The organism is Massilia rubra, from assembly GCF_011682065.1.
GTDB classification, from domain to species: Bacteria; Pseudomonadota; Gammaproteobacteria; order Burkholderiales; family Burkholderiaceae_D; genus Telluria_A; species Telluria_A rubra.
Genome location: NZ_VUYU01000006.1, coordinates 284,149 through 339,197 on the forward strand (window position 1 = coordinate 284,149; position 55,049 = coordinate 339,197).

The following is a 55,049-nucleotide window of genomic DNA, read 5'->3' on the forward strand; positions in this document are numbered from 1 at the left end:
GCGCGGCGCTTGTCGCCGCCCAGGTATTCGGGCACCACGGCGACACCCAGCCCCACGGTCATGGTCGACTCGCCAGCCGGGGTTGCGGCCACCATTTTTTGGGCGTGAACGGCGGGTGCGAGAGCGCAGAGCAGGGCAATGGCGGCGGCGGATAAACGTGGCATGTGATGGTCCTTGAGAGTGAAATTAGGTGGCGTTTGCTCGGAATGTTGAAACGACGGGCCGGAGTGTCGCAACGTTTCCCGCGCAGCACCACCGAATCCTCCCGCGTACCGAAAACCGGTCTGAAACGTAGCGTCAAAGGATACTTTCGGCCACGGCAGGCGATACCGGCGGCGCACCGGTCCATGCATATGTATTAGTCGAAGCTTATGGATATGGGTGAATCTCTGATTTTTCTTTTGTGTCGCATCGCTCTATATTGACAGCTGGTCAACGCCCTTTCACATCGCGACACCTACAGGAGGAGACACTATGGAAACCATCGTCATCGTCGGCGGCGGCGCCGGGGGACTGGAGCTGGCGACCCGGCTCGGCAACAGCGCGGCGAAAACCGGGCGCGCGCGCGTCGTGCTGGTCGACCGCTGGCCGACCCATTTCTGGAAGCCCCTGCTGCACACGGTCGCCTCGGGCAAGCACGATCCGCAAGTGATGGCGATCGATTACGCCGCCCAGGCGGCCGAACATGGCTTCGAATTCGCGCGCGGCGAAGTGCTGGGCGTGGACCGCGAGGCGCGCCGGGTGGCGCTGGCGCCGTGGATCGCCGACGACGGCGCCGAAGTGCTGCCGGCGCGCTTGATCGGCTACGACAAACTGGTGCTGGCACTGGGATCGGTGACCAACTTCTTCGGCGTGCCCGGCGCCGAGCAGCACGTGCTGACCCTGGACGACGTGGCGCAGGCCGAAACGTTCCGCCAGCGCTTCGTCGACGGCTGCATCCAGGCCAGCGCGCGCCAGGCGGCCGGCGCGCCAAACCCCGGCATCGACATCGTGATCGTCGGCGGCGGCGCCACCGGGGTGGAACTGGCGGCCGAATTGAGCCACAGCGCACGCGCGCTGGCCAGGTACAACGTGCATGCGATGGACCCGGTGCGGCATGTACGCATCCGCATCCTGGAGCGCGGCTCGCTGCTGCTGCCGCACCTGCACCCGCGCCTGTCCAAGCGCGCCGCGCGCCACCTGCGCGCGCTGGGCATCAAGGTAATGCTCGATACCGCCGTGGCGCGGGTCGACGCCGGCGCGGTCATCGACACCGAAGGCTGCATCTATCCGTCGGCGATCACCTTGTGGGCCGCCGGCGTGGAAGCGCCAGCGCTGTGCGCCACGCTGGGCCTGGGCACCAATCGCCTGCGCCAGATCGCGGTGGGGCCGTCGCTGCAGGCGCTGGACGATGCCAACGTGTATGCGATCGGCGACTGCGCCAATGTGGTCTGCCCGATCGTCGGCAAGGTGCCGCCGCGCGCGCAGGCGGCGCACCAGCAAGCCTTGTACCTGGCGCAGGTGCTGGGCCAGGCGTCGCCCTCGAACGCGCCGTTTGCCTACCGCGACTACGGCTCGCTGGTGTCGCTCGGGCCGCTGGCGGCGGTGGGCGTGCTCACGCACTCGTCGGGACGCAAATATGCGGTCGGCGGCGCGCTGGCGCGGGTACTGTATAGCCTGATGTACCGCAAGCACCAGGTGGCGCTGCACGGCGTGGTGCGCATGTCGGCGCAGACGGTGGCCGACTGGATTCGCGAGAAGCTCTCGCCCTCGGTCAGGCTGCACTGAGAGGGAGCGGCGCCGCCGGTGCCTCACGCGTGCGTTTCCGGCCACAAGAGGCCCGATTTTTCCGGTATGTACCACCCGCACCCGCGTTGTCATGGTAGCATCTTTTTAGATGACAATTGGAGAGGCGATGATGGCAAACAGGCTGATTGGACCGGTGGCTGCACTGTTGGTGGCAACGCTGATGTCCGGCTGCGATACGATGACGCCCGACGAGTGCAAGTCGGCCAACTGGAGCGACATCGGCATGCGCGACGGCCTGGCCGGAAAGACCATGTCCACGCTGAACGAGCACGCCAAGTCCTGCTCCAAGGCCGGCACTGCGGTCGATTCGGCCAGCTACGTCGCGGGCCGGGAACGCGGCCTGCACACCTTTTGCCGGCTCGAGAACGCGGCGCCCCTTGGCCTGAACGGCAGCGCGTATGCCGGAGTATGCCCGGCGCCGCTCGACTTCGAATTTCGTCGCCGCCATGAAGCCGGCTACGCCGTGTACGCCCTGCGCAGCCAGGTCAGCGGCTTGGACAGCCGCAGCGAGCGTTTGCAGCGCCGCCTGCGCGACGCCGACAAGGACGAATCGAAGCAACTGGCGGCCAGCGACAAGGACGATGAGCGCAAGCGCATTCGCAAGGAGTTCGACGAGCGCCGGCGCGATATACGCAACGAATTGCGCGATATCGACCGCGGCATGCAACGCATGCGCGACGCCTTGCGCTCGGCCGAATACGCGCTCGACACCCTGCGCTGAAAAGATCACGCGGCGCGCCTTGCGGGGCGGCGCGCCGCATTTCGCGCCGTCCCACTGCATTTCGCGCCGTTTTCCCGCATTTCGTCGCAAGCTTCTCCGCTCCGGCCGGGTTGTCGATAAAGTCACTTCATCGCAACCACACACCCACCGGAGAACACCATGCGCCACCTGCTCACCACCACCTTCTGCGCTTGCGCCCTGCTGACCGCCTCCCTGGCCAGCGCCGCCACCCTCACCATCCGCATCGACGACGTACGCAGCGGCGACGGCACCCTGCAAGTCGCCCTGTACGACTCGGCCGGCACCTTCCTCAAAAAATCCGTCGGCGCGACCGGCGAAAAAGCCGTCAAGGGCAGCACCACCGTCATCGTCAAGGACCTGCCAGAGGGCGACTACGCCTACGCCATCTTCCACGATGCCAACGGCAATGGCAAAATGGACACCAACATGATGGGCATGCCGACCGAGGACTATGCATTCAGTAACAACGCCCTCGGTAAAATGGGCCCACCCAAGTTTGGCGACGCCCGATTCACCCTGTCAGCGGCTGGCCTGAACACCACCGTCAGCCTGAAAAACTAAGCCGGAGAACGCCATGCAACGCCGCACCTTCCTCACCTCCGCCGCCAGCCTGGCCGCGCTCGGCCTCGTTCCCGGCAGCGCCCTGGCCGATGCCGCCACCTACCAGCGCTTTCACGCGGCGTGGAAGCTCGACCCCACCCTGGCGGTGTATGCCGACACCGTGGGCCGGCAGTCCGGCGCGGCGCGGATCTTGGGCCGCATCCCGCAAGACCTGAACGGCGTGTTCTTTCGCAATGGACCGGGGCGTTTCGAGCTGGGCGGCGAGCGCCATCACCACTGGTTCGACGGCGACGGCTTCGCCCAGCGCTGGCAGATCGCCGACGGCAAGGTAAGCCACATCGGTAAATTCGTCGAGACCGAGCGCTTCGGCGACGAAAACGCCGCCGGCCAGTTTCTCTACCCCTCGTTCGGCACCTGGGTCGGGCGGCGCGGCGTGAAAACCAACGACACCATGAACGCCGCCAACACCAACCTGCTGCCGTTTAACGGCCGCGTGTACGCCCTGTGGGAAGGCGGCTCGGCCACCGAGGTCGATCCGGCCACCCTGGCCACGGTCGGCATCAAGACCTGGAACGAGGACATGAAGTCGATGCCGTTTTCGGCCCATCCCAAGATCGATCCGGATGGCGGCATGTGGAATTTCGGCGCCCTCCCCGGCGGCGAACGGCTGGCCCTGTACCGCATCGGCGCCGACGGCCAGGTGCTCAAGACCGCCATGGTCAAGGTGCCGCAACTGGCGATGGTGCACGACTTCGTGGTCAGCGCCCGGCACCTGATCTTCCTGGTTCCGCCGTACGACGTGGTGCCTGCCGAAGGCAAGAGCTTCGCCGAGCAGCATCACTGGGCCGGCAGCGGCGCCGCGGCGCGCCCGATGCGCGTGGTGGTGGTGTCCAAGGCGAGCATGGAAGTGCGCCAGGTGTTCGAACTGCCGCCGCATATGGTTTTCCATTTCGGGAATGCGTTTGACGACGGCGCCACCACCCGCTTCGACGTGGTGCTGCACGAGGGTGACGCGCTGCACGACGTCGGCCTCGTGATGCAAGGCGAACGCCAGAAGAACACGCCCACGCGCGGCTTCGCGGCTCAGGTCACGCTCGATTACGCGAGCGGCCGTGCGACAATGGCGCGCCTGTTCGGCGCCAGCGAGTTCCCGCGCGTGATGCCGCAGGTCGTATCGACGCGCCACCGCCAGCTTGCCCTGTTAAGCAGTTCGGCGCGCAACGCGGACATTGTGCTCGACACCGTCAACCTGGTCGGCACCGACACCGGCAAGGCGGACAGCTACCGTTTCGACGCCGGCTGGCAGGTGGAAGAACACGTGCTAGTCCCGCGCACCAACGCCCGCTCCGAAACCGACGGCTACCTGGTCGGCGTGGCGCAGGACACCAAGCGCGGGCAAACCGTGATGACCGTGTTCGACGCCGCGCGCGTCAAGGCCGGTCCGCTGGCCCTGGCGCGCCTGCCCTACCGCGCTCCGCACTGCTTCCATGGCAATTTTCTGGCATCTTGATGAACACGACCGAACTTCCCGCGCACACGTCCACGCATCCGCTCGACGCCATCCCGCTGTTCCGGCGCTGGCCTTGTTCGCCATGGCGCGACGTGCTCTATACCGGCATCTGGAACTGCATGATCGCCATCTTCCTGACGGCGGCGAACATGCTGTTCAGGGGAGAGCTCCATGGCTTCCTGGCGTTTTTCGGGCCGACGCTGGTGATCTCGAACATGGTCGGCTACCTGATACACGCGGTGCTGAGCGGCGGCGACTATGTCTTGCGCGGCTGGCCATCGCGGCTGGCCGGGCTGCCGCGCGTGCTGTACTTCGTGATCACGGTGGGCCTGTGCGTGGTTGCCGGCATCGTGATCGGCAACGGCCTGCTCAGGGGCGTCAATCCGCTGCGCTACCTGACCGGCGGCGCCGACCTGGCGCCGCTGCTGCCGTTCGCCCTGTTCGCGGCGCTGATCATGGTCGTCGTGCTGGTCAGCGGCGAGCGCCGCATCGCCACCGAAACGCTGGCCGCGCGCCAGCGCGAACAAATTGCCAGCGCCGCCCAACTGCTGGCCGAAGCGCGCCTGCGCGCGCTGCAGGCCCAGATCGAACCGCATTTTTTGTACAACACCCTGGCCAACGTGGTCGGCATGATCGAGACCCATCCCGCCCAGGCGCGCCACATGCTCGAACGCTTTATCGACTACCTGCGCGCCAGCCTGGCGGCCAGCCGCGCCGACCAGGCCACCCTGGGTGCGGAACTCGACCTGGTGGCCGCCTACCTCGACGTACTGGCGGTGCGCATGGGCGCGCGCCTGTCGTACCAGATCGAGGCGGACGGCTGCCGCGACATCGCCATGCCGCCCATGCTGCTGCAACCGGTGGTCGAAAACGCCGTTGCGCACGGGCTCGAGCCGAAGGTCGAGGGCGGGCGCATCCTCATCCGCGCCACCTGCCGCGATGGCCTGCTGTGCATCGAAGTGAGCGACACCGGCGCGGGACTGGGCAACTCCCCGCCCAAGCCGGGCGGCGGGGTGGGACTGTCGAACCTGCGCGCGCGCCTGCGCAGTGTCTATGGCGCTTCGGCTCAGGTACAATTGCTCGAAAATGAACCCTGCGGGATAACCGTACGCCTGCTGATGCCACTGAAAGAGACGCCGCCATCGACCATCCACGCGCCCTGATAGCGGACGACGAACCGCACCTGCTCGACTACCTGCAAACGCAGCTGGCCACGGCCTGGCCGCAGCTGCGCATCGTGGGCAAGGCCGGCAACGGCATTGAAGCGCTGCGCCTGATCGACGAACTGGCGCCCGACGTGGTCTTCCTCGACATCCAGATGCCCGGCCTGAACGGCCTCGATCTGGCGCAGCGCCTGGCGAGCGACGGCAAGGCGCCGCACATCGTTTTCGTGACCGCCCATCACGAGTACGCGGTGGACGCCTTCGAGCACGCGGCGCTCGACTACCTGCTCAAACCGACCACGGTCGAGCGCCTGGACAAGACCGTCGCCAAGCTCAAACTGGCGCTGCGCGCACCGGCGCCGGCGGTGGCGCCCGACGCCTTGCGCGCGCTGCTGCAGCAACTGGCCGCGCCCACGGCCCCCACCGCCGCAGCGGCGCCCGCGCCGCTGCAATGGATCCGCGCCGCGCATGGCGACGAGACGCGCCTGATCGCCATCGACGAAGTGATTTACTTCCAGAGCAACGACAAGTACACCAGCGTGTTTTTGCAGGAAGGCGAATGCCTGATCCGCACGCCACTGAGCAAACTGCGCGAGCAACTCGACGAAGCGCGCTTCTGGCAGATTCACCGCAGCGTGATCGTCGCCGCCAAATCGGTGGCCGGCACGCATACCGACTTCCGCGGGCGCCTCGTGGTCAAGCTCAAGGAACGGCGCGAGCAGCTCACCGTCAGCCGCAATTACGCCGAACAGTTCAAGCAGATGTAAGCCACGGCGGTGTCAGGTCTGACACCAGCGGTGGCTGAGTCCGTGTCCGAATGTCAGACCTGACACCAGCGGGGAACACTAGGGGGAGCCGCCGGATACCAGCCGAGGGCGTCTAGGAATGGCGCACGGCGAAGACTTCTTTTGCCGCGAACAGGCCGTTGAGCGCCGCCGGGAAGCCGGCGTACAAGGCCATCTGCATCATCACCTCGACCACCTCTTCGCGCGTGCAGCCGACATTGAGTGCGCCGTGGATGTGCACCCGCAGTTGCGGCGCCGCCGTGCCGAGCGCGCATAGGGCGGCAATGGTGGCGATCTCGCGCGAGCGCAGGTCCAGGCCGGGACGCGAGTAGATGTCGCCGAAACCGAATTCAATCAGCAGGCGGCCAAAATCGGGCGCGATGCCGGCCAGGCTGGCGATTACTTTTTCACCCTGTTCACCATCGATTTCCCGCAGCTTGTCGCAGCCGCGCGTGTAGCGGTCGTTGTCCATCGTGTTCTCCTTTGTTGGGGTTGATGGAGCAACTGTGGGGCCGCGCGTCGCGACGGTCCAATACCGTTTCGGTGATACCTTTTAGGTATCGGCCAGGTGGCATGGCCCCGAGCCAGCCTTCATCACGCGTGTTGTGTAGAATGCAATGCCAAGCACATTCACTTTCGCCACCCGGAGTCAGCACCGCATGAAGATACGCCTCGCTTTGCCTTTTCAACGCTTGTTTCCAGCGAACGTCTCCGGCATGCGCGCATGGCCGGCCCTGATCATCGCGCTATGCGCCGGATGCGCGCATACAAGCAAGCCGCCAGGCCAGCCGGTGGCCGCGCAATTGCAAGAACTGCGCACGCACCTGACAAAAGCCGTGCTCTATATAGGTCCGACCGGCTGGTCGTTCAACGTCGCACAAAAGGAAGAGGACTTGCCTACCATCTCGTGCGAATACATCCTGACCACGCCCGATACCTTGTCGACGCTGATGGATATTCTCGATCGCGCCAGGTTCGTGCAGGATAAACCGCCGACGATGCTCAACGCGCGCATCGGTGTCTATCTTCACCAGGATAACGGCGCGATATCGAAACTCATTCTCTCCAATGCGTTTCGGGGTGAGGGTGCGCGCGGCGTGTACGACAACGGGACCGACGTTGTTTCCAGTCTCGAGTTCCCGAAAGAGTTGCGCGCTTTTGCCATGACCCTGCAACAGACCAAGCCAAACTGGTATTGCGACGGCGAGAAAAAAGGCGCCGCAGCACGTGAACCGGCACCCGGCAATCAGCCGCAATGAAAAGAAGAAAACGATGAACGCCGCCTTCCTGCCGCCGTTGCGCGGCGCTGCTCGCCGGCGCCGGCGCCGGGCTGCTGGCGGCGCGCCGCGTCTGACGCTCAGTCAGTACCGACAACCGGAATGCCGAGGAACTTCTGCAGGTCGACCACGCGCGGTCCGACCTGTTCGATGGCGTCGGCCAGGCGCGCGCGCGGAACGCCGAACTGCTCGGTCCAGTAGGCGAGTTCGGCCTCCACATTGACGTTGATGCGGTCGTAGTCTTGCGGATTCGGTTCGAGCGGATTGTCTGACATGGTGTTTTTCTCCAGAATGGCGCGGTAGCGCACGTGTTCCCACAGCTTGCCGGCGCGCCGCGCCGCGCTCCGTTCGATGACGAACGCAGGGCGTCTTCCGTCACCTTGCACGCAGGCCGTCTCCCGCCGCCTTGCACGCAGGCCGGACACTCGGAGTAAGGGAGTAAGATAGCGCCCACCTCACGCCGCCCCGATCGATCATGCACCGCCTTCCCGCGCTTTTGCTCACCGTGTTTTTGCTTACCTGTTTCGCCCTGACGCTCAGGATGGACAGCGGCGCCGGCGGCGCGCGGCCGGTCCATCCGGCGCTGGCCGCCCTGCCCGCCGAGCTGGTATGGGCGTGGGAGCGGCCGGAAGACTTGCGCTGGCTGGCGCCGGACATCGGCGTGGCCTATGTGGCGTCCTCCGTGCTGCTGCAGGGCGACGAGACCCAGGTGTACCGGCGCGCCAGCGCCCTGCTGCTCGCACCCGGCGCGCCGCGCGTGCCGGTGCTGCATGTGGATATGTCGTGGCGCCGCCCGCCCGCGCTCAGCGAGGCCCAGAGCCGGCGCGTGGCCGACGAATTGCTGCGCCTGGCCGCCCAGGCCAACCGCAAGGTGGTGCAGCTCGACTTCGAGGTGCGCCGCTCGCAGCGCCCTTTCCTGGCGCGCACCATCGGCGCCATCCGCGCGCGCCTCGATCCGTCCATCGCGCTGTCGGTCACGGCGCTGGCGTCGTGGTGCCTGGACGATTACTGGCTGCACGACATCGCCGCCGACGAAGTGGTGCCGATGGCCTTTCGCATGGGCCAGGCGCAGCATGCCCTGCGCGCGCGCCTGCTGCAACAGCGCGGCTTTACGCGTGCGCGCTGCGGCGCGGCGATCGGCTTTTCCACCGACGAACCGATGATGGCGGTGCGCGAAGGCCGCCGCTACTATTTTTCTCCGCAAGCCTGGAGCGCCGCGCGCTGGCAGGCGCTGCGCGACACTCCCCGTTCAACCATTCCATCGAGACTTTGATCATGCGTCTTTCCCGCACCTGTTCCCTGCTTGCCTCCGCCATGCTGTGGATCTCCGCCGCGCCGGCCTCGGCCAGCGGCGACGACTTTTACCAGACCAGCCGCTTCGCCTCCGAATTCCAGCCCGCCAACGCCGCGCTGTTCGCCGCCGGCAATGTGGGCGTCCTGCCGGGCAGTTACTGGCGCGTGTACCACTACCTGGCTTACCAGGCCGCGCGGGGCCGCCCGCTGAGCAAGCAGCAGGTGGCGGCGCTGCACATCGATTCCTGGCACGTGGGCACGACCAGCGCGTGGAATGGCCTGGACTCCGATGGTGACGGCCCGTCGAGCTGGCTGGCCGCGCGCGCGCCGCTGGCGGCGCAACTGGCGCTGCCGGCCGAGATGCAGATCGACGTGACGGCCGTCGCCGCGCGCGGCGACCCGTATCTGAATTGCCATCCGGACGCCTTCAAGCAGGCCGGCCTGACCATGGCCGCGCGCGCCGGGCTCGCTGCCGGCGGCAAGCCGGACGCCTGGTTCAAGCTGTGGCTGCAAGGCCAGGATGCGGTGTTCGCCAACTGCGAGGAGCCGCGCCACGACTGGGACAAGCCGGTGCCGAAACGCGTGGTCAAGCTACCGCCGCCGCTGCCGGCCGACACCCCCGCCTGGCTGCGCCACGACCACGCCTACCAGAGCGCCGCCGCCAATTTTTACGCGCGTAATTTCGACCAGGCGCGCAGCCAGTTCCAGCAGATTGCGCGTGAGCCGGCCTCGCCGTGGCAAGCCCTGGCGCCCTACCTTGCGGCGCGCACCCTGATCCGCAAGGCCACGCTTCAATTCCCGCTGGGCGAGCAGCCAGCGGCGCGCGAGCGCCTGGACGCCCTGGCGCAAGCGAAGCTGGAGCTCGACGCGCTGGCGCAAACGTCGGCCCCGGCCAGGCAGATGGCGACCCTGGTCGACGCCCGCCTGGACCCGGCCGCGCGCCTGGCCGCGCTGGCGCGCGCGCTCGAGAAAGAGCCGTTCGGTCCCGACACCGCGCGCATGCTGAGCGACTACCTGGTGCTGATGGACAAGCTGCCGCGCAGTGTCACCATGGCCGCCAGGGAACCGATGACGGCGTGGATCGCCAGCATGCAGGCCGACGCGGTGCTCGATCAATGGTCGTCCGACCGGGGCGAACTGTTGCAGGCGCAACGCGTGGCTGCGCTCGAGACCCTGCGCAAGAGCTGGCTCAAGCAAGCCGACCCGATCTGGCTGGCGCCATTGCTGAGCCTGGCCCGTTCGAACGAGCTGAGCGCGGCCGAACGCAAGGCCGCGTCGGCCATGCCGGCCAACCATCCGCTGTACCAGACCGTGCAATACCATCTGGCGCGCCTGGCGCTGGCCGAACGCCAGGGCGAGCGCGCCGACCACGATATCGACCGTCTGCTCGCGGCCCAGGGCAAGCAGATGTCGGCGGCCACCAGCAACCGCTTCCTTTCGCTGAAGATGCTCTCGGCCGGCACGCTCGACGCGTTCCTGACAGCGGCGCCGCGCCGCATCGATCAGGTCGAGCGCGGCGAAGAAATCGACGCGGCCCCGGCCAAGACGGACGAACAGGCCACCGACGACGATTTCGACGTCGCCGTCTGGCGCCACCTGCCGATGGCCGAACTGAAGGTGCTGCGGGCGCACCGGCTGCTGCCGCCAGCCTGGAAAGCGAAGCTGGAAGAAGGCATGCTGGCGCGCGCCCTGAGCGCGGGCGACGAGGAAACTGCGCTGAGCCTGCTCGACGCGGTCGCCAAGCCGCGCAAGAGCACCGCGCATTTGTACCAGCGCTACCGCAAGGCGGCCAGCGGCGCCGAGCGCAAGGTCGCTGGCGCGCTGATCCTGGTCAACACGCCGGAATTGCATCCTGCCTTGTTCGACAAGGAAGAGAAAAAGCGCTACTGGGGTTGCAAGAAGGAGTGGGGCGACGGCCCGGTGGTGGTGCGCCAGGGCGCGCCGGCCCCGCGCTTTTTAAGCGCGCAGCAGACGCTGGAGGCGGCCAAGGAGCAGGCAGCACTGCTGCGCCTGCCCCTGCGCACCGAGTTCCTCGCGCCCACCCTGCTGCCATGGGCGCGCACCAAACCGGCCGGTGAAGAAGCGCCGAAAGCGCTGCACTTGCTGGTCGCGTCCACCCGCATGGAGTGCCCGTACGGCACCGAGGTGCCCGAAGCGGCGCAGTTGCGCGCACGCTACTCGCGCGAGGCGTATGAAGTGGTCCACAAATACTATCCGGCGAGTAAATGGACCAAGGCCACCAAATATTTCTATTGAGGCAAGCAGCCTGTCGGACTTGGGGAGTCGAAGCGAAAAAATAGCTGGGCGAGGCCAGATTTTGACGATTTCGCAGTGCCAATAGCGAGCTATTGGCCGAGAAAGCGGCGAAATATGGACCGTCCCAGGTATTTTTGCAGCCGACGATCCCAAGTCCGACAGGCTGCTAGTCCGGCCACAGCGCTTACGAGGTAAAGTCGCCACCGGCGGTGCTGAAATGGATATTGGCCTCGCTGGTGAAGCGCACCAGGATGGAAACGCCAATGCCCCAGAATACCGGTCCGCCGCCGCCGGCCCAGGTGTTCGATGCATCGATGCCGCCGCCATGGTTGCCGGTCAGGTTCAAGCCATCATAATTGCGGATCCGGTTAGGACCGTCCCAGATATGGGCCGCTTCCACCCGCGCGCCGGGGCTGGCGTTGTACAGGACGAACACGCGGTCCAGCGTCACCCGCTTGCCGTCGGTGATCACCGGGGTGGGAATGGCGAAGTGAAACCAGTTGGTCTGGTTGGCCGCGCCGCGGAAGGTGGTGCCCCAGCCGACGCGCAGTCCGGTCACATCGGTCCAGGGTATGCCATTGACCAGGCGCAAACGCGTGTTGCCGGGAATTTCGACCTGGGCGACGTAGCCAGGGACCCACATTGCTTGCAGTGCCATTTTAGTTCTCCTCATACACGTTCAAGGGGACAGGCAGGCACGCACGGTGGCGTCCTGGACCTGAACCCAGCGTACGGGAGCGGATGCGACCCTTGTTTGGCCAGTGTCAGCGCGCCGCCTGTGCCAGCACAGAGGCGGCGTCACATGCCGGGAGGCATAGTCAGTCGCGGGGGGACAGTTCCTCGCGCAACTGCATCAGCAGTTCGCCCAGGCGGTTCTTGCCTTTGCCGTTCGGGCCGATGCCCCAGTAACTGTCGTAGGGCGAGTCCTCGATGAGGCGTTTCTTGCCGGTGCCGAGCAGCAGCGCGCGCAGCTCGGGGTCCTGGAATTTCTGGCGCAAGCCGCGCAGCATGATGCTTTCTTTCACCTCATCCCAGTCGCGCCGGATCGGGGTGGCGCGGCTCTGGCCGAGGTCCTTGGCCTGCTTGGGCGAGCCGCACCCGAGGATGCGCTCGAACTGGGCGCTGCCTTCGAATTTCATGGCCTGGAAATAGTGCTCCATCGTGCGCCAGGCATGCCCGTCGAGCGAAAACGCACTACCGGCGAAGTTGGACAAGGCCGCGTAACGGCCGTCCTTGCCGAAAAAATAGATGTCTTTCGCCATTTCCCGGCCACAAAAATGTTATTGGATCGATATTATAGTCCGTGCAGATCCGAGCACTTCCTCAAAATTTCTTTTTGGCATTACGGGCGGTCCTCACCTAAGATACTGGCTTACCAGAATGAAGAAAGAAGTGCGCCGTGGACCAAGCGAAGACCGACCTGCAAGGCGTGAAAGGCTGGCTGATTGTGGTGGGATTGATCGTGGTGATCGGGCCGCTGTATATGCTGGCCGTGATGCCGAAAATGCTCAAGGACTTCTTCTACGGAGAACCATGGGCCGCCATTAACGCGCCGGGCAGCGTCGTGCATTGGGGATGGAAGCCCCTGGTGTTGCTCGAAGTATCCTTCGGCATTGCCGCCTTCATCGGATCGATCGTGCTGTTTTGCCAGTTCTTCGGCAAACAACGCGGCTTTCCCAGATTGTTCATTGCAACGCAAATTCTGTCGATCCTCTTCTATTTCGGCTATACGATCGCCCTGCACCTGATGCTGCCCGGCCGCCCCCTGCTCGACACGGACTCTATCGTTGCGCTCTTGCGAACGTTAGTGCCGCCGCTGATATGGATACCCTATATGCTCAAGTCCGAGCGGATCAAACAAACGTTCGTGGAATAATTTTTCAAAGGAGTGGTTCATGCCCTTATTCGACTTGCCCGGTCTTGCCGGCGCGCTGCCGGCAGCGTGGCAATCCCATGTGCTGGGCCAGGTCGGCCCGGCCAGGGTCAAGCTGCTCAGGATGGACGCGCTGGCCTATGGCGAGGAAACGCATGACTATAACGAGGCCCTGCTGGTGATGACGGGGCAGATGCTGCTGGATGTGGCAGGGGCGGCTGTAACGGTCGAGGCCGGCAGCATGTACCTGGTCGAGGCGGGAACGCCGCACGCTGTGCTGGCGGGCAGCCACGGCAGCCTGGTGATCGTCGATCTGTGAGCGCCCTCCGGCGGCCCGTTCAGATACCTCGTGCGCCCTGCCCTGATTAGTCGAGGTCGTCCCAGGCGTCCTTCAGCGGCCCCACGACGACGTCTTCCAGCAAGGTTTGCTGCGTCAGCCAGGCGCCCACCAGGGCGCGATGCTCATCGCCCAAGGGCGGCGATCCCGCGCCCGCCGACACCCAGCCACTGAACGCGTCGCTCAAGCCGCCACCGAAGACCAGGCCATTGCCCTCGATCGCGATGTCGATGAAATCATCCATCATCGCGAACAGCTTGTCCTTGTCCGGCGCGCCCCGGAAGCGGGCCTCGACGGCGAACGTGAACTCCTGAAACTGAGCGACATGCTGTCCCTTTTTTGTGCGCCGGTGCAGGCGCTCGTTGGCACGAATCATCTTCTCTGCTCTCCATTTGGACCATGGGTCGGGCCGCTGGCGCAAGGCGCCTGGCCCAAGCTCACACGGGCTGTTCGAGGACACGCCCGTTTACGGCGTGCACACACTATTGCGGCCCTTGCGCGTGAGCCCCAGCGAAAAATTGCGTTTGCGCGTGTAATGCTTGTCGCCGCCCTTGTAGAACAGCGCGATGGAACTGGTGATGACCTTCCGCACTGTGGCTTTCCGAATCTTGAACACCTGATCCTTGTGCAGCACGCGAACGCCCGCGACGCCCGACGAGTTGATCAGACTGTGCCGCCACTTTGCGTCGCCGTCCACGGCGCTCCTCGTGAAATGTCGTCTGAACAACAAACCGTTTGCAAGCTTACCATTTGATGTGAGATGAATGTCACACTGAACAAAAACCAACAAAGACGCTCACCTGCGTTCCAATACGCCCGTCTCACTCGCCAGTTCCTGCACGCGCTGCAGATTCTTTTCGGCCACGCAAGTGAGCTGGGTCGTACCGCGCGCATTGCCGGCGCCGCCACCAATGCTGGCCATGGCGAAGGCGCACTGATGCAGGCGGTAGGATGCGAACGCCGTGTTCGATGCCCGCAGCCTGGCCCTTGCCTGCTGGATGTAGCTGTCGTCTTCATCCCACCTGGCGATGACGCCGTCCGCCTTGGCCTCGGCCTTTTTCAGCGCCAGCGCGCTCTTGATGGCCAACTTCTCAATGCATTCATGCTTGCCGGCCATCGAATACTGCTCGCAGTCGTCGAACGGGTTGACTGGCGGCGCCGCTCTGGCCGCTAGCGCCGGCAGTGACAACAGGGGCGCGGCAAGCAACGCCAGGACGATCCGGGCCACGCCATGGCGAAGCGTAGCGGGATGTTGCACTTTGGATTTCTGGACATGCATACGACTGCCTTTTCAACAAATGAGTGCCGCCGCCAGTGGGCGCGGTCACGGCTGGAGCGCCGCTTCTTGCGATAGTTTCGCCGCGTCGAAACGCTTAATCCGGCGGAAAATGGTCCGTATAGCGCTTTAACTCCAGCGCCCGCTCGGTATTCGCGGCGCCCAAACAGGCAAGCCGGCTGATCTCGTGCGCGTTACCGATGGCGCCGCCGCGCAGCGAATCGGCAAACGCGCACTTGGCCTCGCGGTAGCGCACAAAGGCGACGCCGGCGGACCGCATCGTGGTCCTGGCAATGTTTTTGTAACGGTCATTCTCGAACCACTGGGCAATTTTTTGCAGCGCAGCGGCCTCGGCCTTCTTCAAGGATACCGTGCTCTTCGCATGCAATTTACTGAAACAATCGTACCTGCCAGCTTGCGAAAACTCACCGCATTTTTTGTCTTCGACGCGTTGTGGCGCCGCAGCGGACGCTTGAGCCTGCACCGCACTCAGCGACGAAGCCAACAGCGCCACCAGAATAATGTTCACTACTGTGCGCATGAGGTTTTTTTCCTATATACAGCTGCTGCCGGGAATGCGCATGGCGATGTCATTGCAGCGCACGCTGGATTGACATTCCAACGCGCAGTAAGGATATCACTTTCCATGATAATAATGCCAACACTTAAGAAACAACCAACAAGGTTGAGAGTTGCAACCGCAACAAGACAGGCCGCCATTACAGGGCAGCACGACCGACGGACTACTTGGGCGGCAAGCCGGCCGTCTCGCGCGCAAGATCGATCACGCGAGCGGCATTCATGTTCGCTACGCACGCCAGTCGGCTGATCTCGTGCGAATCCCCGGCGGCGGCGCCCCTCATCGAGGTGGCAAAGGCGCACTGCGCCTGCCTGAAACGCGCAAAGGCGATCCGGGAAGCAGCGAGCCTGGACTTCGCTAACCTGGTATATTTATCATCCTCATCCCATCCTGCGATCGCGGCAACGGCTTTCGCCTCCGCCTCCTTCAGCACCAGCGCGCTGTCGGTAGCCATTTTATCAACGCAATCGCGCCTGTCCGACTGCGAGAACTGATCGCAGTTTTCCGCCGCGCCGGTCACCGGTGTCGTCGTCTGCGCTTTTGCCTCCAGCGTAGCGATTACCCCTGCGAGCAGCGCCACGATGAGAAAATCGCTTACGTCGGACATGACGCTCCCTTTACATCGCGCACCCGTTCCAGCGTCAAACCAATTTTGCGGGCATATAACAGCGCCACCGGAATAATGTTCACTACTGTGCGCATGGTTTTTTTCCTTTATAAAGCTGCTGCCGGGAATGCGCATGGCGATGTCATTGCAGCGCACGCTGGATTGACATCCCAACGCGCAGTAAGGATAGCACTTGCCATGATAATAATGCCAACACTGAAGAAACAACCCACAAGGTTGAGTGTTGCAATCGCAACAATATAGGCCGTATATCAGCATGCATGTTGTGTTTTTGCCTAACCTCAACGTCATATTGACATGACTTGACTGCATCTCTAGTGCGCCGCTGCGCCGGGCGGGACTGCCGGGCGATGCGGGCGGTGTGGCTGTCAGGCGACGAAGGGCGCTTTGTCACGGGGCCGAGCTTTGCCGTGGATGGCGGATATACACTGACCAGCATGTGCGTGGCAGTGGAACGCTGTTGCGCAATGCCCCGGATCAGTCGAGGTCGTCCCAGGCGTCCTTCAGCGGCACGACGACGTCCAGCACCATCCTGGCTATCGCAGACATGCCGCTTTTTTCATGGACGCTCGTCCGGTTCCCTCTCACGCGCCAGTGGAGGCGGCGCCACAGCCAGCGTCAGCGCGGCGGCAACGATTTGGCATCGCTCGTCAATCTGTGCGCACGCTGCGCGTTCAGGTCGGCCACACAAGCGAGCCGGCTTATCTCATGCGAGTTGCCGGCAGCGCCACCGGCGAGCGACGTTGCGAAGCCGCATTGCGCCTCACGGTAACGCGCGAAGACCGTGTTCGCTTGCTTGAGTTTCGCCCTCGCCGCCGTGACATAACCCTCATCTTCGTCCCATTTGCCGATCGCCGCGACAGTGCCGGCTTCCGCAGTTTTCAGCAATGCCGCGCTGCTCGCCGCCAGCTTGGCCAAACAGTCGCGTATGTCCGCTTGGGAGAATTCGTCGCATACTTCCATGGCATTTTTTTGCGGCGCCGGAGGGGCCGGTTTTTTGCTCGCCTGGCACAGCGGCGCTGCGCCCAGCGCAAGGAGAAAAAAAGCGGTCAAGACGCGCATTGGGCATCCCTCCCCTTCAGATAGGTCAGGCAAACATTGACTTTTTCCGCGTAACGCGGATCACGGCGGCCGTTGTAGCGGTCCATCACCGCCGCGGCGTTAATCTGCCGCCAGCCAGCAATGACCTTCTGCATGCTGGCCATTTGAAATTTGACGACATCACCCTTGTGCAATACGTTGAGCCTTGGGTTAAGCTCGCGAATTACCTCGATGGTGCTTGAATTTGCCGAAGCAATCTTATCGAAATTGTCGCCAGAACCAACTTTGACTTCCTCGACGCGTGAACCAGGCTCGCGTACGCTGACGTAAGCGAATTTCGCCATTCGCATCAGCATGTAACCGATACCACCACGAATGTTATGAGACGGATTGGTGCGGATGGAATCGCTGCTCAGCAGTGCGCGGATGTTAGGCGGCATGATCTGCTTGCCACCCTCCTTATCCCCCAGCAAGGCCATCATCCCAGCATCGCCGGGCACGCCGATCTGCATCGGTTTTTTCTTCCATTCAGGGTTTGCACCGCCTGTTTCGGTCCATAACATCGCTTTTACGAACCGCCAGTCCAAGGGAGAAAAACCCGGCGTCGTGCCGAGGTGACGATTGTACTCGTTCACCGCCAGCTGAATATCGCAGTCGTGATCGTTCCAAACAGGATTTCCGGAGGAGGATTTAATTCCTTCTAACCATTTATCGTAACTCATAACTTGTCAAAATCCTCAATTGATTGCAATTCATACATGAATACAAGCATAACACTTGGCATGCTCACAATACTAACATTGAAAAAAAATTATCCATGCGAACGGGCCGCCATCGCAAAAACCGCTGTTCCCATCGAGTTTTGCTTTGGGGCTTTTCTCGCGCTGGCTTGTTGTATTTTTGACTAAATTCGCGTATTTATATGGTGTTGCTAGACTGCACACGTAGTTGCACATTGATTAATGCGGATAAGGCCGTCATACTTTCCGCCAACCGCGCGTGCGGCGCATCATTCATTGGAGCCATCATGTTTATCATCTGGGGCAAACGCGCCTACGGCGCCGTCCACAAGGTCGGCACGACATCGGTACAAACCGTGTTCGGCCATCTGTACTACCTGCCGCTCATTCCGATGAGCAGCCATTACGTCGATTTCAAGACCGGCAGTTATTACCAGCTCAATAACCTCGATGGCCGCTCGATCCTGTGCGGCTACCTGCGCATCTGGATGCCGCTGGCGTTCGTGATTGCCCTGATCGCGTTCGATATGCTTGATAACACCTCCAGCAAGGTGCTGTGCGGGCTGATCATGGCGCTGTCCGCCGTGGCCGGGATCGGCTCGTTCATTTTCGACAAAAAGGTCGTCCGCCAGGAAAGCGCCCAGGTGCGCGAGATCATGCACCGCCATTTCGGGGTGGCGCTCGACCCGTACCACTGCCAGGCAAGTTTGCAGGCCGAGATCGAAGACCGGGTGCGTGCGCACAGCGACGAGCCGCTCGACGTGTTCTGGTACAAGAGTACGCTCGATGACGCCGTCAGCCAGCCGCACCTGGTCGACATGGCCGTGCTGCGCGCACGCTGCGACCGGCACGACAAGCCCCTGCAAACGCGCGCGCTGCAGCGCCTGCCGGGCGCGCGCAAGGTCGCCTGACTCCTGCCTCTGCCGGCGCCGCGCCACGCTTAACCCCTTTTTCCTTGCTGAATCGTTTAATGGGTGCGGATGCGTTTCTGGTCCCTGCCCGGCAGCGGGCGCCCTGCCGCCCTGCCGCCGTTTTTAATCGTTCAACCCAAGGATTGCCATGATGGACCTGACACCCGCCAAGCGCGTCGCCGGCTGCATAACCCTGCTCGCGCTGATGACGGCATGCGGCAAAAAAGAAGAACCGGCAGAGCACGCGAGCCCCGCCGCCGTCGAGACGGTCGATATTGCAAGTTTGCAAGCGCCGGCAGCGCCACCCCCGGCCGAAAAGGCGAGCGCGCGCGCGGCGGCAGCGCCGGCGGCCGCGCCAAACCTGAGCGAGAGGCGCAGCGCGGCCAGCGAAGAGACGCCGGCGCAGCCCAAGCCCCTTACGATGGCCAGCGCCGCCCAGCAACTGGGCGGCGGCACCACCGCCTACAACGACGGCGAGCGCAAGTTCATCCGCACGGCCAGCGCAAACTTCCGCGTCAAGGATGTGTATCTTGCCGCGCTCGGCATCGAGGACAGCGTCGCCAGCCATGGCGGTTTCGTGGTCAAGAACGAGATCAGTACCGGCAGCACGCGCACCGAGCGCCAGGCGATCGGGGACGGCAAATTGATCGAGCTGAACGAATATACGGTGGAGGGACAACTGGTGGTGCGCGTGCCCAGCGCCAAGACCCAGGAATTCCTGCGCGCCATCGCCGGCCACGTGGTGTTTTTGGACGAGCGCAAGTACGCGGCGCACGATGCCCAATTCGACCTGCTGCGCCAGCAGCTCGACGCGATGCGCAGCCAGGAGACCCAGGCCGAACTGGGCGAGGCGGTCCGCGACGGCGGCAGGTTGATGCAGAGAACCGAGGTGATCGCCATGCGCGGCGACGCCAAGTCCACGCGCGATGCCGCCCTGCTGGCAAAGAAAGTGTTCGAGGACCAGGTGGCGTTCAGTACGATCGCGCTGACGCTGCGCCAGCCATCGCGCGTGCTGCAAAGCGAACGCGTGGACGTGGACAGCATGTACCGCCAGTTGCGCCCGGGCTTTGCCAGCCGGCTGCAAGACCAGTTGCGCGGCGGTTGGGATGGCACGCTGAACGTGTTCCTGGCGCTGGCAGGCCTGTGGCCATTGCTGCTGGTCGCCCTCCTGGGCGGCGTGCCGATCTGGCGCGCCCTGCGCAGCCGCAACAAAGCCGGCACGCCAGGCTGATCCGTCATTCTTGCGATGCGATGCCCGGCGGTCCTGGCCAGGCATCGCATCGCAGGACGGCGCTTGCGCCGGCCTGGCGAACCGATCCCGATTATTCCACCACAGCCTGCGCATCCGGCTCCGCTACGACATCGACCTGCGGCACGGCCGGGTCCGGGATCTCGCCCATGACGAATGGCGGCGGCGTTGCCGGCATGGCGTCGACCTCGCTGATGGGCATGCCGCCGGGCGCCGGTGCGCGCGGCGCGCAGGCGGCCAGGGACATGGCCAGCACGGCGGCCGTGGCCAGGCCCGGCAACGCGCGCCATGCGGGACCCGGACGGGCCGACGGCGCGCCGCAATCGCTGCTCATCACGGTGCCATCGGCGCGCCGGTAAAACCGCACGCACAAGCCGCCCGCGCCTTGCCCGGCCACCAGCATGGCAGCTTCGGCTTCGGGCATTGCCGACAGGTTGAAGACTTGCTTGCTGCAGCCGCCGCAGTGGCGCACCCGCTCGTCGCCCTGCATGGCGTCCCAGGACGCGGTACAGGGCGAGGCGACCGTGATGCGATGCAAGGCAATGACCCTGGCGTCGTTGTTCAAGTTGGGCATATTGAAATCCATCTCTTGTCAGTAAGTTAAGGCCCGCCCAAGCATGCCGGGCACGACTGCACAATGAAACGGCGCGCGCGCGACGGCGGGGTTAAACAAGTGAAGAAATTTGAATCCGATTAGCAAGTCGTCACGTATCTGGTGGTGCGCTCCCGCGACCCGGGTGATTTTTTCATAAGAAACGAGGCCACCATGCACAACGTCCCCTTCAGCAAGCTCCTGCTCGCTTCCGCCATCGCCATGACCCTGGCCGCCTGCGGCAGCGACGACGACTCCCCTGCCGCGCCGCCGCCGGTGGTGGTGCAACCCGTGGTCGAGGCGGGCGACACGGTCATGCTGACCGCGAGCGGGCGCATTGTCTCGCTCAACGCCGACCTTACCGTACGCACCAATGTGGCGCTGTCCGGCCTGCAAGCATCCGAGACCCTGCTCGGCATCGATTTCCGCCCGCTGGACGGCCAGTTGTACGGCGTGGGCAGCAGCGGGCGCATTTACACGATCAATCCAAGCACGGGCGCGGCCAGCTTGCGCTCGACCCTTGTAGCGGACGCGGCCGACACCAGCGCGCCCTTCACGACCCTGGCCGGCGCCGACTTCGCGGTCGACTTCAACCCGGTCGCCGACCGTCTGCGCGTGGTCAGCGACACCGGCCAGAACCTGCGCATCAACGTCGACTCGGGCGCGAGCACCACCGACGGCAACATCAACGGCGGCCCGGCAACGGCGAAAATCACGGCGGCCGCGTACACCAACGCGTTTGCCGGCGCCAGCGGCACCACCCTGTTCGTCATCGACGCCGCCGGCAGCACCCTGTACACCCAGAACCCGCCCAACAATGGCGTCCTGAGCGTACCGGTCGCGCTGGGCGTGACGGCCAGCGCCGTGGGCGGCTTCGACATCGACGCCCGCAACAACCGCGGCCTGGCGCTGCTGACGGTGGGCGGCAAGGCCGGCTTGTATGCGATCAACCTGGCCGCCACGGCCAACCCGGCCACGCTGGTGGCCGCGCTCGACCTGGCCGATACCGTCAAAGGCCTGGCCGTGCGCACGCCGGCGGCGCCAGTGGTGCTGGGCCTGACCGACGGCGCCCACCTGGTCTCGTTCAAGCCGCAAACCCCGGCCAAATTCGATACCGATGTCGCCATCACGGGCATGAACAGCGGAGAAAAACTGCTCGGCTTCGATATCCGGCCGAAGGATGGCATGCTGTACGGGATTACCTCAAGCGCCCGCATCGTCACCATCGATACCAACACCGGCGTGGCGACGGCCAGGGCGACCCTGGCCGTCGATGTGGCCGATCTCACGCTGCCGTTCAGCGCGATATCCGGCAGCGCGTTCACGGTCGACTTCAACCCGGTGGCCGACCGCCTGCGCGTGGTCGCTGACAGCGGCCAGAGCCTGCGCATCAATGTCGACACGGGCGCGACCACGACCGACGGCGCCATCAACCGCGCCGGGGCCGCGCCGGTGGTCACGGCCGGCGCCTACACCAACAGCTTTGCCGGCGCCACGGCGACCATGCTGTTCGTGCTCGACAGCGCCAGCGACAACCTGGCGCTGCAAAATCCGCCCAACGATGGCACGCTGACCAATATCGGCGCGCTCGGCGTCGATGCGATGGGGGCTGGCGGCATGGATATCGCCGGCGGCGCCAACGGCCTGGTGCTGGCGGCCTTGCGCAGCGCGGGCACGGGGCCGGCCACGCTGTACCGGGTTGACGTTGCGACGGGCGCGGCGGCGCCGTTCAACGGCACGGCCAATCCGGCGACCTCGGTGATCGGCCCCGGCGGCGTGGCCGTGCTCGATATTGCGGTGCTGCTGAAGTAAAGGCAGCCAGGGCGCGCCGCAGCCGTCATCGGGCGACGGCTGCGGCAGCGCTTATCCCACGCTCTGGTCGCGTTGCGGCAGGCGCCAGTCCTTGCGCACGAAGTGGCAGGTGTAGCCGCCCGGATTGCGCTCCAGGTAATCCTGGTGTTCCGGCTCGGCGTTCCAGAACGGTCCGGCCGGCGCCAGCTCGGTGACCACTTTGCCGGGCCACATGCCGGAGGCGTCGACGTCGGCGATGGTGTCGAGCGCGGTTGCCTTCTGCTCCTCGCTGGCATAGTAAATGGCGGACCGGTAGCTCATGCCGGAATCGTTGCCCTGGCGATTCGGCGTGGACGGGTCGTGGATCTGGAAGAAAAATTCCAGCAACTTGCGGTAGCTCATCACATCGGGATCGAAGGTGATTTCGATCGCCTCGGCATGCGTGCCATGGTTGCGGTAGGTGGCGTTCGGCACGTCGCCGCCCGAGTAACCGACCCGCGTGGACTGAACGCCAGGCATCTTGCGGATCAAGTCTTGCATGCCCCAAAAACACCCGCCGGCCAGGATTGCTTGTTCTGTTTTCATCTGTGCGTCCTCGTTATTCAAGTAATAGTTTGCATCCAGGCATATACTCAAGCATGCCTTTCCGATCATAGATGGGACGCCAGCGCCATATTGCAATAGTCGATGCCATGCGACTGGCACGCGGGACGGGTTCGCTTGGTAAAATCTTCACGGATTCGATCACAAGGCGAGTAATGACACAACAACGAGCATCGGACGACGCTGCATTCGGCGCCTTGCTTGCGACGCACCGCAACGAGCATTTTTTCCGTTTAACCGGCAATACCATCGGCACGCTGCTGGCAGCGGGCGGCTTGCTCGTGTTTTGGTTCAGCACGCAGGACGTGGCAAGGTATGAGTACGCCGGCAACGCATGGATGCTCGGGGCGGCGGGAATCGGCGCCGTGGTCCTGGGCTTTGCCATCGGCTGGGGCATCCGGCGCGTTTCGCTGGCACAGCAGACCTACCGGCTGTATCAGAGCGGCATTCGCACCAGCGGCCCCGACGGGCGGCACGCCGCCCTGTATCGCGATATCGAAGACATCCTGTACTTTGATGACGGCACCTGCGCCTTTCGGAACACGCCGCAGCAGCCCTGGATACTGATCGGCAAACGCATTCGGCAATGCAGTGGCTTGACTCACCGCCTGCGCTATCTGCATAGAGAACAACGGGCCGCCAAACTAGTCGACCGGCTGCGCGCCGGAGAAACGCTCACGTTCCGCTACCTGGACGACAAGGCCGCACGCAGCGTCAGCCATGGCGTAAAGTATTTCGAGGAATATCCGACGTTCGTGCTGACCATGGATGAACGGCGGGTGCATATCGGCCAGAAAATCATCGACATCAAGCACATCGATGTGCTCAGCTTCAACCGCTGGACAAACAGCATGACGATACGGAGCAAGAAGGATGGCTCGGATTTTCACAAGATGCATGCGAAGGCGATTCTGTCGGGCGAGGTGCTGCATTTCATGATCTTCGATATGCAGGCGCGGCGCCGCAAGGAGGCGCGCCGGCTGAAAAAGATGCGCAAGGGCCGTGCCAACGAAGTTTGATAGAATCGGTTGTCAGTTTCTTAACCTTGCCATGCTGCGCGATGCAGGCGCAGTCACCGTCGATCACGAAAGCGAGCAATGATTTCCACTGAAAAGAAGCCAGATGCGGGAAGCGGCGCCACCGGGGCGCTCGGTCCATTGATTGCCACCTATGGAAAAAGCCGCTCGTTTCTTGGCGTCGGCTTGTTCATGGCGGCGCTGTTCGCCGCGGCCGGCTTGTTCGTGCTGTGGATGACCACGCGCATCGGCATCGATTTCCAACTCAACGGCGATGTGTCGTTCCTGTACATGGTGGGATTCGGTTCACTGGCGCTGGGCGTCGTGACCGCGCTTGTGTTCTGGCGCCTGGCGGCATCGCAGCCGACCTTCCGCTTGTTCGAGAACGGCATCCACGCCAGCGGTCCCGATGGCGACAATGTCACCCTGTACCGCGACCTGGAAGACCTGTACAGCTTCTTTTACGGCGGTATCGGCTATCGCGCCGCGCCGGGTGCGCCGTGGACGTTCATCGGCAGCCGCATTCACCGCTTTGCCGAATTGAGCGACCGCTTGAACAGCCTGCAGATCCAGCATCGGGGCGAGGCCTTGCACCAGCGGCTGCGCGCCGGACAAGCGGTGATCTTCCGCTATTTCGAGGACAGCGTGGCGCAATCGAAAAGCATGGTCGCCACGCGGAATATGGATTTCCCGACGTTCGACATGATCCTGAGCGCGGACAGCTTGCAGATCGGACAGAAAAGTATCCAGATCGCCCGCATCAGCAATATCAACACCAATTTGTGGGCCGAGAAATCGAGCATCATCGATGTCGATGGCAAGGTGTTTCACAAGATTCATCCGAGTTCGGTTTTATCGTTCGCACTGCTGCATGCGCTGATCGCACGGCAGCAGCAATCGCTGCCGACCAACGCATAAACTCAGCGCAAGCGGCCGCCTGGCCGATCAGCGCGTGCAGATGCCTTTACTATCGATCAGTACCGTCGGCATCGAATGCCCGGCTTGCGGCTTGCCGATCAGCTGCTGTAATCGGGCGTCGCTTTCGCACTGGCGTGCGCCCTTGACGGGCGAACTCGCTGGCGCAACAACAACGGCAGGAGGTTCCGTCGCTGGCGGCACGCCCATCAGCTCCATCGTGAGCGGCTCGGGGGTGACCGTCGCGCCGGCGCTCACCGGCGTGACGGGCTGGACGTCGCGTGTGGAACAGCCGGCGGCCGACAAGGCCAGCACGGCGGCGCCGGCAAGGCCCGGCAGCCGGCGCCATGGCTGGCGCGCGCTGGCGCGTACACTGTCGGCGCTATCGCTGGAGACCACGCTGCCGTCCTGGCGCTTGTCCATGCGCACGCACAGATCGCCATTGACGTTCTCCGCGATCAGCGCGGCCCCTTCCACGGCGGGCATGGCCGACAGATTGAAGACGTTCTTGTCGCACCCCTTGCAGTGACGGACGCGATGATCGCCCGTCATCTCGTCCCAAGATGCGCTACAAGGTACCGGAATCTCGACAAGGTGCAGTGCAATGGGCTGATGCCGGGGGCGTGCTGGTTTCATGGTCGGATCCGTTTCGTTAAGTGCGTGGAAGCCCGGATGGGCGTTTTTCACATCGGTACAGAATGAAACGGCCGTGTCATGCAAACGGGGTTAAGTTTATTTTTCGCCAAGCAAAAACTTGTTGCTGATGGCCTTGAAGCTGACATCCGCGCTCAGGCACTTGAAAACGAACCCTTCACGCTCGGTGCCGGCCTTGAGCGCACTCTTGCCTTCGGCGCTGGCCAACAGCGATGCAACGCTCGCGCCTGCCAGATGTTGCGTTCCCAGCACGGGGCAATGCAAGATGCCGGCGCCGTCGAGGAGGGCCATGCGTTCGGCCGACGTCAGGTAGCCGCCACGGTCGATGTCGTAGACGTCGAACACATGCAGTTGCGGCGCGCCAACGCCGTAAGGATTGCCCTGGACGTTAGGCCCGATCAGCTCACCTTGCACAGCCAGGTTGCGCCCGCTTGCGCGCAGCAACTCTTCCAGCTTGTTCTCGCGTGCAAGCTTCCAATAGGAATTATTCTCGGTTTCAAGCAAATCGAGATTGCGGCTGCAAACCCCAAATTCGCCCTGGAAGAGATACGCGGTCAGGCTGGAGCCGTCGAGCTTTTCGGTCACTTCCCACTCCAGGCCGGCCTCCACCCATTCTTCGAGCTCGGCCACGAGATTCTGGATGCGCTCCTGATTGGTCTTGCGCACGAACGACGGGAACGGCCCTTTCACGATCCCCTGCAGATCGGCCGGAATCGGCGGCTCGTACTTTTGAATGCCGAGCATCTCGCTGAGGTCGTCGCCCTCGGCGGCGCCTTCCGGCACGGGCAGCAGCAGGCCCTGGCTGATCTGTCCGCGCAGTTTAACGGTGCGCAAGCGCGCGCCGGACACGCCATTGAACTCGCGCTTGTCCTTGCACAGGAAAGGCGCGAGCGCTTCCGGCACCCAGGAATCGACTTCGAGATACAGGGCGTTTCCGCCGATCTGGAATTCGCCCTTCTTCGATACGACCTTCCAGCCGTCGACCGTGACGCATTCGATCGCATCGGCGCCCGGAATCGGCGCGATATCGATGACCTTGCGAACAGTGGCTAATTTACGCATGTACGACTCCTGACTGTTTCATTTAATGATTCACTTGCGCAAGTATACAACGCTGCCGGATCAGCAGTTGTCATTCCCACATTCCGCATACGCGCGCAAGGTCTTGATGCGCGTTTCGGTCATCGACGACTGGCACGCACGCTCTTCCACGCCGTAGGAACGGGCCTCTCCCGTGGTCGTCGCTTCATATTCGCAACTGGCGCCCCGAAAGATAATCCACGCCTGCTGCGCCCTGGACAGCTTGTCGCGATCGCGCGCCTCGGGCAGGCGCTTTTGCGCACGCGCATATTGCGTGCGCATCTGGATTTCGCGCGCGGCCAGTTTCACCGACAAGCACTCTTCCGTTGCGCCGAGCCGCCCTTCGCAATTGTTTTCAGTGACGCTTTTCCTGATCTGGGAGGGGGTTCTTCCCATTTCTTTCGCGACCGCAGACACCAGCCATTGATTCATCGGCGCTTCCGCACGGGCCGGCGTGGCGCTCAGCAGCGCTAGCAAAAGCAACATGGTTTTCATCGCAGGTGTCGGCTCCGGGAATGTTATCAAAGGAGCATAGTAGTGATCCGACCAGCCCTGATCGGGCTTCCTGAGACAAGCGTAATGCCCCGTCCATGAAAACTCACAGGGCGGCGCAAACCTTACTTCGCCGGCTGGACCGGTTCGACGGGGGGAGCACCTTCCCAATGGACGCCATGGTTGCGCTGCGCGCCCTTGCCTGCCGGCTCAGCCCGATCATGCGCCACTGCCACCCTGCCGGTGAGCTCGCGATGTGGCCTGGCAGCGTCTTCTTGCCCGATCGCCTCGCTTGCGGACGGCGCCGGCTCGCGTGGCGGGCGGGTTGCCGGTGGCGTGCCCATGGTCACCCGCATCGCCGGCGGCTTGGCGGCAGGCGATGCGGCGGCGGCCGTAGCGGGGGCTGGGGTGGCGGCGAAGGCGGCGGACAGGGCCAGCGCGGCGGCGCCGGCCATGTGCGGCAGGCCCCGCCACGCCTGGCGCACCATGGCGCGCTGGCTGTCGCCGCAATCGCTGGTCATCACCGTGCCGTCCTGGCGCTGGTAAAACCGGACGCACAGATCGCCTTGATGGTTGTCCGCCAGCAGCCGGGTGGCGTCGGCCTCGGGCATGGCCGACAGATTGAAGACGTTCTTGTTGCAGTCGTTGCAGTGACGCACGCGTTCATCGCCTTGCATGTCGTCCCATGAGGCCGTGCAAGGCGAGGCGATGTCGATACGCTGCAGCGAGATGGTGTGCTTCATGCGGAAATCCGTTTCTTGAGATGGAGGGAACCCGACTGGACAATGTGTCATCGGCTGCATCGTGAAACGGATCGGGAGCGCAAACGGGGTTGCACGGACGAAAAAAAAGCTCCCGTTGGGGAGCTGTTTTTCCTGATACTGGCGGAGAGGGTGGGATTCGAACCCACGGATGGGTCGCCCCATCGCTTGATTTCGAGTCAAGTACATTCGACCACTCTGCCACCTCTCCTGCTTACTTCAAAAAAAATCCCCTGGCAGTAGGGGATTCCTTCTTTATTCCTGGCGGAGAGGGTGGGATTCGAACCCACGGATGGGTCGCCCCATCGCTTGATTTCGAGTCAAGTACATTCGACCACTCTGCCACCTCTCCTTTCTCACATTGCTGCGAGAAGGCAAAATTATAGCCCCCCTCCCAAAAAAAGGGAAGCGCTATTTTCAGGGCGTCAACGCGGCGAGGCCGCCCATGTACGGACGCAGCACTTCCGGCACGACCACGCTGCCATCGGCCTGCTGGTAATTTTCCAGCACCGCCACCAAAGTGCGCCCCACGGCCAGGCCGGAACCGTTGAGCGTGTGCAGCAGTTCCGGCTTGCCGGCCGCGTTGCGGAAGCGTGCCTGCATGCGGCGCGCCTGGAACGCTTCGCAGTTCGACAGCGACGAAATCTCGCGGTAGGTGTTCTGCGCCGGCAGCCACACTTCCAGGTCGTAGGTCTTAGTTGCGCCGAAACCCATGTCGCCGGTACACAGCGACATCACGCGGTACGGCAGGCCCAGCCCTTTCAGGATGGCTTCGGCGTGCCCGACCATCTCTTCGAGCACGTCGTACGAGGTGTCGGGATGGACCACCTGCACCAATTCCACTTTGTCGAACTGGTGCTGGCGGATCATGCCGCGCGTGTCGCGCCCGGCACTGCCCGCTTCCGAGCGGAAGCACGGCGTGTGCGCTGTCATCTTGATCGGCAAGGTGTCGATGGCAACGATTTCGTCGCGCACGGTGTTGGTCAGCGATACTTCCGAGGTGGGGATCAGGTAGAAGGTCTCGCCCTCGCCTTCCGCGCCGCCCTTTTTGACCGAGAACAGGTCGGCTTCGAATTTGGGCAACTGGCCGGTGCCGCGCAGCGAATCGGCGTTGACCAGGTAGGGGGTATAGCATTCGGTGTAGCCGTGCTCGCCGGTGTGGGTGTCGAGCATGTACTGGGCCAGCGCGCGGTGCAGGCGCGCGATGCCGCCCTTCATCACCGAGAAGCGCGAGCCGGTCAGTTTGACGGCCGTCACCAGGTCGAGCCCGAGCGCGCTGCCGACGTCGACGTGGTCGCGCACCTCGAAGTCGAATACCGGCGGGGTGCCGACCTTGCGCACTTCGACGTTGCCACTTTCATCGTCCCCGGTGGGCACGGAGGCGTGCGGCAGGTTCGGCACCGCTTCCATGAACACGGCCAGCCTCGCTTGCACGTCGATCAGCGCGCTTTCGTCAGCCTTGAGCTGATCGCCCAGGCCGGCGGCTTCGGCCATCACGGCCGAGGTGTCTTCGCCTTTGCCCTTGAGCATGCCGATCTGTTTCGCCAACGAGTTGCGCTTGCTTTGCAGCTCTTCGGTACGCGTTTGAATCGCCTTGCGTTCGGCTTCGAGAGCGGTGAAGCCGGCCACGTCGAGCTGGAACTTGCGCGTCGCCAGGCGGGCGGCGACGTTGTCGATATCTTTACGGAGAAGTTGAATGTCTATCATTGTCGGAAGTGCCGGTATGTGGAGGGCGGAAGGACCCGTCGCCGGAATCGCTTCTCCCTGAGAACCGCGCGTGCGGATGGTCCCGCGCGCGGTTCAAGCAAAATAAAAGCTTCGTGAGGAAGCCGGTTTCACAACGCTCAAATCAAGGCGATGCACTTGATGAGGCAGCCGGGCGGCAGGCCCGTGCCTGCACAACGCGCACTGGCCGGTTGTTCAATGAACAGTTTAACCGATTCCCTGAACAATGGCACCTTGCCGGGCCGGCATCGCGGCGGCTCTCCCCGCCTTAGCGGCCGGAGACCAAGGCGTTGAGCTTGCGTTGCGCCTGCGCCACCTTCTCGCTGCCGGCGTTCATGTCCTTCATGAGCACATTCATTTCATCCAGCACTTTTTGATCGTCGACCTCGGCCATGGCACCGTTGAGCCTGATCTGTGCTTTGTGGGCATCCATGAAAGCCGTCAGTTTTTCCGCGCTGTCGATCATGCTTTCGAGCGCCGTCAGCATGTCCTTGACGCCATTGCCCGGGTCCGAGACGATACGGCCATAGGCCTTGTCGAAGACCATGCGCAGGTCGTCGGGCTGCTTGAGCGCGACCCGCTTGGCGCCGGCGGCGGCCTGCTCGGTATCGATCGTGTTGCGCACTTGCACGCTGGTCTTGCGCAAGGTGACCATATTCTCGCGCCATGCCGGCAGGTCGGCGATGGTGCGCGGCATGCGCATGCCGGTGACGTTGCGCAAGGGCTGCTCGACCTTGCTATCGATCGTTCTGTTGTAATCGCTGATCACGGCAAAATGCTTGCTGTAGGCGCCAAACGATTTTTCTTCTTCCGGGGTCAGCCTGGGCACATGCACGCCGGGCTTGTCGACAATACGGGTTTGCAGGAAGGTGATGAACGCCGCGCGCTCCTTGGGCTCGGAACTGCACCCGGCGATGCCGAGGGCAAGCAGGCCGCCCAGCATCCACAACAGGGAACGTTGCGAAAATTTCATGACTGTTTGCATTAATGACTCCTATGATAAGACTTTTATCATAGTGCAAAAATGCAAATATGGCAGTAATAAGTTGACGCCGGCCGCGTGCTTACGCTTACTGCTTACTGCTTGCTGCTTACTGTTGCGCGGCTTTTTCGGCGGCGCTCAGGCGCTTGGCGCTGACCACCACGACCGTCATGGTGCTGTCGGCGACGGCGGCGGCATGGGCCGGCGCGGCCGTGGCGCGCACCGGCACATCGGCGGTGGCGTAAGCGGCAAACGTGACCATGACGGTCGCTGCGAGGAAAACGGCTTCGAGGTTTTTACGGACTTTCATGATCTTCTCCAGTGGGTGGGGCGAGTTGGTATGGTGTTACTTTACCCACTCGCCCGCCACCCTTCCAGCGCCTTGCGATGAAGCGCCGGAATGCCGGGACAGGATGCGCAAGCCCGCGACGAGCTGTGTTCGGCACGCAAGAACGCCCGCCGTTGCGGGCTGGGTGTGCCTTAGAGCGCCTAACAAAACCTCTCGACGGACCTCCAACAGATGAGTGAGCAGGCAAGCGAAAGAAAGGCCTGGTGGATGTCGGCTCGCCGTTCATAACGGATGCGCAGTCTGCGAAAACGGTGTAGCCACCCGAGGGTGCGTTCAACGACCCAACGCCATCGGCCAAGCCTTTCGCGTGACTCGACGCCGTAGCGTGCGATCCGTGCTGAGATTCCTCGCCGGCGCAGCCAGGCCCGATGTGCTCTTGAAGCGTAGGCTCGATCAGCATGTAGCTTACCTGGACGTTTGCGCGCGCGGCCGGATAGCCCTTTAACAGCCGGAATCGATTCTAGGAGAGGGATGAGCATGCGCGAATCATGCACCTGCGCGCCTGTGATTTGGGCTACCAGCGGCAGTCCACGCTGATCTACCAGTGAATGGTGTTTGCAGCCGAGCTTGCCGCGATCAGTCGGGTTTGGGCCAGTATGCTCGCCACCAGCCGGTGCCGGCAGGCTGCGTCAATGCAGGCTCGATCCCACATGATCTGGTCATACTCTCGGAGCCGCCGCAGGACCGCCTCGTGGACGCTCTGCCAAACACCTGCCTGCATCCATTCGTGAAGGCGACGCCAGCACGTCATGCCGCTCCCGCACCCAAGCTCACGCGGCAGGTACTCCCAAGGTATTCCGGTTCTGAGGACAAACAGGATTCCCGACAGGGTTGCACGATCGTTGATGCGCGGTCGCCCACCTTTCGGCGATCTACTGAAAGTTGGAAGATGAGCTTCTATAAGCGACCAAAGGTCTTCGGGAAGAAGGGTTTGGCCATGACATCGGTCTGTTTGCGAATACGGCCGTCATCTTAGCGCGCGGACCGCGGGCAGGTACGACAGCTTCCGCCCCATTGCAGACATTGCCGAGTAAGTGAAAACGACCTCAGCATGACTGTACTACGGCGCCGCAAGACGACCGCTGGATTAAATGGTTTAGAAAAGCATCGGTCAAGACGCGTCCCACGGCTTAATGATTTGTTCGTTCCAAGGTAAGAACAGGTAACCAGACGAAGCATCCTGCAATGCACCTTGGACCTCAATCAATGAATTGATCTCATTAAGGGCTGCATCCAAATCAGGAATACTGATTTCAAATCGAGAGCCACACTCCCCAAGAGCTTGCGCATATTCCGTCCCCTGGGCGATCTTTCGTGCCTCAATTAGGACATGAGGAAGTTGTGCCAGCGTGATCTGAAACTCCTGCGACTGAAACCTACTCGCGAACAATGAGGTCCCATCAAATCTCACATCGAATTTGTAGCGCCTGAGCTCCTCCTCGGCTCGCAGAAGTGACGATGAACCATCGCGAAAAAAGACGAGACATGTACTATTCAAAGATTGTGCTCCCAACGTGTTACAGATCGCAAAGCGACGAGTTAGCATAGATGTCTACGTGACCGTTCGTTCTTGGCCGAAAGCGGCCGGTCGCGATAGCTCAGTGTACGCCGTTGTTGCTCCCAGAATAAGTGACCGGTTTGTCGGGCACTCTTAGTCGCCGGCGTCGGCGTCCAGCCCCCGCAGCCAGGCCAGTTTTTCGGCGATCTTGGCCTCGATTCCACGCGGTACCGGCTCGTACCAGCGCGGCTCGACCATGCCATCGGGCAGGTAAGTTTCGCCGGCCGCGTAGGCGTTCGGTTCGTCATGCGCGTAGCGATACTCGTGGCCGTAGCCGAGCTCCTTCATCAGCTTGGTCGGCGCATTGCGCAGGTGGACCGGCACCTCGCGCGACTTGTCCTTTTTGACGAACGCCACCGCCCGGTTGTAGGCGTTGTAGCCGGCATTGCTCTTGGCCGCGATGGCCAGGTAGATGACGGCCTGGCCGAGCGCCAGTTCGCCTTCGGGCGAGCCGAGCCGTTCGTAGGTGGCGGCGGCGTCGTTGGCGATCTGGATCGCGCGCGGGTCGGCGATGCCGATGTCTTCCCACGCCATGCGCACGATGCGGCGCAGCAGGTATTGCGGATCGGCGCCGCCGTCGAGCATGCGGCACAGCCAGTACAGCGCCGCGTCCGGATGCGAGCCGCGCACCGATTTGTGCAGCGCCGAAATCTGGTCGTAGAAATTGTCGCCGCCCTTGTCGAAGCGGCGCGAATTGAGGGTCAGCGCATTGTCGACGAATTCGCCGGTGATGTGCGTCAGGCCCGAGGTGGCGGCCGAGGTCTTGGTTTGTTCGAGCAGGTTGAGGAAGCGGCGCGCGTCGCCATCGGCGTAACCGATCAGGGTGGCGATGGCGACCTCGTCGAACGTCAGGTGGCCCAGCACCTTGTCCTGGGCGCGCTTAAGCAACTGCAACAGCTCGGCGTCGGTCAGCGCCTTGAGCACGTACACCTGGGCACGCGAGAGCAGCGCCGAATTGACCTCGAACGAAGGGTTTTCGGTGGTCGCGCCGATCAAGGTCACCAGGCCGGACTCGACAAAAGGCAGCAAGGCATCCTGCTGCGACTTGTTGAAGCGGTGGATTTCGTCGATGAACAGAATCGTGTGCTTGCCGGTCGCCAGGTGGTGCTCGGCCTGTTCGATGGCGGCGCGGATATCCTTCACGCCCGACAGTACGGCCGACAAGGCGATGAATTCGCAGCCAAAGGCATTGGCCGTCAGGCGCGCCAGGGTGGTCTTGCCGACCCCGGGCGGCCCCCACAGGATCATCGAATGCGGCTTGCCCGACCTGAATACCAGGCGCAAGGGCTTGCCCTCGCCCAGCAAATGGCTTTGGCCGATGACCTCGTCAATCGTTGCCGGACGCAGCGCTTCGGCGAGGGGCGCTGCGGGTTCGGTCTTGAACAAATCGTCCATGCGAAGTCTTCATCAATAGGAAGCGCGTAGTGTAGCAGCGTGTCGCGAATCGGCGTTCAAGATAAGACCCGCGCGCTGCGCGACAGTTCCCGTCCGATGCGATTATCTTGGCACGCCCGGCCCGGTGACGATGTTTTGCATGGCGCCGCCAGCCATGCCCACCTCGGTCTTGCGCCGTAGAATGGCGAACGCGGGCGGGAAAACCAGCCAGAAACCCGAGTCCGGCATCAGCAGCACGCCCAGCGCGGCCAGTCCGAGCAAGCCCCAGCCGAACGACTTGGGCAGCGCCACGCCGGCTTTCTCGAGCGCATGCAGCGGCACCGCCATCAACGCCAGCAAGAGGCCGAACAGGAAGAACCAGGTGGTCGCGGCCAAAGTCATGTTCTTGACTGTGTTGAACAGGCCGCCACGCAGCATTTCCAGCATGTACGGTCCCATGACGACAAACGCAAACGCAGTATGCAGTAGTGCAACGCCTATCAACCAACGGCTGATCCAGTGCTTCATGATGCTCTCCCGATAATCCGGCCCGGAGTGGGCCGGCAAACGATCATATATCGAAGAAAGCAATATTGCCAGATATGCATGTCGGTTTATTTGCCCGGCGCCGCCAGCAGCACGCGCCCGTACACCGCATCGGTCTTGGGCCCGGGAACGTTGGCGGCGACAAAACGGCAGCCCTGCACGTACTGCCTGATGTGCTCGGCCAGCGCGTTGTCGGTGACGCGCCCTTCCAGCCGGATATTGAACGGCTCGCCGCGGCCATTGGTCAGGAAGCGCACCAGCACGCCATCGGCGGCGGTCGGTGTGCGGTCGAGCGGCACGAAGCCGTGCACCTGTGCGGAGGGCGCGCAACTGTCGGGACGCAGCTGCGGCCGCGCCGACAGTCCGGCGGCGCTGGCCCAGACGTAATCGACCGTCCGCACGGCGCTCTCGCGTGGCTGCGCGGCATCTGTTTTCAGCTTGCACGCTTGCAGGCTACGCACCGCGGCGGCGTCCAGGATCGGCCAGCCGCTGCCTTTGCGCACCTTGACATCGGCGATGCGCCACTCCTTGATCCGGTAGTCGAGCACGGTTGTGCCCTCGAGCTCGTAGCGTTTGGCCTCGGGCGGCCAGTCGAGCCGGGTGCAGGCCGAAGGCAAGCGGTCGGCCTGGGGCGACGGCGCGCGGATCTGCGCCAGGGCGGGAGCCATCGTGGCGCCAGTAAACAAAGTCACAGCCAGTACAGTACCGATTGCTCTTGAATTCAAGTGAGCTCCACGCGGGAAGAGGGATCAGTTATTGACGACGTCGGCGCCTTTGGGAATGACGAATTTGAACTGGGTTGCCGTCAAGGGCGGGTTTTTCTCGAATTTCTTGAATGCGAGCACCGAGGTCTGGCCGAAGGCGTCGCGCAATTCCATCGCTTCGGGCGTGCCGTTGCGCAGGCCGATGCTGATCTGTTCGAATTGCGAATCCTTGCCCTTGGGCGCGGCGTTGAGCCACTCCAGGCCGTCGCGCGTGCCGGCTTCGGAGAGGGTGAAGTTCTTTTCCAGGTCGTTACTGCCGAACAAGATGGCGGCCGGCGACGAACCGAGCGCGTCGCCGAGTTTTTTGGTGGTGACCTGGTTCAGGTCTTTGTCGTAGATATACAGTTGCTCGCCGTCGGCCTGCAACAGTTGCTCGTAGGGTTTGACGTAGGTCCAGATGAACTTGCCGGGACGGGCGAACACAAAGGTGCCGGACGATGGCGCCGCCACTTTGCCGGCGTCGGCCTTCTTGACCTGGCGCTGGGTGAACTCGCCGCGCGCGGCTTTGGTGCCGGCGACAAAGGATTTGAATTGGTCGAGGGCGGTGGCGTGGGCCATGCCGGCGCAGGCCAGGCTCAGGGCCAGGATGGCGCTGGTTTTGTTGAATGGAAATCGCATTCGTATCCTTATGTAATGACGGGCGCGCTCAGTATCGGGCGCCCTTGTTCTTGTAACGGTTGAGCGGATGTGTTGGTGGACAGCGGCCGTCGCTTTCACAGCCGACGCGTCGTCCCGTGCCACCGACGCGTCGCCCCCGCGAAGGCGGGGGTCCAAGTTAATGCTTGCGTCAGCAACGAAGCGAACAAACTTGGCCCCCCGCCTTCGCGGGGGCGACGGAGCGCAGGCCAATGGCCAGACGTGCCCCAATTGCCCCGCATGCGCGACGGGCAATCCGTCATTCCGCGCTCGCCGCCGGCACCAGGATATCGCGGTTGCCATTCGACTGCATCGGCGAGACCACCCCGCTGTTTTCCATCTGCTCCAGCAAACGTGCCGCGCGGTTGTAGCCGATGCGCAAGTGACGCTGCACCAGCGAGATCGAGGCGCGCCGGTTCTTGAGCACCACCTGCACCGCCTGGTCGTACATCGGATCGGCCTCGCCGCCGGCCTCGCCCGACGCGCCACCTTCCGCGCCGCCCTCGCCTTCGAGCGTGCCGCCTTCGAGAATGCCTTCAATATAGTTCGGCGCGCCCGACAGCTTGAGGTGGGCCACCACCCGGTGCACTTCCTCATCGGACACAAACGCGCCGTGCACCCGCACCGGCAAACCGGTGCCTGGCGGCATGTACAGCATGTCGCCCATGCCCAGCAGCGCTTCCGCACCCATCTGGTCGAGAATGGTGCGCGAATCGATCTTGGACGACACCTGGAACGCAATCCGGGTCGGAATATTTGCCTTGATCAGGCCGGTAATCACGTCCACCGACGGCCGCTGCGTCGCCAGGATCAGGTGCAGGCCGGCCGCACGGGCCTTTTGCGCGATGCGGGCAATCAATTCCTCGACCTTTTTGCCGACGACCATCATCAGGTCGGCCAGCTCGTCGATGATGATGACGATGGTCGGCAGTTTTTCCAGCGGTTCCGGCGAATCGGGCGTGATGCTGAACGGATTCGGAATATGTTCCTCGCGCTTGGCCGCCTCGGCGATCTTGGCATTGTAGCCGGCCAGGTTACGCACGCCCAGCTTACTCATGAGCTTGTAGCGGCGCTCCATCTCGTTCACCGCCCAGTTCAGCGCATGGCCGGCCTGGCGCATGTCGGTCACCACGGGCGCCAGCAAGTGCGGAATGCCTTCGTACACCGACATCTCCAGCATCTTCGGATCGATCAGGATCATGCGCACGTCGGCCGGGTCGGACTTGTACAGCAGCGACAGAATGGTCGCATTGATCCCCACCGATTTACCCGAACCGGTGGTGCCGGCCACCAGCAAGTGCGGCATCTTGGCCAGGTCGGCAATGACAGCCTTGCCGGCAATATCCTTGCCCAGCGCCACGGTCAGTTGCGAGGTGCTGTCGTTATAGATCTTGGAGCCGACGATTTCGGTCAGGCGCACGATCTGGCGCTTTGGATTAGGCAACTCCAGCGCCATGAAATTCTTGCCGGGAATGGTTTCCACGACGCGGATCGAGGTCAGCGACAGCGAGCGCGCCAGGTCGCGCGCCAGGCCGACGATCTGGCTGCCCTTCACGCCCGTGGCTGGTTCGATTTCGTAGCGCGTCACCACCGGACCCGGATACGCGGCCACCACCTTGGCATCGACGCCGAAGTCGGACAGTTTCTTTTCGATCAGGCGGCTGGTGAATTCCAGCGTTTCCACCGACACGGTTTCCTGCACTTCCGGCGCGTCGTCGAGCAGGGACAGCGGCGGCAGGGACGAGTCGCCCGGCAAGTCGCGGAACAGCGGAGCCTGGCGTTCGGCCGGCTTCTCGATCTTGAGCTCGGGCCGGCTCTCGACCTTGCCGGCGAGCGGGCGTGGCGCCAGCGGCGCCAGTTGCTCCACCGGCTTGTCGAACTGCTTTTCTTTCAGCGCGCGTTCGGACTGGACCACTTCCATCACCTGCGGCTCGATCCGGACCGGCGCCGCCACCCCATGCTTGGCGCGCTCGTGCACCACCACTTCATCGCGCTTGACGGCCGCCACTTCGCCCTGCTTGCGGTCTTCGCGGTCCTGGTAGCGCAGGCGGAACCAGTCGATGGCGTTTTCGATCGCGCCGCCGATGCGCTCGGCCACGCCCATCCACGAGACGTGGAAGAACAGGCTGAAGCCCAGTCCGAACAGCAACAGCAGCAGCAAGGTCGCGCCGGTGAATCCGAACGCCGAATGGGCCGCGTGCCCGATCAACTGGCCCAGCACCCCGCCCGGCGCGCGCGGCAATTGCACCGACAGCGACCACATGCGCAAAAATTCCAGTCCCAGGCTGCCGGCAAACAAGACCGCGAAGCCGATCCAGCGGATGGTCGCTTCCTGCTGGTGTTCGGGATCTTCTTCTGTTTCCAGCACAAACTTTTGATTCAGCGAGCGATAGCCCTTCCAGAGGATGCGCAGGAAACAGATGCACCACCACCAGGCCGAGAAGCCGAAAATGAACAGCAGCAGATCGGCCAGGTAGGCGCCCGCGCGCCCGCCCAGGTTGCTCACCTGCGATACCTGCACCTCGTGCGACCAGCCCGGATCACCCTTGTTATAGGTGAGCAGGATCATGACGAAATACAGGAACACCACGGCCAGCGCGATCCAGCGCGCCTCGGACAGCAGGCGCACCACGCGGTTCGGCAAGGGCTGCCGGGTGACCGGCTTTCGGGTGTAACTGGCGTTGGGAGATTGGCTTGTCTTAGGCATTCTTGTTACTTACAGTGCTGCCGCAATGATGGCGACATATATGACGATGTTGACGATGCGCTCATTCTAAGCCATCCAGAGGGCATCGGGCCCATGATTCATGCTAGGGCGCATCATGGACTATAATCGAGGGTGCGCAATTGAATTTCCGCGCCACTTGATCTGACCGCAATCGACCCCAGTTTCTCTTCATACACATTTCGATTAAAGCCCGCCCCATGACCACTACCAAACACGCCAAAGTTCTGATTCTCGGCTCCGGCCCAGCCGGCTACAGCGCGGCCGTTTACGCCGCGCGCGCCAACCTGCAGCCGATGCTCGTCACCGGCGTGGAACAAGGCGGCCAGCTGATGACCACGACCGACGTCGAAAACTGGCCCGGCGATCCGATGGGCGTGCAAGGCCCGGACCTCATGCAGCGCCTGCTGCAACACGCGGAGCGCTTTAATACCGAAATCGTGTTCGACCACATTCACACGACAAAGTTGAATGAAAAGCCGATGCGTTTGATCGGCGACAGCCATGAGTACACCTGCGACGCACTGATCATCGCCACCGGCGCCTCCGCCCAGTACCTGGGCCTGGAGTCCGAAACCGCGTTCATGGGCAAGGGCGTGTCGGCCTGCGCCACCTGCGACGGTTTCTTCTACCGCAACCAGGAAGTTGCGGTCGTGGGCGGCGGCAACACCGCGGTCGAAGAAGCGCTGTACCTGTCGAACATCGCCAACAAGGTCACGATCATCCACCGCCGCGACAAGTTCCGCGCCGAACCGATCCTGATCGACCGCCTGAACGCCAAGGCGGCCGAAGGCAAGATCGTGATCAAGTACAACCACACCCTGGAAGAAGTGGTCGGCAACGACAGCGGCGTGACCGGCGTGAACATCAAGTCGACCGTCGACGGCGCGATCACGCCCCTGTCGGTGCACGGCCTGTTCGTGGCGATCGGCCACAAGCCGAACACGTCGATCTTCGAAGGCCAGCTCGACATGCACAACGGCTACATCAAGACCCGCACCGGTCTCGAAGGCATGGCCACCGCGACCAACATCCCGGGCGTGTTCGCCGCCGGCGACGTCCAGGATCACATCTACCGCCAGGCAATCACCAGCTCCGGCACCGGCTGCATGGCGGCGCTCGATGCCCAGCGCTACCTGGAAAGCCTGAACGATTAATTAGGTAACGAAAACAATGCCGATGAAAGACTTTTCCGATCTGAAATCCTTGCGCGAACAGCTCAAGGGCAAGGACGAAGCGCGCGCGCGCGAAAAAGCCGAGCGCGAAGAACGCGAACGGGTGGCCGCGCAAGAAGCCAACCTGTTCAACAGCGCCATCGGCGGCGTCAAGAAGCTGCCCGAGTCGAACCGCTTCGTGCCCAACGCCCCGCCCGGCATCAAGCTCAAGGTCAAGCCGGCCAAGGTGTTCGGCAGCCAGGCCGAGGATGATGCTGCGGTGCTGCGCGAGTCGCTCTCGGACCAGTTCGAGGTCGACCACCTGCTCGAAGACGATCCCAGCCTGAGTTTTTCTCGCGCCGGGATCGGCACTGACGTGGTGCGCAAGCTGCGCAAGGGCTACTGGCCTGTACAGGACGAGCTCGACCTGCACGGCCTGCGCCGCGATGCCGCGCGCGACGCCATCGGCGAGTTCCTGCATAATGCCGGCCGGCGCAAGCTGCGCTGCGTGTGCGTGATCCACGGCAAGGGCCTCGGCTCGGCCGGCGGCGAACCGGTGCTGCGCTCCATGGTGCACAGCTGGCTGGAGCAGAAGGATGAAGTGATTGCCTTCTGCGCGGCGAATGTGGACGGGCGCAGCCATGGCGCCCTGATTGTGTTGCTCAAGTCGGCCATCGGCACCTGAATCGGACCCACCCTCGCGCCCGCTATTTTCCCGGGCGCACCTCTTACACTGTCCATCGTGCCGGGCGCATGTTAGGCTAGCAATATTCGCCACAGTACAGTGCACCGCATGACCCTCATTACGCTCATCGAAATCATGGCGATCCTGGTCGGCGCTTTCTCCGGCTTCATTGAAGCGCGGCGCAAGCGCATGGATCTGGTCGGCGTGTTCACCGTGGCCTTCATCACCGCGTTCGGCGGCGGCACCCTGCGCGACATCCTGCTCGACCGGCGCCCGCTGTTCTGGGTCACGCACCAGGAATACGCGATTCTCATCTTTGTCCTGGCGCTGATGGCCGCGCCGCTGATCCGCACCTTGCGCCAGATCGTGTCGGAACGGCTGATCGTGGTGGCCGATGCGGTGGGGCTGGGATTGTTCTCGATTGCCGGGGTGGCCTCGGCGCTGGAAGCGCACATGCCGATTTTCATCGCCTCGATGATGGGCGTGATTACCGGGATCTTCGGCGGCGTGCTGCGCGATATTGTGTGTAACGAGGTGCCGATGGTGTTCCGCGATGGGAAACCTTACGCCATTTGCGCGTTTATCGGCAGTTGGATGTATCTGATAATGAAAAAATTCGGGGCCGATCCCGACCTGGCCTTGTGGTCGAGCGCCACGGTGATCAGCGGGCTGCGCCTGCTGACGTGGAAATTCGACATGCGCATGGGGCGCTCGTAGAATTTCCCGTTCAAATAGTTCTGGCCGGGTCAGTGCGGCTAACGCTTGTGATGACGCTTTCAAGCGCTGCGCTAAACGTGATTGTGATTTTTAGCGAACAGCAGCGGATGCCTTGCAAGGCGCAAGGCGCCCGCCGCTGGAAGCTGGACATGACAAGAATTTATGCGCACTTGCTTAGCGGGTGTCGACGAAACAGCACTGCGATTGACCGGCCGGCACCAGTTTGACGACGCGCACGCGCTGCGAGACGGTCGTTGGTGCGCAGGAGGCGCGCCTCAAGTCCAGCGGTTTTCAATCGATTTGAATGCATTGTCCTTCACGTGGCGCGCCATCCCATCCCACGTTCCCGCGTTGCGCGCAAGGTGGAACTTGATATCAAATTCATTCCTCTTGAGCTCCATATTTTGCACCATCTCACGTGAGGCGCGGCTTGGATGCATACCGGCTCCAAGATAGAACCCTCTGGCGGTTGCGGCAACATTGAGTGCCTCGATACGGCCGAGGCAGTTCATCACCGCCTCCAGCGCAGCAAGATAGAGCAATATGGACCCCAAGCCCGATCCGTGCGGCAAAGCGGTCATGGTGTGAATTTCCAGGGCATTGTCATTGAGCTTATAGTCGAGGTACCCATGGTAGAGGGCAGCGGCGCCATCCAGTCCGACATAGCTAATGCGGCTTTCGGACCCCGGAATTGGGTTCCTCACGATTGAAGTTTGCACTCTGACCCCAGTGGGACTTGAGAAAATTGTCATGCTTAGCCTTATTTAATGATACAGGTCGCTCCGTGCATTAGATGCACAAGATGCAATAGTCGCAGCATACACTCGCGCTGGCGCCGAGGTCAATGCGTGCTGCATGCGCAGCACCAAGACGTGGCTCGCGCCGGTGTCGAGCAGTTCGCCAACCTGCATCACAGCTACCCCGCAGGCCGGATTCGGTAGTCTGTCAGCAAGCGATCAAGCAAGGGGGAAAGCACATCGCCGACCCGCGTCATGGAGGTCGGACCGTAGCGGATTGTCGGCAAACATCGCTTTCCAGAGCCGGGGCGTGCGCTGATACAGGCTTCGAGTATTCCTGTTGGCGTGCAAGCCTGGCTTGTCCCCGGTTAGGGGATTAATTGCTGAGCAGACTTAAACTGCTTCCGGACCCGTTTCGCCGGTGCGGATACGGATCACCTGCTCCACATCCTGCACGAAAATCTTGCCGTCGCCGATCTTGCCGGTACGCGCCGCCTTGATGATGGCGTCCACCACCTGGTCGGCCATGGCGTCGTCCACCACCACTTCAATCTTGACCTTCGGCAGGAAATCGACCACGTATTCGGCGCCACGGTACAGCTCGGTGTGGCCCTTCTGGCGGCCGAAACCCTTGACTTCGGTGACCGTCAGTCCCGTTACATTCACGTCGGCCAGCGCTTCGCGCACTTCGTCCAGCTTGAACGGTTTGATCACACAAGTAATTTGTTTCATGGCTACTCCTAAATAGATGCTTGTCACGCGATGGAATTGCTATTGTCGCTATTGTAAACGACCGACTGTGCTATTTCCCGACTTCATCCGGAATCCTGGCCAGGTCGGCTTGCCACACGACCGCCTCGGCGTCGCTCGGGGCGCGCCAGTCGCCACGCGGCGAGAGCGATCCGCCATTGCCGACCTTCGGCCCGTTGGGCACGCACGAGCGCTTGAACTGGCTGATCTTGAAGAAGCGGTATACAAACGTGCCCAGGTGCTTTTTGATGTCCGCCAGCGCGTATTGATTGCGGCTGGCGTGCAGCGCATCGGGCCAGGCGCCCTGCTCGCGGTCGTTCCAGGCCGACCACGCCAGGAACGCCACTTTCGACGGCGCAAAACCATAGCGCAAGATGTAGTACAGATTAAAATCCTGCAGCTCGTACGGTCCGATCGAACTTTCCGTGCTCTGCGCCGGCTTATCTTCGCCCGCCTTGCCCGGCACCAGTTCGGGGCTGATTTCGGTCGCCAGCACCTGCAGCAGCACGTCCGAGCCGCCGCGCCCGATCACGCCCGACTCGGCCACCCAGCGCACCAAATGGCTGATCAAGGTCTTGGGCACGCTGGCGTTCACGTTGTAGTGCGACATATGGTCGCCCACGCCGTAGGTACACCAGCCCAGCGCCAGCTCGCTCAGGTCGCCCGTGCCGATCACGATCCCGTTATGGAAGTTCGCCAGCCGGAACAGATGGCTGGTGCGCTCGCCGGCCTGCACGTTTTCGAACGTGATGTCGTACGTCTCCTGCCCTGCCGCGTACGGATGGCCCAAATCCTTGAGCATCTGGATGCAACTCGGACGAATGTCGATCTCGTGCGCTTCGCAGCCGACCGCCTGCATCAGCGCGCGCGCCTGGCGCAGGGTCCGGTCGCTGGTGGCAAAACCCGGCATGGTGTAAGCGAGGATATTCGTGCGCGGCAGCTTCAGGTGGTCCATCGCCTTGGCGCAGACCAGCAGCGCGTGGGTCGAGTCGAGCCCGCCCGAGACACCGATGACCACCTTCTGCATGCCGCTCTGCGACAAGCGCTGCACCAGCGCCTGCACCTGGATGTGATACACCTCGGTGCAGCGCTCGTCGCGCCGCTGCGGGTCCGACGGCACATACGGGAAGCGCTCGATTGCGCGGTTCAAGGCCAGCGCCTTGCCGCCGCCCGGCGCGCCCGGCAGCGCAAAACGCACCACCCGAAACGCCGCCACCTGCTGCGCATGGTGCCGCACCTGCTGCGCGAACGTGGTGGTGTGCATGCGCTCGCGCGAGAGGCGCTCGAGGTCCACATCGCCGTAAATGATGTGCGAGTCGTCCTGGAAGCGCTCGGCCTCGGCCAGCAAGTCGCCTTTTTCGTAGATCAGGGTCTGGCCATCCCACGCCATGTCGGTCGACGATTCGCCGTTGCCCGCCGAGGTGTACAGGTAGGCCGCCAGGCAGCGCGCCGACTGCTGCGACACCAGTTGGTGCCGGTAGCCGCTCTTACCCACCAACACGTTCGACGCCGACAGGTTGACCAGCACCGTGGCCCCGGCCAGCGCCGCGAACGACGAGGGCGGAATCGGCACCCACACATCCTCGCAGATCTCCACATGAAAGCGCAGCAGCGCGATGCCCTCGACTTCGAACAGCAGGCCGGCGCCGAACGGCACGCTTTGACCCAGCAGCTCGATCTGGCCGCACGGCGCGCTGTCGGCGGGGCTGAACTGGCGCGCCTCGTAAAACTCGCCGTAGTTCGGCAGATAGCTTTTCGGGACCGCGCCGAGGATCTTCCCGCCCGCGACCACCACGCCGCAGTTGAACAGCTGATGCCCGACCCGCAGCGGCAGCCCGACCACCAGCGCCAGCGGCAGCTGCGCGCTCGCATCGACGACCGTGCGCAGGCTCGCTTCGCAGGCGTCGAGCAGCGCCGCCTGGTGAAACAGGTCCTCGCAGCTGTAGGCCGACAATCCCAGCTCGGGAAACGCCACCAGCGCCGCACCCTGCCGCGCCGCCGCTTCGGCCAGCGCGATGGTCTGGGCCGCGTTGAAGACGGGATCGGCGATCTTGCAGCGTGGCGTGGCCACCGCGACCCGGGCGAAACCGTGCGAATAGAGGTTGAAGAAGTCGTTCTGCATGCAGTGTCTTTCGTAGGGTGGCGGCGCGCGCGGCAGGGCATCCGAACGCTTCGTGTCTTTTTGCGTAGAATGCAATGGACCGACCCGAACCACAGCCGGCGTCGCCCGCCAAAATAATGGAATAGCCGATTCGACAAGAATGAATTATCGCACGCATATCGTATCCTCTCTTTCCGAGATCGGCCAGAGCGCCTGGGACGCCCTGGCGTCATCCCAGGCCGCCGCCAATCCCTTTCTCTCCTTCCCCTTCCTCGACGCCTTGCACGAGTCGGGCAGCGCCTGCGCCGACACCGGCTGGCAGCCCCAGTTCCTGACGCTGTACGACGGCGCCGAGCTGGTCGCCGCCATGCCGCTGTACGTCAAGATGCACTCCTACGGCGAATATGTGTTCGACTGGGCCTGGGCCGACGCTTACCAGCGCAACGGCGTCGATTACTATCCGAAGCTGCTGTCGGCGATTCCGTTCACGCCGGTGACCGGGCCGCGTCTGCTGGCGCGCGACGCCGACGCCAGGGGCGCGCTGCTGGCCGCGCTGGTGGCAACGCAAAAAGCGTCCGACGTCTCCTCGACCCACATCCTGTACCCGCCGGACGACCAGGTAAAGCAATTGGAGGCGGCTGGCTTCATGCTGCGCAGCGGCGTGCAGTTCCACTGGCTCAACGCCGGCTACGCGGACTTCGACGCGTTCCTGGCCACGCTGGAGCAAAAGAAGCGCAAGAACATCCGCGCCGAACGGCGCAAGGTGCGCGAAGCCGGCGTGACGATGCGGCGCGTGCGCGGGGCCGATGCGACGGACGCAGATTGGCGCCTGTTCAACCGCTGCTACCAGCGCACCTACGCGGCGCACCGTTCCTCGCCTTATCTGAACCTCGATTTTTTCCAGCGCATCGGGCGCAGCATGCCGGACAATATTTTGCTGGTGATCGCCGAACGCGAAGGCCGGCCGATCGCCGCCTCGCTGGTGATCCACAGCGCCGACACCCTGTTCGGCCGCTACTGGGGCGAACTCGAACACGTGCCCTGCCTGCACTTCGAAACGGCTTACTACCAGCCGCTCGAATTCTGCATCGAGCAAAACATCGGCGTGTTCGAAGGCGGCGCCCAGGGCGAGCACAAAATGGCGCGCGGCTTCCTGCCGACCCGCACCTGGTCGGCGCATTGGCTGGCGCACCCGGCGTTTTCGGACGCGATCGAGCGCTTCCTGGAGCGCGAAAGCGGCGGCATCGACGAATACATCGATGAACTGAACGACCGCAATCCTTTCAAGGACCCCGCATGATCTCGCACGTGTTCATCGGCGTCGCCGACTTTACGCGCGCGCTCGACTTCTACGCGGCGCTGATGCCGCAACTGGGCCTGGCGCTCAAGTTCAGCGATCCGGCCACACCATGGGCCGGCTGGATGAAGCCCGGCCACCCGCGCCCGCTGTTCCTGATCGGCGCCCCGTTCGCCGGCCGGCACGACGCCGGCAACGGCCAGATGACGGCCCTGCTAGCGCCCTCGCGCGCGGCGGTCGACAGCGCCCACGCCACCGCCCTCGCCCACGGCGCCATCTGCGAAGGCGCGCCCGGCCTGCGTCCCGAGTATCATGCCAGCTACTACGGCGCCTATTTCCGTGATCTGGATGGCAACAAGCTGTGAGTCTGCTGTCACGAGTAAATCAATGTAGCGGTGCCATCGGCAAATAGGGGCCATAATCGACCGTGTAGCTATTTCGGACACGGAAGGTTCAGCATGGACATCTCCCAGATCACGGCGCCCGCGGCAAGCGGCGCCGGCCTTGTCACCCCCATCGCGACCAGCCGTACCGTCGCCACCGAGCAGGCCCAGAACCTGAGTTTCCTTGGCGTCGCGCCGACCACGGTGGACCTGTCGAGCTCGGGACGCTTCCTGTCGCTGGCCTCCCTGTTCCAGAAAAAGACGCTGGAACTGCACACCTCGGTCCTTGCCAACGCCGATGCCTCGAAGGCCTTTGCCGATGCCGCCGTCGCGGCGGCGGCCGTGGCCGGCGCTTTCGACGAACTCCAGACCAGCGCGGTTGACAGCAACGGGCTGCCAACCGACACCCTGGATGGCCAATCGCTGCAATCGCAATTTTTCCAGCAACTTGGCGGTGCGCCGGACGATGCCGAAGCCAGCCTGGCCGCCATCGGCCTGGCCTTTACGGGGGCGACCAGCAGCGCCGCCGGCAAGCTGACGGTGGATGACGCAGTGCTGGAAGAGGCCTTTCGCCGCGACCCGGTCGCCACCTCGGCGCTGCTGGAACGCGCCGCCGATGCCTTCGTGGGCGTGGTCGGCACGCAAATCCAGGCGCAGGTCGCCAACCTCTCTTTCCTTGATGACGACAGCGTGTTTGGCGCCGCCTTGCCGCTGCCCGGCGCTGCCCCGCCAGAAATTGCCGCCGCGCCAGGCTATCTGACTGCCCAGCCGGCCAGCTATACGGACAATATGTTCCTCCAGAACCTGGTGAACGAGACCTTGTGCAATGACGAGGACGCGCCTGTTGCCCTGGCCGACTTTGTCGACGAAAACGGTGTCGCCGTTCAGCCGAACTTGGTTGCCTCGCCGCAAGCAGAGGCGCCGCCTCAGGGAGCGCGCGTGGCCGCGCCGGCGGACGCACCCGAGCTGCAAGCCATCGCCGGCAGCGCCGTCCAGGCCGAGGCACGCCCGGGCGCAGCGCCCGTGTCCGTGTCGCCAGCGTTGCCAGGCGCGCCGGCAGCGCCGCCGGTTGCCTCACCGCTTGCGTCACCGTTGAGTACCCAAGACCCGATTCAATCAGCCCCCACGGCCGCCACGCCGGCGGCGCCCCCGCTCGCCGGACCCGACGCCACGGCAAGCAACGCTGTCGGCGTTGCCCAACAGGCAAGCGTCCTTGCACAACAGTTGCAGGCGGAGCGCGCGGTGGCACGCGAGCTCGACGAGAAAATCGCCGGCGCCAGCGACGCCGTGCGCGCCGCGCTGGCCGACGACATCGCCCGCCGCGACGCCAGCCGGGCCGGCCAGCTCAACGCCGACAGGACCACGGCCCAGCTGCGCGCGGACCCGCCCGATCCAGCCGTCACCGCCCCGGTCGCGCCGGATCGGTTTGCGCGGCCGGCGGACGCTGTGCGAACGGCCACGACAACGCAGTCTGCAAGCGCGCCCCAGGACACGGACCGGAACCTCACCGCGCAGCCGCCGCCCGTGCCGGCGCCCGACCAGGCCCAACTGGCCGCGCGCGACCCGGCCATTGCCGCCGCCATCGCCGCCTACAACGTCAACACCGGTCCGTTTGCGGCACAAAACGGCAGGCCCGAGATGCAGCCGCCCAAGGCCAAGCCGGTGGCGCCGGTCGCCGCTGTCACCAGGGTGGACGCCGCCGAGGCGCTCGGCACGCCTGGCGACGGATCGGCGCCATTGCGGTAAAGCGACGAATCGGCAGTGCACGCACAGAAGTCTGCGCGGCGGAACGATGTCGCTTCAGTTTCCTGACCGGGCTAGTTGCTCCGCCACCCTGAGTCGTTTCTGCTCAGGGTCGAGGGTGGTCCATGCCCGATGCGACACGACGCGCACATCCACATCGACCAGCCGGGCTGGGTACGCACAATCCCACGCGGCCATCTCGCGTCCTCCGCAGACAGGACATGTGGGCATGAGCCCGATGTGAAAGGGACTTCCCATCGCATCCGGATCGCAGGCAGTGGCACCGTAAATTTTCCACAGAACCTCGATGCGACTGTTCGCAGGCAGCGATCGAACGCGTGCATTCTCCAATATCAGCGCGTTTACTTCGTTGTAGGTGGCGTCCTCGATGCCGTTCAGAAAGCGCATTTCCTCGCTTGCCTCGCTGCGAAGGAGGAAGTCGCCGTAGCTGCCACTGGCTATTTCCGGCGCAACAAATTGATGGGCCCCGGTGCTGCAGGTGTATTGCATCAATTCAAGCTTCATGGCATTGCCTTCCTTATCCTTGATGTTAACCGCTTGCTTCCAGAACAGGGACGACGGCGAACCCGCGTCCGTGTGCAAGTCGCTCAGGCCAGCCCTTCTTTCACTATCACGCCGGCCAAGGTCGCCACGCGCGCATCGATCTGACAGCCAAAAAAGTACGTCTCCCTCAGTTCAGCCTGACCAAGGTCGACACCGCGCAAATCGCAGTTGTCAAACGTTGCCCCGACCAGACTCGCTTGCGCAAATGACACCGCCGTCATTGCCACGTCGGTGAACTCGGCCCGGTCGAGATGGCATCCGGCGAAGTCAACGCCTGCAAAAAAGCAGTGAGAAAACTGCGCCTTTACCAAATTGGCGGAATGGAACACACAGCTGCGCACCTCACCGCCACTCACATCCAATCCCTCCAGCGAGGCGCCGGTGAAATCGCAGTCCTTGAAGCGGACGTCGAACGCTACCAGGTCGGGGAAATGCGAGCCGTTAAAGGACACGGCGGCAACGTCGACGTCGACCATCACGACACCAGGCGCAATGAGCGTCTCGCCGCTCCTCAGCGCTTTCAATATCTGGCCTACTTCTTCATCCATTTCAGCAAACTCCACGTCAACAACCTTTTCCCATGATGATGGATGGATTGTATTGATCTCCATACTAGCGGTTCCGGGTGCAACGGAACGTAAAACCGGGTTAAGGAGCGATCTGTCAGATTGAGGTCATAGGCCCGACCGCAAGGTCGTCAGGAAATGCGAAAATCGATCCTATCCTGACGTCGTTTAAAGCGCTGCCTGACGTCAGGTTGGAGCATACCTATGCGGTACAATCGTCTCAGGCAACTTCCGCTGTCGGCCAGAAGCAGACACTGGCAGACCAACGATCTTCCCGTTGGGAGGTGATGTTTTATTATGGGGAATTTGCTTCGATAGCTCTTCCCTCCACGTCCTATATGGCTCAATTCAAGCGCGACGGTATCAGATGGATTTTCATAGCGTTATACCAATATCGCCCAGGGCGCCCGCTCAATTTGACGCAAGGACCGACGATGACAGACCGGTCTATGCGCGGTATCGGAGCGGCTTCCTGACTCTAGAGGTAGGCCTGCCCGGTGAGTTAGAAGTTGGCGAGGGTTACACCGTGTTCGAGGAATATGTCACTGCCCTTTCTGGCGACGACGAAGCGATTACCTGGGAAGAAATCCAAAATCAAGTCGCAACTATTGACTTACGAAAGCGGCTCACCCAGCTCGAAAAAAACGAACATGCATATCAATTGCATTGGGATGGCATTTTCAGGAACGACATCAAGACGATCGCGTTGCCCGGTGTAAGGCTCTCGACATTGCATCTGGCTGAAATTCCTTGGGCTGTGCAAGGCCAAAACCGAGTTGACCGCTTCGAATTCGAACGCGCCTTTGTCGACTGCTGTCAGATAGGCGTTTGCGCCTATTTGTTTGTCCACCCTGGAGACACATCCAATACCATTACTGTACTGCACACTCCTGAAACTTTTGGCCGCTTTGATGCGATGGATTTGGCGCTTGCGGGTGTTAAGGCATTAGGCGGCAGTCGATTCGGACCAAGCGGGGGCAGCGGTAGGGGGGAAGTTTGTGGTTTGACGAGTGGCGACGCGGATGAAGTATTCGACCTCATTGCGGCGCGCCTGGGCCTTGTGAATCGGCAGCTATGGAAGAGCAGCTTAATGTGCTTGATCAACTGTCCTGGCGAGGCGCTTCACATCAAATCCGGCGTTTGGACTTTTTATGCGGTCTTAAGCAGAACTGTTTTGTGAGACCGTGACAGCTAATCGGCACTGCAAAATTGAACTGACCGGCTTGGTCATTTCAGCCGTCAGCTTTCGGCTGCCAAGAGCTTCATGAATCGTTGATGACGTCGCCAGCGTCTGCTTCGGGGCGGCAGCTGCCTGTCGTTACAATGAGGGGATTTTTCTCGCTGGCAAGCTGGTATCTTGGTGCGACAGGCCGGTCTCGGCCAAAAGCGGCCCTTCGGCGTGTCGGCAGATAGTCTTTCTACACAGCGCGTGACAATGCGGAGTTCGAGTCTGGCGACTTTCTGTTTCGTCACCAGTCACTGGCATATCTGAGTTTGGATGGCCGCGGTTGGCTTTCAATAGCCTTGAGGAGCTACTTTTGGGATTATCTACAGCGGGATTGGCATTTAGGCCTAACCTATCAACGTTGGGCGAGCTGGATCTGGTGCAAACAGTTTTTGGAAATAGCGTTTTCCCGCTACCAGAAATGCAAAATTCGCATGACATCCGTGTGCCGGGCAATGTGACCGTTGAGTCAAAGAACGGCGCATCCTTCGTCTATAACAGCGAAATTGCGGATAGGATTCTTTTCGAAGGGCACTCGCTGCAGCCTTCAGTTTTTGAGGCACTTGGAGCGCCAGAAATTGTAGTCGTATTCTGTCATTACGATTCAGGCGGATCGTTTGGCTACGCCATTCTTAAGAACGGGGTAACTGTTCGCTCACGAGTTCATGTCATGGAGAAGACGACGGATACAGGAGAGCCAAACAATTTCGAGCTCCCGTGGTTGCAAGCAAAGTCGTTTATTGAAGAGGAAGGGGAACCACCAGCGTACCGAAATTTAAATACGGGCGAAGTTTCATCTGAATCCTACGTGACGGCGCATCTGCTCGCCCAGGTGATGAACGGACTTTTTGGCCTTTGTCCTTGGGACGATTGGGACTATAGGACAAAAATGAATTTCTACAGCAGAGAACGGCTGGCGAAGTAGCATTGGCGGCCTCGCTTGCTGAACGTCCCCTTCGGGGCGCCACCAGTGAGTGATCCTGCTTAACCCGGTTGGCCGTTCCGTTGCACCTCAAACCCCTAGTATTCCTTTTCAAGTCAGGATGAATCTTGCAGTTCAAATAATTTCAGAGTGCTGTGTGATGCGCCCCGTTTCCGGCCGGTCGAGGCACCGGCGCGACCTGGCCTGCACGCAGCGTCGATGCGAAAGTATATCCATGCGGCGCACCCGGTAGCAGATCGAATCAGCGAAAAAAGTCACTCATAGGTTACTTTTTGTCCGACTCATGGTACATTTCATTCATGCAAACCCATATCCGGAGCCAAACATGCACGCTACCAACCCGACCATCGACGACTGCGCACGACAAGGCCGCAGCGTGCTGAAAGTGATTTTTGCCGCCTTGCTGCTCGTGACCGCGCTCGTGCTGGCGTCGACCTTCGGCGCGCTCGGCGCATGGAGCGACCGCCTGGATCAGTCCGCGCCGATGGTGCCGCTGGCGATCATCCTGTTCTGCGCATGGGTTCGGCATAAGCAGCATCACCCAGGCGGCAGCGCCGCGCGCAAATCGCTGTGGAATGCGCTGTTCCAGGACGAATTCAGGCAGCAAAGCATCGCCCGTGCCGTGCGCGTCGGCTTTGTCGTTGTACTGCTGGTTCAACTCCCGCTCGCGTTCACACTTGGACAACAGGCGACGATGCTGCACATGGCCGCCATGGCCTGCCTGAGCATGCTCGCCGGCGCCATCGCTTTTCTCGGTGCCTTCCTCTACATCGGACGCGCCGACGCATGAGCGACGTCCCGGTACTGCGCAACACGCTCAAGGTCCAGCGCGCCATGCACGAGCTCACCCAGGCTGGACTGGCCGAGCGCATCAACGTCAGCCGCAAGAGCATCAACGCCATCGAAACCGGCAACATGGTGCCATCGGTGGTGCTCGCATTGAAACTGGCGGCCACTTTGAATGTACCGGTCGAAACCTTGTTCCAGCTGGAACCGGGAAACCCATAACACTTGCATCGCGACATTCCAAACAGTCCGCGAGTTGAGCCAAGTCGGTTTTAACACTGACGCAGGCGGAACTCCGGCGCGCCGTCCCGGACGATGATGACCCTTCACCTTCATCACCTGGAGATATCATGACGCAAGCTACCGCCAATGCCGAGGAACTGTTTCGCTTCGCCACGACCAGGGCCCCCAACCCGACGCCGGCGCCAGCGGGACTGCTCGAACTGCCGGACCAATCGCAGGTCGCCGCGTGGATCGCCACCGCCGCCGAGCTGGATTTCACCGCTGAGCTGGACATCCTGAGCAAGCACTGGGCCGAGCTGGTCAAGCGCACGCCGGAAGCCATCGCGGCCGACCTGGAGGCCGCACGCCAGGGCCAGTCGACCCTGGTCGCCGAGACCCTGTTCCCGATCGCCCAAAACGTGGTGGGCGACGTCCCCGCCTTGCAAACCGCCCTCTGGCAATATTACCTGCAAGGGATCGCCTCCGGCAAAGCCAGCAGCGCCCAGTTGCAGCGCGCCCGGCAGTTGCTGGGCCAGGTCACCCTGCTGCAAAAACTCCTGGCCGGCGACCAGGCGGCCCTGGCGCCGGAATCGGTGCAGGCCGCGCTCACTCCCACGCTCGCCCTGCCGGCCGCGTTCGAAGAACAGATGCGCCTGCGCCGCGAACAGCAAAGCGCCCAGCAAAGCGCGGCCGGCGACGACGACGCCGGCGAACAGGACAAGATCCTCGCCGACCTGCTCAAGCAGATCGACACACTGGTCCAGCTGGAACGGCGTCTCGTCGCCGCGCTCGACCAGATGGCGGCCGGGGGCACGCACGCGCCCGGCACGCCCGGCAGCGGCGGTCCGTCGGACTTGCAAAAAGTATTCCGCACCCAGCCCGCGGCCGATATCGACGAGCAATTCCGCGCCGACAACGCCAACCTGATGCAGGAGCTGGCCGACGCCCGGGTGCCCACCACCAACCAGAGCACCTTCGACCTGCTCGACGAGGTGCGCCATCGCATTGCGGACGGCGTTGCCACGGCCGCCGCCATGCCCGCCACCGGCCCGGCCGCCGCAGCCGTTTTGGCCGACAATCCCGAACTGGCCAAGCTCATTCCCGGCGCGCCGGTGTCCAAGCCGGCTCCCCCCGCGAGCATGAAATTCGGTATTCGTCCGGTGGGCGTGGCCGACCTGCGCGTGGTGCGCCAGGTGCTGGTGGGCTACGAAAAAGGCGAGCTGGCCAACATCCAGAACATCCTGCAAGGTGAAGAGCACGAGCACTTCCGCTCGCGCCTGAGCCGCGCCGACGAAAGCGACGGCAACTACAACGACGCCGACGCCGAGGTCTCGCAGGAAGAAACCGGATTCGAGCGTTTCGAAATGGGCCAGAACGCCTTCCAGACCGCGCGCAAGCAGCAAGACCGCAACGCCAGCATCAACCTGACCTCCAACTACGGCACCGTCAACGCGCAGGCCTCGACCTTCATGAACAACTCGAACGGCAGCGACCAGTCGCGCGGCGCCGACCTGCGCCAGTCGCGCGAGATCGTCGAGCGCGCCGTCGCCCTGGTGCGCGAGCGGGTCGGACGCCAGCGCTTCCGCACCCGCAGCGCCGAAGTGTACGAAAGCGACGTGGTGCGCCACAGCGCGCCGGCGGCCACCATCCGCGCCCAGTATCGCTGGGTCGACAAGGTGTATCAGGCGCAGGTGTTCACCTATGGCGCGCGCGCCATGTACGAGGTGATGGTGCCGGCGCCGGCGGCCATGTTCCGCCACCTGCTGGCCCAGCAACCGGGTTTCGGCGGGCACGCCGGTCCGGCCCCGGTCAAGCCGATCGTGCGCCCCGCCGAGATCACCGACGCCACCTGGCTGGCCATCGCCGAACGCTTCAACGTGACCTTGCCGCCGCCACCGACGGCCGCCATTACCGAATACGCCAGCCTGAGCTATCCGGGCGGCGGCGGCGGAACGACGACCCTGAGCGGCACGTTCAATTCGCCGCGCGCGCTGGAACAGGGCTATGCGGCGGCGGCGGCCGGCGTGTCGATGACGTGGTACGGGGTCGACAACCAGTCCGGCATCAGCGCCAGCGTCGGCACCAGGCTGTTTTCGAGCAGCCCGACCGGCGCCACGCCGATTGCGGCCCAGGCCATCGGCACCAACAGCGGCGCGGTCAGCTACAACGCCAGCGGCTGGGGCCAGCTCGACCAGTTCACGGTGAACTTCTACCTGGTCTGGGCGCGCACCAAAGTGGCGGTCGAAAAATGGCAGCTGGAATGCCTCCAGATCATCATGGACCAGTACGAGAGCGACCTGAAACAGCACCGCGCCCTGCTCGCGGCGCGCACTGAAGAAAACGGCCCGTACGCCGCGCTCAGCGAAGAACAGATGCGCACCATCGAACGCACCGAACTCAAACGCGCGGTGCTGGAAATCGTGCGCAGCGGCAGCGGCCAGGCGGTGCCGGCCTCGCCCATCGTGACCGGCAGCGCGCCGGCCATCGCGCCGGAGCGGCTGGAGCAGGCCGCGCGCGAAGTGCGCTTCTTCGAGTACGCCTTCGAGTGGGATCAGATGACCTACAGCTTCTTCCCGTACTTCTGGAGCGAGGGTGCGCAGCAG

At 63.0% G+C, this 55,049-nt stretch carries 60 protein-coding genes and 2 tRNA genes (2 of these 62 only partly in view); 27 read left to right on the forward strand and 35 right to left on the reverse strand.

All coding sequences use genetic code 11. The features are described 5' to 3' along the window. Window positions 1–164 carry the 5' end (the start) of a MipA/OmpV family protein gene (locus tag F0185_RS11650; protein WP_167224515.1) on the reverse strand. 631 nt of this gene lie to the left of the window's left edge, so only the first 164 of its 795 coding nucleotides appear in the window; it begins with the start codon at window positions 162–164; its stop codon lies beyond the left edge, outside the window. Window positions 165–474: 310 nt separating this feature from the next. On the opposite strand from F0185_RS11650, the gene F0185_RS11655 reads away from it, so the two are divergent. From F0185_RS11655 to F0185_RS11680, 6 genes are all read left to right on the forward strand, one after another. Further along, entirely contained in the window at window positions 475–1,767 is a 1,293-nt protein-coding gene (locus tag F0185_RS11655) for an NAD(P)/FAD-dependent oxidoreductase (RefSeq protein ID WP_167224517.1), read from the forward strand. 127 nt (window positions 1,768–1,894) lie between these two features. Continuing rightward, the gene (locus F0185_RS11660) at window positions 1,895–2,509 is read left to right on the forward strand and encodes a DUF2799 domain-containing protein (protein ID WP_167224519.1); all 615 of its coding nucleotides are present in this window, start codon (window positions 1,895–1,897) and stop codon (window positions 2,507–2,509) included. Between the two features lie 159 nt (window positions 2,510–2,668). Then, complete coding sequence (locus F0185_RS11665) at window positions 2,669–3,091, forward strand: DUF2141 domain-containing protein (protein ID WP_167224521.1); 423 nt, start codon at window positions 2,669–2,671, stop codon at window positions 3,089–3,091. Window positions 3,092–3,104: 13 nt separating this feature from the next. Next, on the forward strand, window positions 3,105–4,601 hold the full coding sequence (locus tag F0185_RS11670) for a carotenoid oxygenase family protein (RefSeq protein ID WP_167224523.1): 1,497 nt from the start codon (window positions 3,105–3,107) through the stop codon (window positions 4,599–4,601). After that, entirely contained in the window at window positions 4,601–5,764 is a 1,164-nt protein-coding gene (locus tag F0185_RS11675) for a sensor histidine kinase (RefSeq protein WP_167224525.1), read from the forward strand. Before F0185_RS11670 ends, F0185_RS11675 begins: the two co-directional genes overlap by 1 nt. Window positions 5,765–5,784: 20 nt before the next feature. Further along, complete coding sequence (locus F0185_RS11680; RefSeq protein ID WP_229476949.1) at window positions 5,785–6,531, forward strand: LytR/AlgR family response regulator transcription factor; 747 nt, start codon at window positions 5,785–5,787, stop codon at window positions 6,529–6,531. A gap of 112 nt (window positions 6,532–6,643) precedes the next feature. Here the strand turns inward: F0185_RS11680 and F0185_RS11685 are convergent, their stop codons facing one another. After that, a complete protein-coding gene (locus tag F0185_RS11685) occupies window positions 6,644–7,021 on the reverse strand; it encodes a carboxymuconolactone decarboxylase family protein (RefSeq protein WP_167224527.1) in 378 nt (125 codons plus the stop codon). A 319-nt stretch (window positions 7,022–7,340) separates the two neighbouring features. Here F0185_RS11685 and F0185_RS11690 point away from each other — a divergent pair, with 319 nt between their 5' ends. After that, window positions 7,341–7,808, forward strand: coding sequence for a hypothetical protein (locus tag F0185_RS11690; protein WP_167224529.1), 468 nt, complete (start codon window positions 7,341–7,343; stop codon window positions 7,806–7,808). A gap of 98 nt (window positions 7,809–7,906) precedes the next feature. Here F0185_RS11690 and F0185_RS35435 read toward each other — a convergent pair whose 3' ends face one another. Next, entirely contained in the window at window positions 7,907–8,212 is a 306-nt protein-coding gene (locus F0185_RS35435; protein ID WP_370664002.1) for a DUF3606 domain-containing protein, read from the reverse strand. An 89-nt stretch (window positions 8,213–8,301) separates the two neighbouring features. Here F0185_RS35435 and F0185_RS11700 point away from each other — a divergent pair, with 89 nt between their 5' ends. After that, on the forward strand, window positions 8,302–9,099 hold the full coding sequence (locus F0185_RS11700; RefSeq protein WP_167224531.1) for a hypothetical protein: 798 nt from the start codon (window positions 8,302–8,304) through the stop codon (window positions 9,097–9,099). 2 nt (window positions 9,100–9,101) lie between these two features. Next, a complete protein-coding gene (locus F0185_RS11705; protein ID WP_167224533.1) occupies window positions 9,102–11,375 on the forward strand; it encodes a hypothetical protein in 2,274 nt (757 codons plus the stop codon). A gap of 184 nt (window positions 11,376–11,559) precedes the next feature. On the opposite strand, the gene F0185_RS11710 is transcribed toward F0185_RS11705, so the two are convergent. Both F0185_RS11710 and ybiA read right to left on the reverse strand, forming a co-directional pair. Then, on the reverse strand, window positions 11,560–12,033 hold the full coding sequence (locus F0185_RS11710) for a DUF6623 family protein (RefSeq protein WP_167224535.1): 474 nt from the start codon (window positions 12,031–12,033) through the stop codon (window positions 11,560–11,562). Between the two features lie 160 nt (window positions 12,034–12,193). Beyond that, the gene (gene ybiA / locus F0185_RS11715) at window positions 12,194–12,637 is read right to left on the reverse strand and encodes a riboflavin biosynthesis intermediates N-glycosidase (RefSeq protein ID WP_167224537.1); all 444 of its coding nucleotides are present in this window, start codon (window positions 12,635–12,637) and stop codon (window positions 12,194–12,196) included. Window positions 12,638–12,774: 137 nt separating this feature from the next. On the opposite strand from ybiA, the gene F0185_RS11720 reads away from it, so the two are divergent. Then, window positions 12,775–13,251: a DUF2569 domain-containing protein gene (locus F0185_RS11720; RefSeq protein ID WP_167224539.1), complete on the forward strand. Its 477-nt coding sequence runs from the start codon at window positions 12,775–12,777 to the stop codon at window positions 13,249–13,251. A 19-nt stretch (window positions 13,252–13,270) separates the two neighbouring features. After that, a complete protein-coding gene (locus F0185_RS11725) occupies window positions 13,271–13,567 on the forward strand; it encodes a cupin domain-containing protein (protein WP_167224541.1) in 297 nt (98 codons plus the stop codon). Between the two features lie 46 nt (window positions 13,568–13,613). On the opposite strand, the gene F0185_RS11730 is transcribed toward F0185_RS11725, so the two are convergent. The 7 genes from F0185_RS11730 to F0185_RS11760 all read right to left on the reverse strand — a co-directional run bounded on the left by F0185_RS11730 (window position 13,614) and on the right by F0185_RS11760 (window position 17,832). Then, a complete protein-coding gene (locus tag F0185_RS11730; protein WP_167224543.1) occupies window positions 13,614–13,961 on the reverse strand; it encodes a 50S ribosome-binding protein YggL in 348 nt (115 codons plus the stop codon). A gap of 90 nt (window positions 13,962–14,051) precedes the next feature. Further along, window positions 14,052–14,282, reverse strand: coding sequence for a hypothetical protein (locus tag F0185_RS11735; RefSeq protein WP_167224545.1), 231 nt, complete (start codon window positions 14,280–14,282; stop codon window positions 14,052–14,054). 99 nt (window positions 14,283–14,381) lie between these two features. Further along, a complete protein-coding gene (locus F0185_RS11740) occupies window positions 14,382–14,843 on the reverse strand; it encodes a lysozyme inhibitor LprI family protein (RefSeq protein ID WP_167224547.1) in 462 nt (153 codons plus the stop codon). A 115-nt stretch (window positions 14,844–14,958) separates the two neighbouring features. Then, window positions 14,959–15,402, reverse strand: a complete 444-nt coding sequence (locus F0185_RS11745; RefSeq protein WP_167224549.1) for a lysozyme inhibitor LprI family protein — start codon at window positions 15,400–15,402, stop codon at window positions 14,959–14,961. A 202-nt stretch (window positions 15,403–15,604) separates the two neighbouring features. Further along, window positions 15,605–16,183, reverse strand: a complete 579-nt coding sequence (locus F0185_RS11750) for a lysozyme inhibitor LprI family protein (RefSeq protein WP_167224551.1) — start codon at window positions 16,181–16,183, stop codon at window positions 15,605–15,607. Between the two features lie 504 nt (window positions 16,184–16,687). Then, window positions 16,688–17,131 (reverse strand): lysozyme inhibitor LprI family protein, encoded by a 444-nt coding sequence (locus F0185_RS11755; protein WP_167224553.1) that lies wholly within the window; start codon window positions 17,129–17,131, stop codon window positions 16,688–16,690. Further along, complete coding sequence (locus F0185_RS11760; protein ID WP_229476941.1) at window positions 17,119–17,832, reverse strand: lysozyme family protein; 714 nt, start codon at window positions 17,830–17,832, stop codon at window positions 17,119–17,121. The genes F0185_RS11755 and F0185_RS11760 overlap by 13 nt, the downstream gene beginning before the upstream one ends. Window positions 17,833–18,137: 305 nt before the next feature. Between F0185_RS11760 and F0185_RS11765 the strand changes: the two genes are divergently transcribed. Both F0185_RS11765 and F0185_RS11770 read left to right on the forward strand, forming a co-directional pair. Further along, complete coding sequence (locus F0185_RS11765; protein ID WP_167224555.1) at window positions 18,138–18,761, forward strand: hypothetical protein; 624 nt, start codon at window positions 18,138–18,140, stop codon at window positions 18,759–18,761. A 148-nt stretch (window positions 18,762–18,909) separates the two neighbouring features. Then, window positions 18,910–19,992, forward strand: a complete 1,083-nt coding sequence (locus F0185_RS11770; protein ID WP_223164495.1) for a DUF4349 domain-containing protein — start codon at window positions 18,910–18,912, stop codon at window positions 19,990–19,992. A gap of 91 nt (window positions 19,993–20,083) precedes the next feature. Here the strand turns inward: F0185_RS11770 and F0185_RS11775 are convergent, their stop codons facing one another. After that, window positions 20,084–20,584, reverse strand: a complete 501-nt coding sequence (locus F0185_RS11775; RefSeq protein WP_167224559.1) for a hypothetical protein — start codon at window positions 20,582–20,584, stop codon at window positions 20,084–20,086. 192 nt (window positions 20,585–20,776) lie between these two features. Between F0185_RS11775 and F0185_RS11780 the strand changes: the two genes are divergently transcribed. Next, window positions 20,777–22,414 carry a DUF4394 domain-containing protein gene (locus F0185_RS11780; RefSeq protein ID WP_167224561.1) on the forward strand — a complete coding sequence of 546 codons (1,638 nt, stop codon included), beginning with the start codon at window positions 20,777–20,779 and terminating at the stop codon, window positions 22,412–22,414. Between the two features lie 51 nt (window positions 22,415–22,465). Here F0185_RS11780 and msrA read toward each other — a convergent pair whose 3' ends face one another. Next, window positions 22,466–22,978 carry a peptide-methionine (S)-S-oxide reductase MsrA gene (msrA, locus tag F0185_RS11785; RefSeq protein WP_167224563.1) on the reverse strand — a complete coding sequence of 171 codons (513 nt, stop codon included), beginning with the start codon at window positions 22,976–22,978 and terminating at the stop codon, window positions 22,466–22,468. Between the two features lie 71 nt (window positions 22,979–23,049). Between msrA and F0185_RS11790 the strand changes: the two genes are divergently transcribed. Further along, window positions 23,050–24,015 (forward strand): hypothetical protein, encoded by a 966-nt coding sequence (locus F0185_RS11790; RefSeq protein WP_167224565.1) that lies wholly within the window; start codon window positions 23,050–23,052, stop codon window positions 24,013–24,015. A gap of 78 nt (window positions 24,016–24,093) precedes the next feature. Then, window positions 24,094–24,930, forward strand: a complete 837-nt coding sequence (locus F0185_RS11795; protein ID WP_167224567.1) for a hypothetical protein — start codon at window positions 24,094–24,096, stop codon at window positions 24,928–24,930. A gap of 27 nt (window positions 24,931–24,957) precedes the next feature. On the opposite strand, the gene F0185_RS11800 is transcribed toward F0185_RS11795, so the two are convergent. The 16 genes from F0185_RS11800 to F0185_RS11870 all read right to left on the reverse strand — a co-directional run bounded on the left by F0185_RS11800 (window position 24,958) and on the right by F0185_RS11870 (window position 38,555). Next, a complete protein-coding gene (locus F0185_RS11800; RefSeq protein WP_167224569.1) occupies window positions 24,958–25,479 on the reverse strand; it encodes a hypothetical protein in 522 nt (173 codons plus the stop codon). A 180-nt stretch (window positions 25,480–25,659) separates the two neighbouring features. Further along, a complete protein-coding gene (locus tag F0185_RS11805) occupies window positions 25,660–26,643 on the reverse strand; it encodes an RNA ligase (ATP) (RefSeq protein ID WP_167224571.1) in 984 nt (327 codons plus the stop codon). Between the two features lie 60 nt (window positions 26,644–26,703). Next, the gene (locus F0185_RS11810) at window positions 26,704–27,156 is read right to left on the reverse strand and encodes a lysozyme inhibitor LprI family protein (RefSeq protein ID WP_167224573.1); all 453 of its coding nucleotides are present in this window, start codon (window positions 27,154–27,156) and stop codon (window positions 26,704–26,706) included. Between the two features lie 122 nt (window positions 27,157–27,278). Next, entirely contained in the window at window positions 27,279–27,896 is a 618-nt protein-coding gene (locus tag F0185_RS11815) for a hypothetical protein (protein WP_167224575.1), read from the reverse strand. Between the two features lie 139 nt (window positions 27,897–28,035). Then, window positions 28,036–28,125 (reverse strand) — tRNA-Ser (locus tag F0185_RS11820). Window positions 28,126–28,176: 51 nt separating this feature from the next. Further along, window positions 28,177–28,266: transfer RNA gene (locus F0185_RS11825), tRNA-Ser, on the reverse strand. 65 nt (window positions 28,267–28,331) lie between these two features. Beyond that, window positions 28,332–29,621, reverse strand: coding sequence for a serine--tRNA ligase (gene serS / locus F0185_RS11830; RefSeq protein ID WP_167224577.1), 1,290 nt, complete (start codon window positions 29,619–29,621; stop codon window positions 28,332–28,334). A gap of 286 nt (window positions 29,622–29,907) precedes the next feature. After that, window positions 29,908–30,612, reverse strand: coding sequence for a DUF3053 family protein (locus F0185_RS11835; RefSeq protein ID WP_167224579.1), 705 nt, complete (start codon window positions 30,610–30,612; stop codon window positions 29,908–29,910). A 118-nt stretch (window positions 30,613–30,730) separates the two neighbouring features. Beyond that, the gene (locus F0185_RS11840; protein WP_167224581.1) at window positions 30,731–30,931 is read right to left on the reverse strand and encodes a hypothetical protein; all 201 of its coding nucleotides are present in this window, start codon (window positions 30,929–30,931) and stop codon (window positions 30,731–30,733) included. A 179-nt stretch (window positions 30,932–31,110) separates the two neighbouring features. Further along, a protein-coding gene (locus tag F0185_RS11845; protein ID WP_370664006.1) for an IS5 family transposase occupies window positions 31,111–31,871 on the reverse strand; the annotation gives its coding sequence in 2 pieces (ribosomal slippage) (window positions 31,111–31,590 and window positions 31,593–31,871; 759 coding nt in all). 210 nt (window positions 31,872–32,081) lie between these two features. Beyond that, on the reverse strand, window positions 32,082–32,516 hold the full coding sequence (locus F0185_RS34420; protein WP_223164496.1) for a hypothetical protein: 435 nt from the start codon (window positions 32,514–32,516) through the stop codon (window positions 32,082–32,084). A 105-nt stretch (window positions 32,517–32,621) separates the two neighbouring features. Then, window positions 32,622–33,923 (reverse strand): replication-associated recombination protein A, encoded by a 1,302-nt coding sequence (locus F0185_RS11850; RefSeq protein WP_166882150.1) that lies wholly within the window; start codon window positions 33,921–33,923, stop codon window positions 32,622–32,624. 102 nt (window positions 33,924–34,025) lie between these two features. After that, on the reverse strand, window positions 34,026–34,430 hold the full coding sequence (locus F0185_RS11855; protein WP_187362496.1) for a DUF6463 family protein: 405 nt from the start codon (window positions 34,428–34,430) through the stop codon (window positions 34,026–34,028). A gap of 86 nt (window positions 34,431–34,516) precedes the next feature. Next, window positions 34,517–35,116: an energy transducer TonB gene (locus F0185_RS11860; RefSeq protein WP_167224583.1), complete on the reverse strand. Its 600-nt coding sequence runs from the start codon at window positions 35,114–35,116 to the stop codon at window positions 34,517–34,519. Between the two features lie 81 nt (window positions 35,117–35,197). Then, complete coding sequence (gene lolA, locus F0185_RS11865) at window positions 35,198–35,830, reverse strand: outer membrane lipoprotein chaperone LolA (protein ID WP_167224585.1); 633 nt, start codon at window positions 35,828–35,830, stop codon at window positions 35,198–35,200. A 277-nt stretch (window positions 35,831–36,107) separates the two neighbouring features. Further along, window positions 36,108–38,555 (reverse strand): DNA translocase FtsK, encoded by a 2,448-nt coding sequence (locus tag F0185_RS11870; RefSeq protein WP_167224587.1) that lies wholly within the window; start codon window positions 38,553–38,555, stop codon window positions 36,108–36,110. Window positions 38,556–38,773: 218 nt separating this feature from the next. Here F0185_RS11870 and trxB point away from each other — a divergent pair, with 218 nt between their 5' ends. From trxB to F0185_RS11885, 3 genes are all read left to right on the forward strand, one after another. Next, the gene (gene trxB / locus F0185_RS11875; RefSeq protein ID WP_166886058.1) at window positions 38,774–39,730 is read left to right on the forward strand and encodes a thioredoxin-disulfide reductase; all 957 of its coding nucleotides are present in this window, start codon (window positions 38,774–38,776) and stop codon (window positions 39,728–39,730) included. Between the two features lie 16 nt (window positions 39,731–39,746). After that, window positions 39,747–40,412, forward strand: coding sequence for a Smr/MutS family protein (locus tag F0185_RS11880; RefSeq protein ID WP_167224589.1), 666 nt, complete (start codon window positions 39,747–39,749; stop codon window positions 40,410–40,412). Window positions 40,413–40,520: 108 nt separating this feature from the next. Next, window positions 40,521–41,129: a trimeric intracellular cation channel family protein gene (locus tag F0185_RS11885; protein ID WP_166886062.1), complete on the forward strand. Its 609-nt coding sequence runs from the start codon at window positions 40,521–40,523 to the stop codon at window positions 41,127–41,129. 275 nt (window positions 41,130–41,404) lie between these two features. Here F0185_RS11885 and F0185_RS11890 read toward each other — a convergent pair whose 3' ends face one another. The 3 genes from F0185_RS11890 to F0185_RS11900 form a co-directional block, all read right to left on the reverse strand. Beyond that, window positions 41,405–41,848 carry a hypothetical protein gene (locus tag F0185_RS11890; protein WP_167224591.1) on the reverse strand — a complete coding sequence of 148 codons (444 nt, stop codon included), beginning with the start codon at window positions 41,846–41,848 and terminating at the stop codon, window positions 41,405–41,407. Window positions 41,849–42,259: 411 nt separating this feature from the next. After that, window positions 42,260–42,598 carry a P-II family nitrogen regulator gene (locus F0185_RS11895; protein ID WP_166882158.1) on the reverse strand — a complete coding sequence of 113 codons (339 nt, stop codon included), beginning with the start codon at window positions 42,596–42,598 and terminating at the stop codon, window positions 42,260–42,262. A gap of 70 nt (window positions 42,599–42,668) precedes the next feature. Further along, the gene (locus F0185_RS11900; protein ID WP_167224593.1) at window positions 42,669–44,738 is read right to left on the reverse strand and encodes an NAD(+) synthase; all 2,070 of its coding nucleotides are present in this window, start codon (window positions 44,736–44,738) and stop codon (window positions 42,669–42,671) included. 139 nt (window positions 44,739–44,877) lie between these two features. Here F0185_RS11900 and F0185_RS11905 point away from each other — a divergent pair, with 139 nt between their 5' ends. From F0185_RS11905 to F0185_RS11915, 3 genes are all read left to right on the forward strand, one after another. Next, window positions 44,878–46,017: a GNAT family N-acetyltransferase gene (locus F0185_RS11905; RefSeq protein WP_167224595.1), complete on the forward strand. Its 1,140-nt coding sequence runs from the start codon at window positions 44,878–44,880 to the stop codon at window positions 46,015–46,017. Continuing rightward, on the forward strand, window positions 46,014–46,379 hold the full coding sequence (locus F0185_RS11910) for a VOC family protein (RefSeq protein WP_167224597.1): 366 nt from the start codon (window positions 46,014–46,016) through the stop codon (window positions 46,377–46,379). The genes F0185_RS11905 and F0185_RS11910 overlap by 4 nt, the downstream gene beginning before the upstream one ends. 93 nt (window positions 46,380–46,472) lie before the next feature. After that, window positions 46,473–48,143 carry a hypothetical protein gene (locus tag F0185_RS11915; RefSeq protein WP_167224599.1) on the forward strand — a complete coding sequence of 557 codons (1,671 nt, stop codon included), beginning with the start codon at window positions 46,473–46,475 and terminating at the stop codon, window positions 48,141–48,143. A 54-nt stretch (window positions 48,144–48,197) separates the two neighbouring features. On the opposite strand, the gene F0185_RS11920 is transcribed toward F0185_RS11915, so the two are convergent. Both F0185_RS11920 and F0185_RS11925 read right to left on the reverse strand, forming a co-directional pair. Beyond that, window positions 48,198–48,665 carry a hypothetical protein gene (locus F0185_RS11920; RefSeq protein ID WP_167224601.1) on the reverse strand — a complete coding sequence of 156 codons (468 nt, stop codon included), beginning with the start codon at window positions 48,663–48,665 and terminating at the stop codon, window positions 48,198–48,200. 83 nt (window positions 48,666–48,748) lie between these two features. Next, window positions 48,749–49,315: a pentapeptide repeat-containing protein gene (locus F0185_RS11925; RefSeq protein WP_167224603.1), complete on the reverse strand. Its 567-nt coding sequence runs from the start codon at window positions 49,313–49,315 to the stop codon at window positions 48,749–48,751. A gap of 481 nt (window positions 49,316–49,796) precedes the next feature. On the opposite strand from F0185_RS11925, the gene F0185_RS11930 reads away from it, so the two are divergent. From F0185_RS11930 to F0185_RS11950, 5 genes are all read left to right on the forward strand, one after another. Then, window positions 49,797–50,450: a hypothetical protein gene (locus F0185_RS11930; protein ID WP_167224605.1), complete on the forward strand. Its 654-nt coding sequence runs from the start codon at window positions 49,797–49,799 to the stop codon at window positions 50,448–50,450. A gap of 358 nt (window positions 50,451–50,808) precedes the next feature. Beyond that, on the forward strand, window positions 50,809–51,420 hold the full coding sequence (locus F0185_RS11935; RefSeq protein WP_167224607.1) for a hypothetical protein: 612 nt from the start codon (window positions 50,809–50,811) through the stop codon (window positions 51,418–51,420). 343 nt (window positions 51,421–51,763) lie between these two features. After that, window positions 51,764–52,228, forward strand: coding sequence for a hypothetical protein (locus tag F0185_RS11940; protein WP_167224609.1), 465 nt, complete (start codon window positions 51,764–51,766; stop codon window positions 52,226–52,228). Beyond that, window positions 52,225–52,446, forward strand: coding sequence for a helix-turn-helix transcriptional regulator (locus F0185_RS11945; RefSeq protein WP_187362497.1), 222 nt, complete (start codon window positions 52,225–52,227; stop codon window positions 52,444–52,446). The genes F0185_RS11940 and F0185_RS11945 overlap by 4 nt, the downstream gene beginning before the upstream one ends. A gap of 128 nt (window positions 52,447–52,574) precedes the next feature. Then, a protein-coding gene (locus tag F0185_RS11950; RefSeq protein ID WP_167224611.1) for a hypothetical protein crosses the window boundary here: on the forward strand, window positions 52,575–55,049 show its 5' portion. It continues 387 nt past the right edge of the window; 2,475 of the gene's 2,862 nt are visible here — the first part of the coding sequence; its start codon is at window positions 52,575–52,577; its stop codon lies beyond the right edge, outside the window.

Bases quoted from the DNA above. Each gene is read 5' to 3' on its own strand.
- F0185_RS11655 (WP_167224517.1), top strand. From the start codon at position 475: ATGGAAACCATCGTCATCGTCGGCGGCGGCGCCGGGGGACTGGAGCTG.
- F0185_RS11660 (WP_167224519.1), top strand. From the start codon at position 1,895: ATGATGGCAAACAGGCTGATTGGACCGGTGGCTGCACTGTTGGTGGCA.
- F0185_RS11665 (WP_167224521.1), top strand. From the start codon at position 2,669: ATGCGCCACCTGCTCACCACCACCTTCTGCGCTTGCGCCCTGCTGACC.
- F0185_RS11670 (WP_167224523.1), top strand. From the start codon at position 3,105: ATGCAACGCCGCACCTTCCTCACCTCCGCCGCCAGCCTGGCCGCGCTC.
- F0185_RS11675 (WP_167224525.1), top strand. From the start codon at position 4,601: ATGAACACGACCGAACTTCCCGCGCACACGTCCACGCATCCGCTCGAC.
- F0185_RS11685 (WP_167224527.1), bottom strand. From the start codon at position 7,021: ATGGACAACGACCGCTACACGCGCGGCTGCGACAAGCTGCGGGAAATC.
- F0185_RS11700 (WP_167224531.1), top strand. From the start codon at position 8,302: ATGCACCGCCTTCCCGCGCTTTTGCTCACCGTGTTTTTGCTTACCTGT.
- F0185_RS11705 (WP_167224533.1), top strand. From the start codon at position 9,102: ATGCGTCTTTCCCGCACCTGTTCCCTGCTTGCCTCCGCCATGCTGTGG.
- F0185_RS11710 (WP_167224535.1), bottom strand. From the start codon at position 12,033: ATGGCACTGCAAGCAATGTGGGTCCCTGGCTACGTCGCCCAGGTCGAA.
- ybiA (WP_167224537.1), bottom strand. From the start codon at position 12,637: ATGGCGAAAGACATCTATTTTTTCGGCAAGGACGGCCGTTACGCGGCC.
- F0185_RS11725 (WP_167224541.1), top strand. From the start codon at position 13,271: ATGCCCTTATTCGACTTGCCCGGTCTTGCCGGCGCGCTGCCGGCAGCG.
- F0185_RS11730 (WP_167224543.1), bottom strand. From the start codon at position 13,961: ATGATTCGTGCCAACGAGCGCCTGCACCGGCGCACAAAAAAGGGACAG.
- F0185_RS11745 (WP_167224549.1), bottom strand. From the start codon at position 15,402: ATGCGCACAGTAGTGAACATTATTCTGGTGGCGCTGTTGGCTTCGTCG.
- F0185_RS11750 (WP_167224551.1), bottom strand. From the start codon at position 16,183: ATGCGCATTCCCGGCAGCAGCTTTATAAAGGAAAAAAACCATGCGCAC.
- F0185_RS11755 (WP_167224553.1), bottom strand. From the start codon at position 17,131: ATGCGCGTCTTGACCGCTTTTTTTCTCCTTGCGCTGGGCGCAGCGCCG.
- F0185_RS11760 (WP_229476941.1), bottom strand. From the start codon at position 17,832: ATGAGTTACGATAAATGGTTAGAAGGAATTAAATCCTCCTCCGGAAAT.
- F0185_RS11765 (WP_167224555.1), top strand. From the start codon at position 18,138: ATGTTTATCATCTGGGGCAAACGCGCCTACGGCGCCGTCCACAAGGTC.
- F0185_RS11770 (WP_223164495.1), top strand. From the start codon at position 18,910: ATGATGGACCTGACACCCGCCAAGCGCGTCGCCGGCTGCATAACCCTG.
- F0185_RS11775 (WP_167224559.1), bottom strand. From the start codon at position 20,584: ATGCCCAACTTGAACAACGACGCCAGGGTCATTGCCTTGCATCGCATC.
- F0185_RS11780 (WP_167224561.1), top strand. From the start codon at position 20,777: ATGCACAACGTCCCCTTCAGCAAGCTCCTGCTCGCTTCCGCCATCGCC.
- msrA (WP_167224563.1), bottom strand. From the start codon at position 22,978: ATGAAAACAGAACAAGCAATCCTGGCCGGCGGGTGTTTTTGGGGCATG.
- F0185_RS11790 (WP_167224565.1), top strand. From the start codon at position 23,050: ATGGGACGCCAGCGCCATATTGCAATAGTCGATGCCATGCGACTGGCA.
- F0185_RS11795 (WP_167224567.1), top strand. From the start codon at position 24,094: ATGATTTCCACTGAAAAGAAGCCAGATGCGGGAAGCGGCGCCACCGGG.
- F0185_RS11800 (WP_167224569.1), bottom strand. From the start codon at position 25,479: ATGACGGGCGATCATCGCGTCCGTCACTGCAAGGGGTGCGACAAGAAC.
- F0185_RS11805 (WP_167224571.1), bottom strand. From the start codon at position 26,643: ATGCGTAAATTAGCCACTGTTCGCAAGGTCATCGATATCGCGCCGATT.
- F0185_RS11810 (WP_167224573.1), bottom strand. From the start codon at position 27,156: ATGAAAACCATGTTGCTTTTGCTAGCGCTGCTGAGCGCCACGCCGGCC.
- F0185_RS11815 (WP_167224575.1), bottom strand. From the start codon at position 27,896: ATGAAGCACACCATCTCGCTGCAGCGTATCGACATCGCCTCGCCTTGC.
- serS (WP_167224577.1), bottom strand. From the start codon at position 29,621: ATGATAGACATTCAACTTCTCCGTAAAGATATCGACAACGTCGCCGCC.
- F0185_RS11835 (WP_167224579.1), bottom strand. From the start codon at position 30,612: ATGAAATTTTCGCAACGTTCCCTGTTGTGGATGCTGGGCGGCCTGCTT.
- F0185_RS11840 (WP_167224581.1), bottom strand. From the start codon at position 30,931: ATGAAAGTCCGTAAAAACCTCGAAGCCGTTTTCCTCGCAGCGACCGTC.
- F0185_RS34420 (WP_223164496.1), bottom strand. From the start codon at position 32,516: ATGCTAACTCGTCGCTTTGCGATCTGTAACACGTTGGGAGCACAATCT.
- F0185_RS11850 (WP_166882150.1), bottom strand. From the start codon at position 33,923: ATGGACGATTTGTTCAAGACCGAACCCGCAGCGCCCCTCGCCGAAGCG.
- F0185_RS11855 (WP_187362496.1), bottom strand. From the start codon at position 34,430: ATGAAGCACTGGATCAGCCGTTGGTTGATAGGCGTTGCACTACTGCAT.
- F0185_RS11860 (WP_167224583.1), bottom strand. From the start codon at position 35,116: ATGGCTCCCGCCCTGGCGCAGATCCGCGCGCCGTCGCCCCAGGCCGAC.
- lolA (WP_167224585.1), bottom strand. From the start codon at position 35,830: ATGCGATTTCCATTCAACAAAACCAGCGCCATCCTGGCCCTGAGCCTG.
- F0185_RS11870 (WP_167224587.1), bottom strand. From the start codon at position 38,555: ATGCCTAAGACAAGCCAATCTCCCAACGCCAGTTACACCCGAAAGCCG.
- trxB (WP_166886058.1), top strand. From the start codon at position 38,774: ATGACCACTACCAAACACGCCAAAGTTCTGATTCTCGGCTCCGGCCCA.
- F0185_RS11880 (WP_167224589.1), top strand. From the start codon at position 39,747: ATGCCGATGAAAGACTTTTCCGATCTGAAATCCTTGCGCGAACAGCTC.
- F0185_RS11885 (WP_166886062.1), top strand. From the start codon at position 40,521: ATGACCCTCATTACGCTCATCGAAATCATGGCGATCCTGGTCGGCGCT.
- F0185_RS11895 (WP_166882158.1), bottom strand. From the start codon at position 42,598: ATGAAACAAATTACTTGTGTGATCAAACCGTTCAAGCTGGACGAAGTG.
- F0185_RS11900 (WP_167224593.1), bottom strand. From the start codon at position 44,738: ATGCAGAACGACTTCTTCAACCTCTATTCGCACGGTTTCGCCCGGGTC.
- F0185_RS11905 (WP_167224595.1), top strand. From the start codon at position 44,878: ATGAATTATCGCACGCATATCGTATCCTCTCTTTCCGAGATCGGCCAG.
- F0185_RS11910 (WP_167224597.1), top strand. From the start codon at position 46,014: ATGATCTCGCACGTGTTCATCGGCGTCGCCGACTTTACGCGCGCGCTC.
- F0185_RS11915 (WP_167224599.1), top strand. From the start codon at position 46,473: ATGGACATCTCCCAGATCACGGCGCCCGCGGCAAGCGGCGCCGGCCTT.
- F0185_RS11920 (WP_167224601.1), bottom strand. From the start codon at position 48,665: ATGAAGCTTGAATTGATGCAATACACCTGCAGCACCGGGGCCCATCAA.
- F0185_RS11925 (WP_167224603.1), bottom strand. From the start codon at position 49,315: ATGGAGATCAATACAATCCATCCATCATCATGGGAAAAGGTTGTTGAC.
- F0185_RS11940 (WP_167224609.1), top strand. From the start codon at position 51,764: ATGCACGCTACCAACCCGACCATCGACGACTGCGCACGACAAGGCCGC.
- F0185_RS11945 (WP_187362497.1), top strand. From the start codon at position 52,225: ATGAGCGACGTCCCGGTACTGCGCAACACGCTCAAGGTCCAGCGCGCC.